Raw genomic sequence first — 57,671 nt, 5'->3', positions numbered from 1 at the left:
CGCTGCCCTTTCGACCGTCGTGCGGGAAGCGACCGGTGCCCACATCATGATCCCCGCGACGACGAACTGTGCCGTTACCCCGTGGGCGACGGTGGCGCCTGTACGGTCCCTCAGGGAGTCTTCGCGTGCCGAAACCACCGGTATGTGAGGATCGCGGACTTCAAAGACCGGCTCGAACAACTGCCGCTGGATCTGGATTGCGGCTTCTGTGGCGCCGCCTCGGGCGAGAGCTGCACCAATAGGAACGGTCGAGACGTCGCGTTCCACAAAAAGCGCGTCAGCGCCAGCCAGGGCTCGGAGGCGGAGAAGGAGCTGTCCGACACCATCGAGTGGCTGAGCATCTGAGCTGCCCCGCGACCTTCGTTGCCTCCACAGGCCTTGACCGCCTGCCGACGCAGGGACGTGCGGGAGGGCGCGCCGTGCGCCCGTCCTCCTGATGCGTGAACCGCACACCGCACTGTTCCAATCGCTGCACCTCCTCCTCCCCCCCCGAACGAGACAGTCGCCGTGGCCGCGCGCGCTCTGTCTCTCCTGGCTGACCACTGTGCTCAGGAGCTTGCTGGTCAACAGGTTCCTGTCCCAGACCGTGGCAGGTCTTGTTCGCCGGACACCGAGCACGACGGTGCTGACCTGCCAGATCACCGCTTCTCCATGTTTCTTCGCGAAGGTTGAGATGGACCCTGTACCACCGAGTTCCACCGCCCGTGTGCCACGCCCCGCGGCCGGTTCCCGTGTTGCTCTCGAGTCGGTGGATCCGCATGTCTTCTCCCGGCTGCTGGAGGCAGCGTGGGAAAACCGCCATATGCCTCCCGAGCTCGCCGCCGAGGCCGCCGCACGCGGAGGGTCCGGACGCCTCGGTATCAAGGATCTGCGCCTGCTGCTGATGCGGGCCTCGTCGCTCCCCTCCGCCCAGGCGGCCGTCGCCGGTGCGTGGGCGATCGTCTCGGCACGCCCCGAGCTGGCCACCTCCGTGCTCCATACCCACTGCCAGGACATCGGCACTCCGTCGGCCTTCGTGATCCGTGAGGTGCACAAGGCGAACCCGAAGCTGTTCAGCGCTCAAGCCGGATGGCGACAGCCCGGCTCGAACGCCCATGGCGCCGTGGTGACGCGCCCCAGCCGCAAGGCCGCCCACCAGCGCGCGGCCGTGAGCCTGCTCGGTCACCTCTGCGGAGCCGAACAGGTCGAGCAGGACAGCGCCCTCACTGGATGGGTGCCCGCCGGCCGCTTCTCATCGGCTTCGCCGCCGGCCCAGGCCAGGGACGTGTCCTTCCCGACCCGCCTTCAAGAAGCTCTGGACCGCCCCCAGATCGCGCCGGCGGAAGTGGCCGAGGTTGTGCTGCGGATCAACGCAGGAGGGCTGATCCCGCGCGACCTCCACGCGGTTCTGTTCACCGCCCGGGCTGCGGCATGGCAGTCCGCTCGCGAGGCGGTCCTGACTGCGGCTTGTGATCCCGGCGTCGCTGTGGCCGTGCTGACCCTGCATCAGTCACTGCGCTACGGGCCGACGCCTTCCTATACGGAAGAGGTACGCAAAAGCGATCCGCCGCTCTTTCGCATGCGCGCTACCTGCGTCATCGACGGAGAGCAGATCAGCGAGCTCGGCCCATGGCGCAACAACAAGCGGCAGGCACGCGGAGCCGCCGCACACCGGCTGCTGGCCCAACTGGCCGGCCTGCCAGTGCAAGCGCCGCTGCCGATCCATGCCGCGGGGCCCCGCCCGGCGACAGGCAATGACCCCGTGCAGGAGAAGGACCCGCAGGAACAACTGATGGCACTGGCCCAAGCCGGCGCGATCAGCGATCCCGTATTCAAGAGCGCGCCCGGAATCACAGGTCTGGAACCGTTGTTCGTGTGCGTCGCCGCCTGCGTACACCGTGATGAGTTGCTCACTGTTACGGAGCGGGGGCTGGGCCGCTCCAGCACGCGGTCGTCGGCCGCGCGTCAACTGCTGAGTACCGTCCAGCGCGCCATGAAGGCAGGCCGCGGTCTGCGTCTGGGCCGCATCCCGGTACCGGAGCTCGGCGGCAAGAACCCTCTGATGCTCCTGAACGAGCTCAAACAGGGTGGCAAGATCAGCAAGCTGAGTATCGAGGACCCGGACAAGGACTCCGCAGGATTCGTCGGACGGATCACCTGCAAGGTTCACGCGGAGTGGCTGGAGACCCTCGGTCATGGGCCCACCAAGCGCGAAGCACAGTGCCGAGCCGCGGAGGCCATGATCGAATTGCTGGCCACTCCTGTGGAGGGACAGGAACGCGGCCAGAACGATCCCACCGCTGCGGAGCCGGCGGCCGCAGCAGCCGCCGGCGCGGGAGCCGTAGGCGCCCACCGCAATCCGGCCGGACTTCTTGCGGACCGCGATGAGGCGGCAGCCGCCGAGGATGCGCTGAACGAACTGCTGCAGCAGGGTACGGACATCACCATTGATCTGCAGGACGGCGCCGGCCGGTTCCTGCTCTACCGGACCGACGGGATCCCGTTGGGGGCCGTCTGTCACAAGCCGATCAGATGCTGCACGGCCGACCTTGTCCTGCCCGGCCGGGGCGTCGCGGTCGGCCCCCGTCCGGTGGAATGCTGGCAGGTCCCTGTGCGGCTGCTGGCCAACGCTATGGCCCGGACGTCTGACGGTGACAAGATCGCACCGTCCGTCCAGGTGTGGCATCAGGTGATCCAGCTGGGGCTGGCTGTGGTGGCCGACGGCCGGGTGTACCCGACGCTGGACAGCAACGGTGCTGACGTGTGGCGCCTGGGCCCGCTCAACGAGCACGAGCGCAAGCGCGCACGGCAACTACGACAGGCCATGGTGCCTCCCGCGCACTGCGGGGCAGCCACCGACACCAGGCCCTACCTCCTGTGGGCGCCGCGCGTCGCGATCCGGGCCGGGCTCGACGCGGTCGCCGAGGCGATGCTGCGGGGCCCTGGTGCCTCAGCGGTCCTGGGACACGCCCCGTTCACCGCCCCCATTCCGCAGCAGCAGAGCAGCACCGCCCTGCACCAGTGGGCCGATCACGCCGAGGACGATCGCGCCGAGACATCGGCCGTGGACCTGAAGCTGTCCGTCCAGGCCCCGAAGAAGGGCAGCCCCAACGACACCGAACTGCTGTGGGCCGAGCTGCTGGTCGCCCAGCCCACCGCGGAAAGCCGCAAGCAGCAGCTGTTCCGCCCGGTTACCCAGGTGACCGGCGACGAGGGGTTGATGGGGCACATCCGCCGACGGCTGCGGCGCATCGCCGAGGTGTGGGAGCCGGCCAAGCGGCTCCTCGAGTGCCCGGTGCCCGACCGGTTCACGCTGCTCGCCGGCGAGGCCGTCCTGCTGCTGGGCGCCACGCGGGATCAACTGGAACGGGCCGACCTGAGCGTGCACTGGCACCACAAGTGGGCCCACCGGCTGCGCACACGCGTAGTGGTCGGACAGCAACCCGACGCGTCTGCGGCCGTGCCCCGGCCGCGGTTCTCCCTCGACGACGTGCTGGACGGCCGGTGGCAGATGTCGCTCGGCGACACAGACCTCTCCGACCAGGAGATGGACGACATCGCCCAGGCACCGCGGCCCCTGGCCAAAGTCCGGGACCAGTGGGTGATGGTCGACGAAGACACCGCCCGCCGTGCCACCGACCGCCGCATCGGCCCGATCTCCTCGGAACAAGCCCTACGAGCCTCCCTGACCGGGTATATCGACGTCGACGGACAGGTCATGCCCTGCGAACCAGCGGCCGCTCTCGCCGACCTCGTGGACTTCCTGCGCACCGGCTCCCGCACGACACCCGTCCCCGCACCAGGAGCCTTGCAGGCAACGCTGCGCGATTACCAGCATCTGGGCCTGGCCTGGCTGGCGAACACCACCAACGCGGGCTTCGGCGCGATGCTCGCCGACGACATGGGCCTGGGCAAAACCCTGACCGCTCTGGCGCTGCACCTCCACCGCCGGGAATCCGCCTCCGGCGCCACCGGGCCGACCCTGATCGTCTGCCCGGCCTCCGTCATCATCAACTGGGAGCGCGAAGTCCACCGGTTCGCCCCGACCGTGCCGACCCTGCGCTACCTGGGATCCGACCGCACCCTCGAGGACGCCACCTCGCGCACGATCGTCATCACAAGCTACGAGACGCTCCGCCGCGACGTCGACCTGCTGGCCCTGCTGCACTTCGACCTGGTCGTCGCCGACGAAGCCCAGATGGTCAAGAACCACCGCACCGCCACCGCCCGCGCCCTGCGCCGCATCAGGACCACCGTCCGGGTGGCACTGACCGGCACCCCGGTGGAGAACAACCTCACCGAGGCATGGGCCCTCATGGACTGGCTCAACCCCGGCCTGTTCGGAACAGAGCGCGTCTTCCGCGATCAGTTCGCCCGCCCCATCGAGGACAACATCGCCGACACCGAGCGAACCACACGGCTGTCCGGCCTCATGAGCGCGTTCATACTGCGCCGCCGCAAGAGCGACCCGGGCATCCTGACCGAGCTGCCACCCAAGGACATCCGGCCGCGCATCGTCAGCCTCAGCAACGAACAGATCCAGCTCTACCAACAGACAGCCGACGACACGTTCCAGGAGATCCGTGAGGCCCAAGGGGTCCACCGCAAAGGCCTGTTGCTGGAACTGTTCAACAAGCTGCAGCAGATCTGCAACTCACCCGCCCAGTACCTCAAAGACCCCCTCGAGGACGACTACGACCCCGAGCAGGCGGCATCCCGGTCCGGCAAGATCGGCGCGCTCGACGACCTGCTGCCCGCCCTGACTTCCCCCGACGAATCCACACTGATCTTCACCCGGTACCGGTCCATGGCCAAACGCCTCGTACGGCACCTGCGCAGCCACGGCCACGACCCCCTCTACTACAGCGGAGACATCCCCTCCGTCCGCGAACGCCAACGCATCATCGACACCTTCCAGTCCCGCTCCGGCCAGCTCATGGTGATGACGGTCAAAGCCGGCGGTACCGGCCTCACGCTCACCCAAGCCAGCCACGTCGTGCTCTTCGACCGCCCCTGGAACCCAGCCAAAGAGAACCAGGCCATCGACCGCGCCCACCGCCTGGGCCAGCAGCGCACCGTCACCGTGCACCCCCTCATCACAGAGAACACCCTGGAAGACCGCGTCGACGAACTCCTCAACCACAAACGGGCCCTCGCCGACGCCGTGCTCGCCGACGGCTACTCCGCCCTCACCGAACTGACCGACGACCAGATCATCGACCTGATCGCTCTGGGAGCACAGCGATGACCCCGAACACATGGGCCCACACCTGGGAATCCCTCCTGCGAGCCACCATCAACGACGAAGCCCTCTGGCTCGCCGGCCACAACGACCTGTCCGCAGGCGGCCTCACCCACCTCACCCTCGAAACCGGCCGAGCACACGCCACCGCCACCGACCGGCACAACACCACACCAGCACACCCAACGATCACCATGCCGGTCCTCACCGACGACCAGACCACAACCTGGCAATCCGCCTCCCCCACCTGCGGCCACCACCAAGCCGTCCACGCCGGCAAACTCCCCGAATGCCTGACGAACCCGGCTCACACCGGCGGCGTGCCCACCCAGCCCGCGCCTGGAGAGATCATCTCCAACTGCGACTGCAGAAACTCGCCATGCCGCCACATTGCAGCCCTCACCCACGCCGTCACCGCACTCCTGACCACCCACCCAGCCGACTTCGCCACGCTGCGCGGACTACCCGCAGACCCCCCGCAACACCACCCCGACACCAGTACGCACCAGCCGGTCACCACCACCCGCACAACGCCCGGCGGAAAGGTCCACATCCCCGCCCACCACGCATGGGCGTGGTACCGCGAATGCGCCGAACCGCCCCTCCTACCCACCTACACACCCGAGCTGACCGATGAACCAGTGCCAAACCTCCCGGCTCAAGCGGCTCCCCCCACACCTGCACCACAGCCGGAGCAGATCCACGCACTCATCAGCGATGCCGCAGCACAAGCGCGGGCACACCTACGAGACGCCACCCACCTGGAATGCGCACTGCACGACGACGCACTCCGCCTCGCGGCCGCAGTCCCCGGCGTCCGGCTTCCCGAGACAGCCGAGCGTCTGGCCATCGATATCGCCGATCTACGCGAACAGATCTCGGCGTACACACCGGCCCCGCGGCGGCACTAAAGAGGTGCCGTTATATGATGTGCGCCACACGCCCCTAGGGGGCTCTTGCGTCTCAGCGTTGCCGCTGCCTGATGTGGGCCTGCTTCGGCGAGGCCCCCTGTCGTACCTGAGTACGCCAGGCGGCGGATGTCTCATGAGACATACAGATCGTGGAGAACACCTGCGCCTGGGTCCTGCACCCCGGTGAGGACCTCGGCGCCCCCGCTCACTGCGGCACCACCCTGTGCGTCGCCGGATACACCGCGCACTTCACCGGCCTCACAACCCTCGCCCCGTCCAGAATCACCTACCGGCCCGACACGAACCAGCGCAGTTACGTCGACGAGGTCGCCCGGCGCGAACTCGGTCTCAGTGACGACGACTGCGACTGGCTTTCTCCGGCCACCGTACCCGCGACGAGGTCCTGGCCGCGCTCGGCCAGCTCGCCGACGGCGCCACGCGCATCAATATCGCCGACATCACTCGAACGACATCCGACCCGTAACCCACCCCCATCCCCAGGCCCTTGGGACTTGCCGCTTGTGCGGGCTCGAGTCGCCCCCCATGTCTCGCCCCCCGTCTGGGGCACCTGTCCCTGGCCCTGGGCACCCCCGCCGCGCCGTCGCGAGGCGGCTCGAAGCCGAGCAGGCCACAGACCACAATCCATCCGAGGAGAAACCCGTGGCTCCTCCCCGGCTGAAGCCGGGGGCTTCTCGCTATACCGGGTTGGCGTCGCGACGGACCAGCCCGGCCCGTAGGCCGTTCAGAGCGCCCACCGTGTCCGCGTGCGTGCTGTGGCCGCATGAGACGCAGTGGAATTTCTCCTGGGTGGGCCGGTTCTCCGCTGAGACGTTCCCACATTCGGGGCAGGTCCGGCTGAAGCCGGGGATACCCACGCAAGATCAGGGATGGACCCGGACGAAGCCAACGCCGTCGAACTCGCGGCCGCTTATGCCGAACGCTGGGAAGTCGAGTCCAGCCTCGACGAGATCAAAACCCACCAAGGGGCGGTGGCGCCATTCTGCGCTCGAAATCCCCGGACATGATCGAGCAGGCAGGGCTGATTTAAAAGTCTTATCGGTGCTGGTCAGAGTTGGTGGGGGAGGCCTCGCGGAGGCCGGCGGCGATGTTGGTGTGGCCGTGTTCGTGGAGGGTGTTGATGGCGAGGTTGCGGAGGGTGGTCATGGTCTCGGAGGCTGTGGCCGGTGCGGACCTTTAAGGCGTCCTCGGCGAAGGTGGTGTCGCGGATGTAATGCAGCCGGTTCTCGATCACCAATTGTGACCGGGCGAAGTGCCCGATGCGCTGTGGGGAGGCCTCGTGCGCGGTCAGGTGTCGGGGATGGCGTAGAGGGTCTGCCGGGTCGTCTTCCCGTTCTTGGTGTCGGTGCGGTGCCGAAGGATCTTCGCAGCCTGGACCACGTGCGGGAGGTCCGGGCCGGGGCCGGTGACGGTGAGCGCACGCACGGAGCGGGTCTCGCGCCTGTCGTGCCCTGCCTCCCGGTCGTGGCGGACGGCTGCGCACTGTGTCCACGGCAGCACGCGCAACGCGGCGTGGAGTCGGGGCCGGTTGCCCTCGACGGTCAGCAGGTAGTGAGCCTGCTTGCTTTCCACCAGGAATGTCGCGTGGTTGCGCTGGATGTGCAGGGCGTCAGCCGTCATCACCAGGCCGGTGTATAAGGGGTCCAGCAGCGCGGTGAAGCAGGCAATCTCATTACCGCGGTCCGGCACCCGCAGCTGGGTGACGGCCTGCCCGGTACCGGTGACGGCGGCCAGCAGATGGGCAGCCGGGGTGCCGCCGTGGCGTGAGCCGCGGGCATTCCTGCCGTCCACCGCCATCGGACCGGCCTCGCCCGGTGCATGATCCGAGAAGGTCGGCAAGGCCTCTGGGACACACAGCCGCCAGGACTCTGCGGACGGTCGAGGTACTGGGCGCCTGCCGCACTGGCAGCGAGCCGGTGCGCTCCGGAGACCGAGACGGGGCCAGCAACATCCCCAGCCGACCCTCTCCAGCCCCACGACCCCGCGGTGGTGACGCGTGGGTGACTCCACCAGACAGACGGTGACAGACTGACGGCACATCGAAGCTCCGGCCGTTCAGGGCGACTTGACGGGTCACCCCTTCAACCGGAGCATCGTTGCATCCGTCACGACCCCCAGACACGCCCTCCACGCCACCAGGACCAGCACGTTCTCTTGACCACCACGACCTTGAACCAGCCTTGCTCACAAGGCGTAGATCGGAAGAGCTCAGTACATTCTGCGATTTTCTTCAGGCCTGGAGTTCATAGATTGCAAGGCTGCATACGTGGAAGCCATGGCCCTCCTCGTGTCCTGGCCTTCCTCCTGCCTGGTTCCGTGTCGAACTGTGGTATCAGGATTAAGTCCAAGGCCCCTGCTATTCTCGGGAGTTCGGGTCACAGGGGCACGGCGCGTGGCGTACATAATCGCTCACCTTCTCGGAGATGTCCAACTCGACTGGCAAGCCTTAACTCTGACGATTTCGAGAGTAAACAGGTGTAGCTCAGGCCCTGCAGCTTCTGCAGGCCTCATGACGGGAAACAGCTTCCCAATCTGATCCAGGGCTCTGGCCTCTCGTGGATTTGTACCGTGCGGTCTCCAGTCTACGACTGCGCCGTCCATTCCGCCTCTAATCATCCACCCGTCGCCACTACGCTACAAGGACGCCGCACGAACATTGCCCATTGAGAGAGTTTCATCCTGAAGTTGCTGTTCGTGGGGCTGGTGTGAGGTGTAGCTGGGGTGCTCGTTCCAGTCGGGAGTTTGATCGCCTGCGGGTGATCGTCCGTCAGCGGCCGACTTCGGTGTTGGTCAGTACGCGGACACCCGCAGGAGTGTGGTCGCGTGTTTCGCGTTCATACGGGCCTGAGGCATCTCAATGCAGAAGTCAAGCCGCCGCAGGTACCGGTACGGCGGCCGTGAACAGGCGTTTGTCCCTCAGCATTGCCCACAGCACGTCTACCCTGCGACGGGCCAGGGACAGCAGTGCCTGGGTGTGGATCAGCCCCTCACGACGCTTCTTCCGGTAGTACTCCTGCGACGGCCCCGGCATCGTCATGGCGACCTGCGCGGACATGTAGAACAGCCAGCGCAGACGCGGGACTGACACAAAAATGACGTGAGATCGGAGCTCAGGTGGCGATGGGATCAAAGCGGACGGTCAGGCCGAGGCTGTTGGCTTCCTTGGTCATGCGGCGCATGGCGCGTTCGGGGTCACGGCGGGTGAAATGCCCAGGGGCCGAGTTCGCGGTAGGGCTCGTGATCGTGCAGGACGTGCCAGATGGCGATAGCGAGTTTGTGTATCACGGCGACCAGGGCCCGTTTGCCGCCGCGCCGGGCGGCCAGTCTGCGGAAGAAGACGCCGAGGTAGGAGTCCTTGTTCTTGAGCGCGACCATGGCGGCGATGCCGAGCAGACGTTTGAGGTTGGCGTTGCCGGGACGGGTGCGGCCGGACTTGCTGATCCCAGCGGATTCGTTCTGGCCGGGGCAGACTCCGATCCAGGAGGCGAGGTGGTGAGCGGAGGCGAACTGGGCCATGTCGCCCCCGGTCTCGGCGATGATGATCTCAGCGCCAAGACGGCCGACGCCGGGGATGGTGACGAGGAGCTCCAGGTCCTGTTCACGGCCGGCCAGCAAAGTGGCGATGCGGGCGTCGAAGGCGGCGGTGACGGTGTTCCAGCGGTCAATCTCGTCGAGGTAGTGCTGGATCATGAACGCGTGGTGCGCGGTGAACTCGCCGTCCAGCGCCTCGATCAGGGCAGGGATCTTGTTCCGGGCCCGGGCCGCGGGCCAGACCGGCGAGGCGGGCGGGATCCCGTTCGCCGCGGATCAGGGCTTCGAGAATGGCCCACCCGCTGGCCCCGGTCACGTTGGTGAGGACGGCGGAGAGCTTCATCCCGGTGTCCTCGAGCTCCTTTTCCAGGCGTTGGTTCTCCCATCCTGCCGCCCGGGCCAGTTCAGTGCGACGGCGGGTCAGATCCCGCAGCTCGCGGATGCGGCGCTCGGGAACGAAAGAGGCCATCACCATGCCCGCGGCGCCGGCCCGGGCCAGGAAGGCCGCGTCGTTGGGGTCAGTCTTGCGCCCACGGATCCCTTTGAGGTGAGCGGGGTTGACCAGCATGAGGTTCAGGTGCGGCTGCAGCAGTAGACGCCGCGCCCGTAGTCCGAGGTCGCCTCCATCACCACGACCTCGACCCGCCGCTCGAGCAGCCAGGCCAGCAGGCGCCGCACTTCGGCGGTGGTGGTGCCGAACCGCTCCGTCTCCAGCGACCAGTTGCCGGCCCGGCTCGTGGAGGGCGTGCGGACGCACGCGAGCACGAACCGTTTGCCCAAGTCCACGCCTGCGGGCCGCAGATGGATGATGATGTCGTCCTTCACCTCCTGGAGCCGGGGCATCGTGTTCTCCCGCCCGGTACGGCCGTGTCCGGCGGATGCCCCGGAGGGGCCAAGGGAGTAGGCGGAGTCTGACACACGTGCTCCCGGCAACGGTCTCCCGGAGCCTTTTTCACGTGTAGATCATGAGGGTGGGGATGGCTGCGGCGGCTGACGTGAGTCTGTTCGGGCTGGTGCGGGCATGTCGGAGGATCCTCCACCGCTTGATCCGGGAGATGGTGCACTCGACGGGAGCGCGTAGGGCGGCGTGCACTTTGTTCGATTTCTTGTGTTTGTCGGGCAGTTCGGTGTCCGGGCGGCGCTTGATCGGGGTGATGACGGTGCCGCCGGCACCTTGGTAGCCCTTGTCCGCGAGGACCTCAAGGCCCAGCTGCGCGCAGACGTCGACGACGCCGTGCTCGCGGGCGGCCTTCACGTCGTGGGTCCCGCCGGCCAGCGCGGGTGAGATCCACAGCAGCTTCCCTTCCTCCGCGGTGACGACCTGCAGGTTCACTCCCTCACGGCGGACCTTGCCGGAGAAGTGGCCCTCGGCCCGTACTCGGTCGGTCTCGGCCACGGTCCCGTCGAGGAGGACGTAGCCGTCGGCGTGGTGACTGGTGAGGGCCTCCGTCAACGAGGGCGCGAACCGGGTGAGACGCTCGATCGTGTCGTTCACGTAGCGCCAGGCCGTCGCCGTGCCGATGCCGAAGCCGGCGGCGATCTGTTCGAGGGTGTCGTGCTTGCGCAGGTAGACCAGGGCACACCGGGCCCAGTCGTACGGCCGCAGCCGGCATGGCCGGTCGCCCTCGCACGAAGCGATCACCATCGTAACCAACTCCAGCAGCTCCTCGTCGACATCACATGCGGCAGGATAGGAGAACACGGGGCATCTCCGCAGGTCAGGCTGTGTTTGGCGACTTGGCAAACCAGCGGGATGCCCCGTTCGTCACGCCACCGTCAACACGCCGTCACCACCTCACCCACAGGCCCTACAGATGGAAAAGGCTCCCGATGCCCTGGCAACAGTCCGTGGTCCCCTGGTCGGCCCCCATCGCCATCCTGTAAAACGAGCTCGCTCGCATCACAGGCCCACCGGCTGGCCGGGACACCCGGCCCCATTTTTCCGTAACCGAGGTGATCAGCGCAGCGATCTCGCCCACCTGTAAAAGGAACTTCACAGACCCATTCCTCAAAGGCGATACTCGAAACGGCGTCGGAGCTGGTGGGCTGGTGCGGGGCGGCCCCCGGATCCAGGGTTTGGCGCACGCGTTGAGCTGGGCAGTGGCGGCTTTGGTCGCGGGGTCGATCTCGTCGGGGTCGGCGAAGGACTGCCCGGCCAGGTGTGAGCGATCACGTAATTTCGTGATCGCTCGCAGTCCCCGGCGTTCAGGTTCCCGCCCGCTTCGCGCACGGTGTCCGCACACAGGCCAGCAGGCACTTCTTGCCCAGGTCTAGCCCTGCTGCCCGCAGGTAGAGGACCTCGTCCTTCACATCCTGTCTGGCCGTCGATAGATCCTTCCGCACGCGCTCATTCCAGTGAGCGCGTGCGGAAGGATCTGGGAAGTCGCTGAGTCTGACACACAAGCTCCCGGCCGCCGCGCGGTCGCCGTGGCGCAAACCCAAATCCCACAACAGATCTCTATCGCCATCCTGTTGGGCGCGCTGACCGGCATCACAGAGTCTTCGGCTTGCCGAGCGCTCGGCCCCATTTTCCTCCCCGAGGAGGCCAGCGCAGCCGGCCTGGCGAACCTGTTGGGAATCCTGCCTCTTGAGGTGTCGTTACTGTCACGAGCGGTGATCTTGGAGTGCGAGTAGTGTTGTGAGGGCTGTGGTGGGATCGGGGTCGGGTTGGCCGGTGGGCCACCAGGTGCCGTCCGCCTCTTTCCGGTACGGATACCAGCGGGCGTCGTGGCCGTAGCGCAGTTGTCGGTCGCGTCCGACGACGGTCCAGCGGTTGCGCCACGCGCGCAGTTGGGGAGGCCGCCCGTCCGTCCAGTCTCTGGCGAGGGAGGCTCGGGCGCGGGCCAGCACGGACGGGTCCGGGGTCCAGGGATCCTCCAGGACCGTGAGTGCGGCCATGCCGCCGTAGCGCCAGGCCCGTACTGCCTGGGCGAGCTCGGACAGCGGGCGATCGATGCTCTGAGCAATCCGCGCGAAGACTTCAAGCTGCGGGTGCTCGGCGGCGATGCGCACAGCATCCTGCCACTCCGTCAGATCGGCTGGAACCAGCGGTGTCTCGTCCGTCAGTGCGGTGGCGAGTTGGCGGCGGGCACGCTCGGCCGCGTCAGCGGCCAGGATCTCCAGCGCCTCCGGATCGATGCCCGGTTCGGCGGGCCGGGACGTGACGAAGGCGGGCGGACGCCCAGCGCGTTCGGGCAGCGTCGGCGGCTCGGGCAGCGGTGGCAGGTCAGCACGCGCCGCGAAGACCTCCTGGGCCGGTATGCCTGTCGGTGCGGTGAGAGTACGCGGGGATGGAACCGGCGCCGAGGCCGCCTCTGTCTCCGCGCGGGCGGCGTTGCGGCGAGTGAACTCGTCCAACAGTTGCTGTTCGCCGCGGCCGCGCATCAGCAGCAGCACGAAAGGGTCCTCGTCCAGCAAGCGCGCGACCTGGTAGCACAACGCGGCGCCATGCTTGCACGGATGGCCCCAGTCGGGGCAGGAGCAGAACGGCTCCAGGTCGTTCGCGGACGGCAGCAGCCGCACGCCTGGCACCAGCGCGTCCTGCACCAGCTCGGTGGGCATGTCGTGATCGAGCAGTGCGGCGATGTGCCCGGCGCGCGCTGCCACTGTGTCGAGGAACTGGTCCCATTCCGCGTCGCCCAGGACGGGGATCGTCAATGACACCCGGTAGGGCCGTGGCCTGCTGCCCTGCACCGGGGCGCTGATCCGGCCCGGGACCACTGTCACCTCGCCCACGGCCCCGCGCCGTGCATAGGTGCGACCGCGGGTAAGACGACCGGAATCGAGTGAGCACTCCTCCAATGCCGACACCCACGCCTCACCCCACCAGGTTGAGGCAAAGCCGTTCCGGCGGCTGGGAGCCGGAGGGAAAGGGGGGAACGTGCGGCTGAGCTGTTTCTGGGTCCGCTGCGGGGGCTTTGTCGGGCGCGTGCTCACGTGCGGCCTCCCCGGGCGCTGCTCCGACAGATCGCGCCCCGAGGCGGGGTATTGTGGCGCATTACCACCAGGTCGGCCAGGTCGGCGTCGGAGAGTTCGGTGAGCGCCGCCTCACCCTGGCTCAGCACGGCGTCCGCGAGCCCTTTCTTCTGCTTGAGCATCTCCGCGATCCGATCCTCGACCGTTCCCTCCGCGATCAGCCGGTGCACCTGTACCGGCTGCGTCTGGCCGATGCGGTAGGCACGGTCGGTGGCTTGCTCTTCGACTGCCGGGTTCCACCAGCGGTCGAAATGGATGACGTGGCCGGCACGGGTAAGGTTGAGGCCGGTGCCGGCAGCCTTGAGGGAGAGCAGGAACACCTGCCGTTCGCCGCGCTGGAAGCGGTCGACCATCTCCTCACGCTGCTTCACCGGTGTCCCACCGTGCAGGAACTGCGCCGCAGTGCCGCGGGCTGCGAGATGCTGCTCCAGCAACCGTCCCATCTCGACGTACTGGGTGAAAACAATCACCGAGCCGTCCTCGGCCACGATCGTGTCCAGCAACTCGTCGAGCAGCTCCAGCTTGCCGGAACGTCCGGCGAGCTTCGCGCCCTTCTCCTTCAGATACTGCGCCGGGTGGTTGCAGACCTGCTTGAGGCCGGTGAGCAGCTTCATCACCAGGCCGCGCCGGGCCATCCCGTCTGCCTCACCGATCGCTGCCAGCGACTCGCGCACCAACGCCTCGTACAGGGACGTCTGCTCCTTCGTCAGCGAGACGGGCTGGTCGGTCTCGGTCTTGGGCGGCAGCTCGGGGGCGATGCCGGGGTCGCACTTGCGACGGCGCAGGAGGAAGGGACGGACCAGATGGGCGAGACGGTTCGCGGTCTCCTGGTCACCATCGGCCTCGACCGCGCGGGCATAGCGGTCACGGAAGGACGCGAGCGTGCCGAGCAGCCCGGGTGTCGTCCAGTCGAGCAGGGCCCACAGCTCGGAGAGATTGTTCTCGACCGGGGTGCCGGTCAAAGCGATACGCCCAGCGGCAGGGACAGTGCGCAGCGCCCGCGCGGTGTCCGAGTACGGGTTCTTGATGTGCTGCGCCTCGTCCGCGACCAGCAGGCCCCACGACACATCAGCATCGGCCAGGCGCTGGGCGTCGCGACGCAGCGTGCCGTATGTAGTGAGGACGAAGGCATTTGGCGCAAGGTCGTCCAGCGTGCGGCCCGCGCCATGAAATCGACGTACTGCGATGCCGGGTGCGAAGCGGTGTACCTCGCGCTCCCAGTTGCCGAGCAAGGACGTCGGACAGACCACCAGGGTGGGGCCGTGGGCCGATCGCTCATGACGGCGCAGGTGCAGGGAGATGAGGGTGATGGTCTTGCCGAGGCCCATATCGTCGGCAAGACAGCAGCCCAGGCCGAGGCCGGCCATCCGGTCCAGCCAGGCGAGACCCCGGAGCTGGTAGTCGCGCAGGGTGGCTGCAAGCATCGCAGGCTGGCTGCTGGTGGCCGATCCGGCGTCCGGCCCCGCCTCCGGATCAGCGATCCGCGCGCGCAACTGCTCCAGGACACCACCCGCAGTGACCGGCACGGACGTGCCGTCGATCTCTACCTCGCCGGTCAGCGCCGCGCCCAGGGCATCGATCGCAGTCAGCTCGCGGCCGCGCTGCTTGCGGACCTTGCGGATCAACGCCTGGTCCACCACCACCCACTGGTCGCGCAGCCGCACCACCGGGCGGTGCGCTTCGACCAGGCGGTCCATCTCCTCCTCGGTCAGAGACTCCCCGCCCAGAGCCAATTGCCAGCGGAACTCAAGGAGTTGACCGGAAGAGAGGAAGGTCTCCAGATCCGACTGCGCCTTCTGGCGCCGGGGCGGCTCCAGCAGGCCGGTCGCGGTCAGCTCCGTCGCCAGGCCCTTGGGCAGATGGACCTGGATTCCGGCTGCGGCCAGCCGTTCCGCAGCCTCACCGAGCAGACCCAGCAGCTCGTCGTCGGCCAACTGCAGCGCATCGGGCACGGTAGCGGACAGCAAGCGCGACAGCGGCGGCCATACCTTCGCGCCCCGGCGCAGCGCCAGCAGCGCATCGGTACGAGTGCGGGTGCCGAACTGCTCCGGAACACCTGCGTCCCCGGCCCACATCTCGGCCGCGTCGACGACCAAGGTGGGGTCGGCGCAGCTATGCAACTGCACCACAGCCCGGAACCCTGGCCCGGAGCCGCCACTGTCGCCGTAATCTTCGCCGTACAGGCGCCCGCCCCGGAGGTCGTTGTCGTCCTCCAGACGGAGAGAGACCCGCACGCCCGCGTCCATCCCTACGGCCACCTCGGCAGCCCACTCCCGCTGTTCGGGGATGGGTATCGGCATCCGCGCGGCGAAGGCCGGACCGGTGGCCAGGTGATGCGCTGCCGGAGAGCGCGGCAGGCCGTCAGCGACCGCGTCCAGAAATGCGCGCAGCAGCGGCTCGGCGGCCGGCAGCGCTACGGGCGACGCGCCCGGCAGCGGGATTGCGCGCGCCTCCGGCGGCATCGCCGCCGCGAGATCGCGGATCCGGCGCACATCGTCGCCCTCCAGCGGACCGAAACGCCAGGCGTCGAACCCGGCAGGGCTCACCCCCGGCAGCAGCCGCCCCCGCGCGGCGAGCCGAAGCGCGACGAGAGCTCCTGCTCCCCAGAACGCGGCAGAAGCAGAGGCGTTGCCGCTCTGTACCGTGACGCGAGCACGGGTGAGCACGGGCACCGACTGTGCGACCGGCAGCAGCACTGCGGTCACGTTGCGACGGCGGGCCCCGTTCCCGTGCGGCCGCACGACGGTGAACTCCTCCGGTTCCACATCGCAGTCGGGCAACTCGCCGCCGTCCGCCCGCCAGAACGCCATGCGGCCCTCCCGGGCCGGATCTCCGGGCAGAAAGACGGCCTCGCATGTGATGAACGCGGCTGGGACAACGCGCTCAATCACCCCGGGCCTCCTCAGCCCGGCAGGTTCGTCCGCTTCGACGATCTGGAGGATACGCGCCATGGCCGGATGCCCTTCGAGCCGGGGGAACAGGTATGCAGCGAAGCGACACCTTCATGTCTTGTCGCCACTGCAACCGCACGGCAGCATGCTATCGGCCCGTGACATACACGCACGGTCGGGAACAAGGACGCGTGAGTGACAGTGTGGGCCCAGCTCCCAGCGGCACCAGGCCGCTGCACTGTTGCGCCAATCGGGCCAATCTTCCTCCGGCCGGGCCTCCCCGTACCATCATGGTGAAAGACCGGTGACCAGCCCAGATGGGAAGAACCCGGGCGGGGACAGCTCAGCACAGCCGTCTCTGCAGCACTTGCCGCCATGGCCGAATCCGTGATGCCCTGCTCTCCGCAGGTGACTCACGGTGAAGAACGCACCGTCCGGCCCCCCCTTGAAGCTGCCGTAGTGTGTCGGCCGTGAATCCCTGCCGGTGAAGGTGAGACGGTGTCATGAACCCAGGCCCCCATCTGGCTCATGGCACCGTCACCCAAGCACTGCTCGTTCGTGGGCAATGAGCTCTTCCGATCGTGACGGGTTCGGGTGATGGGGTGACCCATGACGCAGTTCAGCTCACCCTGCCGTTGCAAGAATGCCAGTCGCCCTGCGGAGCAAGGAGCTTCGCGGTCACCTGTTGTGCCACTCTTGATGTGCCTTCCGAGCCGCGTTCCTGGCTGGAGAGCCTGATCGCCGCCCGAAGGAGTGAAGCAGGCCGTACCTGACAGACACTGACCAGCTGGGACCACCATCGCCCCGCGTCGGCAAAGGACAGATCACCACCGGCCCAGGCCCCCCGCACCGCACCCGCCCGCCCGCCCGCCCGCCCGCCCGCTAGACCCCCACCGACGAACACGCCCTCCGGGAACGACAGAACGCCACCGAACATGTTCTCCCCGACGCGCTATGGGCGACTGTCGCCCCTCTGCTGCCCAAGCGACCGCCGCAGCGCAACGGCGGACGCAAGCCCGCCGACGCCCGCGCCATCCTTGCAGGCATCATCCACGTCCAACTGCTCGGCTCCCTGTCAACGGCCTCGCTTACGGAGACCGCCGTCAGCTCCCCATGGAGTCACATTCCCGGCGCCCTCGGCGTCAGCCGCTACACCTGCCGCGCCCGACTCGACCTTTGGGAAGCCGACGGCACATGGCGCAAGGTCCAACCCGTCCTTGAATCCTCACCCCACATCCGGCGACTCATAGACACCACCCCCACGCCGACGCGCTAACACCACCTCGGCACACCGACAACGAAGGGCCCCCGGGCGCCGCTGCGACCGGGGGCCCACCCATACACCGAGGACCAGGCAGGGGCGGAAGGGCTTCCAGCGTGAGCAAACAGCAACCCCCGCTCACATCTGCCGATCGCTCACCATGTTCCACCGACCGCACGAGAAAGCCCCGGCCCGCTGGTAGCAGGCCGGGACTCCGGTAACCAGGCTACAGGTCGCCGCCCTTGACGGTCGCCACGAACGCAGACCAGGCAGACGACGAGGCCGTGACGACGTGGCCGTCGGGCACCTTGCTGTCACGGACGGGGACGGCGCCGGACGATGCGAACGCGGGGGCCCACTCGATGCAGGCCCCGCCGTTGCCCTGGCTGTAACTGGACTTCACCCATATGGCGTGGAAGAGGTCCGGGATGGTGCTCATGACTGTGTGCCTCCATGGCGTGCCGGATACAGGAAAGAGACTCATCGAACGACAGAGCGTTTGCACGCAACCTGTCGAACGCTGCACATGCCTCGCCGACAGCGTCTGATGCGTCGTTCACTTGCCCACGCTCGTACGTCTCCTCGTACAGGACATCGGTCTCGTCCTGCCCCGTGAGCACAATAAACGGCGTTGGGTGCGGATCCTTTGAAGGGAGGATCGGCTCGGTTTCGCGGTTGCTGGCGTCGGCGTGGGTCAAGAAGCGTCGGCGTAGGCGATATGGGTGTCGCATACGGTGCAGCGGAAAAGCATGGCGCTTGCCCCCTGACCGAGGTGGGTCAGGAAGTGTTCCAGCTGGGAGGCGTCGTGCCAGCCGTCCATCCGTAGGTCGAGGCGGAGCTGGTCGAGGGCCTCGGAGTGCGCCGCCAGCTCGGTGTATCCGACCTCGCCGATGAAAGCGGCCGCGTCCTGGCAGTGGACGAGCCAGTGCGGATCCTGCCAGGCGTGGAAGCCCGGGGTGCGGCGGGTGACCTCGTGCAGGGTCTCCTCGCTGACGCCGTCGAGCCCGTAGGCGTCGGTGAACTCACCAGCGAAGCGTTCGGCGGCGGCGCCGTCGGCGATGCACCAGGGGCAGAAGTTCCCGTTGGTTTCTTGGGCGGTGTAGAAGGTCGCGGTGTAGATCCATCCCGTGCTGCGGTCGCAGCAGACGCATGTCTCGGCACTCGCCCGGACGGATCCGGTGGCCAGGGGATCGGGGTGGTAGCGGAAGAAGGGCAGGCTGACGCTCACTGCTGCCCCTGGACGTCGCTGTTGATCTGGGTGCCGACGGCCCCGCCGATGAACTCCATGGTCTGCAGTCTCTCCGCAAGGAGGGGCTGTGATCAAGCGGTGAGTTCGTATTCCTGCTGGTGGGGCCCGGGGTAGAGGCGCTGGTGCTCGCGGGCGGCATGGAAGCGCCAGTAGAAGTCGAAGTCGCCGTTCGCGACGACGGCGCGGAGCTGGAGGACGGCTTCGGCGCCGGCGAGGCCCCAGCGTGCTCCGGTGATGTCGAGACGGTCGGCGATCAAGTGCCGGCAGGCCCCCTCGACCGCACCCGTGGCGATCGGCCAGCCGGCCTCCAGAGCGGTGTCATAGCGGAGTTGATCGAGGTGGCCCGTGAGGTAGCGGTGGCAGGCGTCGACCGCTTCGCGCCGGGCCGCCGACAGCCCGGCCCGGTCGGCCTCGGCGACGATCTCGTCAGCGGTGCGGGCGGCGTGACCGGCGAGAATCGCGGTCAGATGGCCAGCGGCCCACGTCTCGGCCTCGCGGCTGCCTGGCAGGTGGAAGGCGTGCGCCGCAGCCCACAAGTACTCGCTCACGTGCACGAAGTCCAGCAGGACGTGGATGCGGATGCCCCGGCGCTCGGCCTCGGTGTGGATGAGGTCGAGCTGGTGGCGGGCGCCGTCGACCAGCACGATCCAGGTTCTGGTGTGGTGCGGGTCGCGGGCCTCGGCCTGGGCAAAGGCGTTCGCGATCAGGACCTGCGGCGGATGGACGAGCGAGGCGGTGCACCACTTGTGCTCGGCCCGCGGTCCCGGACGGACAGCGCGCTCGCCACTGCGGCCACCGGGCGGGTGGATCACATCATGCGGCCGCCGCGGGGCGGGGCGGGTGTCGAAGACGCAGGCCACGGTGGCCATTCGCTTGCGGTTCGGCTTCTCGCCCGGCGCGAGCCGGCCCCGATGGGTGCCCGCGTTCTTCTCGGCCGCCTTGCGGGTGGCCTCACGCAGAGCCTCGGGCCGCATCACCACCCCCTTGCCGTCCGCCTGGAGAACCAGCGGCATGTCCCGGCTGCACGGAACGGGGACCCTCGCCTGATAGAAGGCGGCGACGTCCACGGCCGCCGCGGTGACGAGTTCTTCCAGGCGGCGTTTGCCGAGCACCCTTCCGCAGCGGCGCTCGACCGCCTCCGCGGCCTGGTCGAAGGAGCCGCGCACCGCCTCGGTGACCGCCAGGCGGCGCAGTCCCATCGAGTGCCGGCCCGCCGACAGCGCGAGCTGCCGGTCGGCTGGGTGCACGTTGGGCAGTCCGGGGCCCCGGTGAGCCACCCGGCGCACCTGCACCAGACCGAACAGGCAGGCCAGGTAACGCGTATGCCCCGGCTCCCGCCAGGGCCGCGTCCGCCCCTCCGGCCCCACCACAGCCGGACGGGCTCCGGCCCGGACCTCGCTCTCCTCCCGCAGAGCACGCAGGTCGAGATGGTCCTGCAGCAGCTGCCGCAGCAGCTCCCGGCCCGCCTCCTCCAGACACTCCTCCAGCTCAGCGTGGGTCCAGTCAGCGGCGGGCGGGCCTGACAGCGTGCGTGTCAGCGATTCGAAGGCACTCAGGGAGCGGGCAAAGGGGTCAGCGGCACTGTTGGCGGCGTACGGTTCCATCCTCGGGGCTCTTCTCGTCCTGCAGGTCACTGGTTGGCACCTACGACTGTAGACAGAAGAGCCCCTCCACTACGAGGTGTTGGGCGATGCGGCCGTCCTGCGGCGCGCAGGCGTGAACAGCCCCGGTTCGTCCTCGTCCAGCCAGCCCCGCTCGACCAGCCGCTTCAGCTTCGACCGCGTGCCCTCGATCTTCCCGGTCTGTGCGGGAAGCCCGATCCTCGGCACGACCTGTTTCGCCCGCACCGGCCCCGGAGCATCCGCAACGACCTCCAGGATGTCCTGGTACACCCGAGGCAGCACGCTCACGTCCATGCCCGGCTGCCACTTCGGCACGGCCAGCACACCCACCACCCGCCGTTCCGCACCCGCGTACGGCGACGGCTCCCGGACCTCGTCCACTGCCTCGGTCTCGGGCCCCTCCGCTTGCACCGCCGGCGCGTCCGCCGACATCTCGGCCATCACCTCGGCGACCGTCTCCCGGGCGATCCGCAACCGCTCCAGCCCCTCCCGGGCCACCTCCAACTTCCCGGCCATTGCGGCGATTTCGGCCTCAAGCCCCTCCACCCGCACCCGGGCGGCCGCCTCACGAGCCTCCAACTCCTCGAACAGCGAGCCCATCCGCCACCCCTCCTCCACCGCCACGGTAGAGACGAGCAGCCCCGAGCACACCCCCGTCAGCGTCCCGCCGACTCAGCCATTCCCTTGAAAGGATCCGCACCCAACGGCGTTGCTCGCGGGGGAGAACCAGTGATCGGGAACACCTGGATTGTGATGTGCGGGTGTTCGGATACCGAGACGAGGTGTTGAAGCTGCCCCCGCATCACATCGTGCCCGCCCATACCAGCCCATAGAGCGGACTCGTGCAGGATCACCCACAGCGATGGCGGTTTGGGGCGATCGAGCACCTCCCGGCGTCGCATGCGATCTTCCACCCACTTCTTGATCGCGGCTGCCGAGTCCTGCGGACGAGCTGACCTGTAGACGGCTTCGGTGTACTCCGGAGTCTGGAGTATTCCGGCAACCAGAGTGGGGGCGTAGTCACGGATAGCCCGCGCCTGGCGCTCTTGCTCCAAGAACGGGATGAACCAGATGGGGTTGCTTGCGTCCGCTGCCTTCTGACGCATGCGAGCGTAGGTCCCTGGCGTACCGAACACCCGGTCGCACTGCTCGGCGAAGACCGCCGAAGCGAGCTGTTCGCCGCGTTCGACCTTGCTCACGATGGGCTGTTGACACCACAGCTCTTCGGCAAGCTGGGTCTGGGTCCAGCCCTTTGCCAGCCGGGCAAGTCTGATCTCTTCGCCGAACTCCTGCGCCGGCGTCTTGACCTTGGGGACGTCATCGGATTCGCTCATAAGTTCAACTCCCAATATTCGGTGGGGAGATGGAATGAAACATACCCTGTTCAGCGCGCCGCCGCCGTTGGAGTCTGTGCCTCACGGTTGATGCCCGCCCAACTGGTGCGGGACACACGGAGGTTCGAAAAGATGAAGACGACCTATACCCGTGGTGCGTGGCTGGTAGACACGCAGCACAACAAGGTGGGGCGCGTGATGGATGCCAAGCTTCCCGGCGTCTACTACCTGCGTCCGCCCGGCGGTGGCAAGGAGTGGTCCGTCCCAAGGAACGGCGTGCGTGCCGCGACGGCCGACGAGGCGCAGCGCGCGAACGCCAAGGAACACCCCCCGAAGGGGCCCGTGTTCGTCGGCAACCAGTACGGCGGCATCGAGCGGGTGCGCCCGTGACCGATCTGCGCGCCACCTACCAGTTCCCCCGGCCCCTGATCGGCGTGACCGGCCAGTCCCGGCCCGCATGCCGAGGGGGTGATGCGGTGCCGGTCGGGGACCAGGACGCCGCCCGACTCCCTACGGAGCCGGCCCAGAGCAAGCCCGGGGAGAACACGCCGTGATCCCCCTGCCGCACAGCAGCGGTCCCCCGGCTATGCCGACCCCGGTCAAGGGCTGTGCCCTCTGCGCCCGGCTCGACAGCGGATGGCGGAGGGCTCAGAAGAACGGCGACGAGGCGATGGCTCAGAAGTTCGCGGGGGCCTACGTCAAACACCACACGACCCGGCACCCGGGGGCGTGGTGACCACTGGAACGAGTGACCGGTACGTCCGGCTCGCCGTCGCCCTGGTGCTCGTCGTCGTCCTGGTCGTCGCCGTGGTGACGCTGCTCGCGCTCGTCCTCTAGACCCCCGCCTCTCTGCTCATCCGATACCGAACGGTCCCCCCTGGTCGTGTGTCGGCAACCTCCGAGAGGCGGGCCCGCTCGGCCGGTCACCGTGCCCCCCGCTGTGGCCGGCCGAGCCCCCCTTCCGGCTGTACGGGGGACAGCCGGAAGGCCCCACGTCTCCGTCCCGCCGGGAGGAGTCCGCCGCATCAGTCATGCGCGGCTTCGACACCCCCGACGAGTTTGGGCGCCCTGACCGGTCTTCCCCTTGCACGCAACGTTGGGGGCTTACACCGTGCAAGGGGTTGTTGTCACAACCGATCTGGAGAGGAGGAAGAGCGCATGTCGCAGCAGCACCACGCAGCGGACGCGGTGAAGGACGCAGATCCCCTTGCCGGTCCCTCGGTCATCGTTCTGGGCGACGCTGCCACGCTGACGCGCGGTAGCGACAAGAACAGCACCGAGTCGAAGCAGGAACCGTACGACTGATCGAAATGATGGCGGCCCCCGGCGGGAGAAATCCCCACGGGGGCCGTTCCGGCTTGTAGCGGCGGAAGAGGTGACGAAGTGGAAGAACGCAAAGCGCGGTGGTACGGCGGGAGCGCACCAGGCAACCGACCCGCTGCGACACCGGTAGGCGCACGTCTGCTCTGGAGTGATCCCGCTCTGTGGGTCTCGGGCAACTGGCAGCCCGAGCACGTTCGGAGCGTGGAACTCGGCAGCGCGCGAATCGCCGTACTCGGCCCGTGCTCGGCCACCGAACACGACTTGGCCCATGCCCTGTCGGCCCCCGATCTGGCGACGGTCGCGCGGACTTGGGCGGGCTCTCACACCATCGTCCGCATAACCGAGCGGGGCCATGTGGAAGTCCTCGCCGACACGTGCGCAGCGTCTCCCCTCTATACGGTCAGCACCTCGGGCGGGACGGTGTGGGGGTCCAGCTCGTTCGCGCTTTCCCCGCTCGTCGGCGGACATGTCGATACCGGGTGGCTTGCCGCGTACCTGCGGGACAAGCGCACGCCTGCTCCGGGCCGGAGCGCGTGGGCAGGCGTGGCCCCGGTTCCCGCCGGACACCTGCTGGCGCTCGACGCCGAGGGCGGAACGTCGCTGGCCCCGTGGTGGAAACCGGCGAGACGAACCCCCGACGAGGTTTCGGCAGCGCTTCGGCACGCGCTCGGCGAGGGGGTCCGTGTGCGGGTCGAGGGAGTGTCCGCGACCACGGACCTGGCAGGCATGGACTCAACGACCGTGGCGGTGCTTGCTGCGCAGTACGGGCCGATCACTGGTGTGACGCTGCACCCGACGGGTGTCACAAGCGGCGGAGATATGGAGTATGCCCGAGCGCTGAACGTGCCTGGTCTGAACCGTACGTTCTTCCCTCTCGGCGTGCGGCATCTGCCGTTTACCGCGACCAATGTCGCGTTGCCCGCAACAGACACGCCGGCTCCATCAACTGCCGTGTGGGCAATGCTCTCTGAGCAACTACGGATGATGGCTGCCGCGGGTTCCGTCTGCCACCTGACCGGCGATGGCGGAGACAACCTCTTTCTGTCTGCCCCGACCCACCTTGCGAGTCTCGCGCACCGTGGGCACTGGTTGCGGATGCTCGGGGACGCAATGGACTGGGCGCGGCTGCGTCGGGAGAGCCCGCGCCCGCTGATCGCTGCCGCCCTCCGTGGCAACGCGGCGCACATCGGCCGCGCAGTGCGGCCCCGCCCTCCGTGGCTCAACGTCTCCGTACCGGACGCGAACACCCCCACGGGCACCGATCCGGACACGGCTTTCGTCGCGTCCCTCCGGAACGTGGCACGGTCGGCGTACGCGGAAATCCAGCTTGCGGACGCGCTCGGCGTGGCACTGCACAACCCGTACTTTGACGGGGCCGTTCTGGATGCTGTGGTCTCGGCACCCGTCGAACAGCGGTACTCGGCGCACCGGTACAAGCCGCTGCTCGCCGACACGTTCGCCGATCTGCTGCCAGAGGCGCACCGCAAGCGGGCCGCGAAGGGGGTGTTCGTCGGGGACTTCCACCAGGGGCTCCGTGTCAACCTGCGGCGCGTGCTCGGACTCTCTGACGGGCGTCTGGCCTCCCTCGGACTCATCAACCCCGCCCCGCTGCGTGCGGCGATTCACGCGGCAGCACTCGGCGCACAGACCGTTTGGCCCCCGCTGCTTGCCGCCCTCGCTGCCGAGGCATGGCTACAGGCGGTCGAACGCGCGCCCGGCACCGAGTGGGAAGAGCGAGCACCAGCCCCGGCGGGTGCGCGATGAGCCGTAAAAACACGGTGGCTGCGCTCACCACACATGTCTGTGTGCTTATCGACTACGACACAGGACACACCGAGTTACGCCCTGCTTCGGACGCTGCCGCGCACATGGGCGCGACGGTCGTGCGGCTCCGGGATGCTGCCCTGTCGTGGGGAACTGTCGAACAGTCGGCGGTCTTGCCGACCCCTGTGCCCATCCCGTTGCGGTGGCGCGTCGGTGCAGTGCCGGTCGTACTCGTCACCGCTGCGACATGGGCGGTCGGCACCCGCCGTGGCCGATTCTCCCGACTCGTACGGCTGGCTTGTGCAGGGCGCGACTTGCCCCCGGCAACAGAGTGTCAGTCTCGCTACGCTGTGTGCGCCGTTCGCTGGGCCGCGCGGGTACTACCGATGCGCTGGGCGTGCCTGGAGGACTCGACCGCCGCAGCGCTCTTGCTGGCGGTGGCCCGGCGCCGGGCCGAATGGCGCCACGGCGTAGCCACCGACCCGGTACGGCTGCACGCCTGGATTGCCAACCCGGAAGGGAAACCAGTCGAAGAACCAGCGGACACCGCTCTCTACACCCCCACCTACACACCGGACGGACCAGGCCCGGCAAGGGCCGACAGAGGAGTACGACCGTGAGTGACCCGCACATCCTCCTAGCCGGCGAGAGCCTTGCACTGGGGATGCCCCGCCAAGACATGCTGCCCGAGTACCACAAGTGGGAAAACGATCTCGGGACCGTCATCGGATACGGCAACCAGTGGGCACAGGCATGGGAGGTACGCGCCGCTGGATACGAGCGGCAGCGTGCGAACGAGCGCTATCAGCAGTTCGAGGTAGTGCGACTCAAGGACAAAGCAGCCGTAGGGATGACGGTCCTTCAAGTCAACACCTACGTGCGTACAGCTGAGTTCGTGATCGTGCTCGCCCCGGAGGAGCGGGGAAAGGGGCACGCAGCAGAGGCGACGCGGCTGACCCTGGATTGGGCGTTCCACGTTGCGCACCTGCGCATGGTGTGGTTGAAGGTGCTGGAGCCCAACCGTGCCGGGATCGCTGCCTACGAAAAGGCCGGGTTCCGCGAGGTAGGACACCTTCGGCAGTCCGGATACTGGCTCGGGAAGCCTGTGGACGAAATCCTCATGGACGCGTTGCCCGAGGACTTCCCCGGCCCATCTGCTGTGACTGCCGCTCTCGGCGGCTGACGCGACCGCGACCGCGCCCCGTTCGCCGTTCTGCGGGCGGGTCTCTCTGGTCGTTCCGTGACCCCACGGCCAACACGCGACCGCCTCCCTGGGGGCCGACCGGAAAAGAGCCGCCCGCAGCAAAGCTAGGGCCCCTACTCGGCGGACTCGTCCTCGCTGGCGGGCGCACTCCGGTCGGCCACGTAGGTACCGCGCTGCGGGACAGTGAACACGTACCCCTCTTCCCGGAGGTACTTCACGGCGTTCCGCACAGTCTCCCGGGCCACGCCGAAGCGCTGCACCAACGATGCTTCGGACGGGATGCGCCGGTTCACGGTCAGAGTGCCACGCTCAATGTCCGCGATGATCAGCGCCGCGATCTGCTGATAGACGGGCGTCGGAGACTCGTGGTCAACCTCGGGTACAGGCATGCCCCTAACCGTAGACAATCGGCCATGTTTGCGTAACGCGGCATACGTCCCCCTACCGAGGTAGACGAAGGTAGACCAGTCGCCTTACCGTCGAAAACGAAAGCGCCCCGACAGACCGCGGGAACGGCACTGCCGGGGCTTCGCCACCCAGCTTGCATAGGAGCTGAACGACGCATGCGTGATCGTATCCTCCGCGTCCTCCAATGGGTCCTGGGGCTGCTGCTACCGGCCCACGGTGAGCACCGCACCACCGCGACGACGCCCCCGCCCGCCCCCGTCTCCGCGTGGCAGAAGCCGTGGCGCGGCCCCTCCTCCGCTCAGGTCCGAGCGATCTTCCACGCCGAAGAGGATCAAGGGCTCACTCTGGAACAGCGGCAACACCGCTGGGCCGTGCGGTTCGAAGCAATCGGCATCGATTACCCGGCGAGGTGCCCGAACGACCACTTCGAGCAGTACGCCCGCCACGCGGACAGGCGGTTGTCCGCATGAACCTCGCCGACCACTTCCCCGACATCGAACGCACCGTGCACCGGCCCGAGGTCTGCTACCGATGCGGGACCACCACGCACGCATGGACGTTCGTGACGCATATCCCCGGCACCAGCGGCCCCGGCTACAGCCTCTACGCCTGCCCCGGACACCGGCGTGCCGACGACGCACCGCCCGCCCGGCAGCACCCCGTGGAAGGGGAACAACAGTGAGCAAGGCCGGACCCCGAAGCGCCCACTACGCCGGGCGCGGCACCTGCCCGACGTGCGACACCACCGAACTGATCAGGAAGAGGGACCACAAGTTCCGCAGCCACCGGCGCATGGGGATGTACTGCCTCGGCAGCAACGGAGCCCCCGTGGCCCCGGTCTGGTGGCCTGGGATGGAACCGACGGCGGAGGGACAGCAGTGACCGAGTACGGCGTGTTCTACGACTGCGAGTGCATCGCAGCCACGCTCTACAGTCCCGCCGAAGCGGAGACCGTGCGCATGGAGTTCGTTGCCGACGACCCCGTCTCTCTCCCCAGCCGCTACACCGTGCACGTGATGTGCATGGAGCGCCGCGACGCCGAGCAGGCCCGGGGACAGTGCGACCAGTGCGCCGAGATGTACGGCGACTGCCCCCCACCGGCAAGAGCGAAGCGAACCAGCCCCGTTCGGCCCACAGCGGTCGGGCGGGGCTTTCGGCTGCCACACACCGGGGGGGCAGATCAGAGGTCACCCACCGTGGTCAGCTCACTCTCACCGATTCAGGCAGTACGGGGGTACCACCCGGAAGAAAGGCTGACCCCCTCTCTCCAATATCCCCTTCCGCACCAAACCGCAGTTGTCCGACGCCCTCGCGGCCGCGGGCAGCCAGGCCAGCTTTCCTTGCCGGGCAGTGGTGGCCGACTGCGCCTACTCCGTCAGCGATGACTGGTACCTCACGCTGCGCGAGGCCTGCCTGCCCTGCGTGGTTCACCTCAAGCCGCACCGCGGCACCTGGGCGCGAGCCGACCAGCCGCACACCCCCGTCGACGCCGCCCGTGCCCTGGCCTGGCGGGGCGGGATACTGATACACCCCGGGGACTGGACGCCTGTCGAACGCTGCTTTCGTGATGACCGCGCCGAGACCTGGTGGGCCGCCGATGCCACCCTCGGTGGCTGGCAGCCCCACGGCCCGTGCCGCCAGGTCGTGGCCACCACCGACCCGGCCACGCTGCCGGACAAGGCCACCTACCTGGCCACCAACCTGCCCCACCCCGACGCACCCCACGCAGACACCTCCCCACACCCGCCGGCCGACCTCGCCGAGATCGTCCGCCTCCACGGACTGCGGCCCTGGATCGAGCAGAGCTACAGACAGATCAAGGACGAACTCGGCTGGGCCGACTTCCAGGTCCGCTCCGACCGTGCCATCCGCCGCCACCAGACCCTGGTCACCTGCGCGTTCACCTTCTGCTGGGACCAGTGGTTCGCCCCACCCGGGCCACTGGACGCCACCGCACCGGACCCCTGCCCCGACAACGGGCCAGAGAGGGGGACCCACCACACCCCACCAGCCCCAACCACCCTGCTGGCCCAGGGCCTTACGCGCCGTACGTTCCTGGCTCACCCTGCCCGTCGCCCCGCACCGCTGGTGGCGGGCCTGGACGGACAAGGACCCTCCCGCCGAACTCCAAGCCCTGCTCGACGCGGTCACCACCGGCAGACCTCTTGATCCCTACCGCCGGGTATAATGAACTACCGGTAGCCTGACGTGACCTCTACGGTGGCGGCGGCTGGTGCGGTGCCCTTGAGCATGCAGCTGGCGATGATGCCCATGGCGGTGAAGCTCATGTCGCCCGGGGTGACAGTGACCTTCCCTGGGGTGTCCAGGCGGACCGATGCCCTGCCGCCGCTCAGGATCACGGGTTTGCCGCCCGCTATGGCATCGGGGTTCGTCAGCCCTGTGGCATTCATCTGCCCTGTCTGTGCACCGCCGAGGGACAGGCCGGCCGTTCCCTTGACCGACCTGGCAGGAACACTGATCGGAGAGTTCATCCCCATGAACACGTCCAGGCTCAGCTCCGCTGTGCCGCCCTGTGGCACACTCACGGGAGCCGTCACCGTGACTTCGGCTGTGAGATTGAGGTCTATGCCCATGCCCCGGCACCGGTAGACAACCGGAACGGAACCGTCCTGCCCCGACGCCGAAACCGGCCCCACAGCCGCCCAGGCGACGGCCATGACCGCCGCCGCGAGAACAGCCCCTTGCGTACCCATTCTGCTTCGGGCGTATCTCATCGCCGCATGCCTCCCTCACAGAGAGCGCCAACGGGTATCTGCTGCCCCAGAATCTGCTACCGCCCGGGAGGCACTGTCTTGTAAGAATGCGACACCGGCCCCAAGAGGGGGGAAACGCAGCTGCCTGGGGGCGCAGCCGATCAGCAGCTGGCAGTCGTGGGTGAAGTGTGCCTGGTCGTAGTAGCCGCACGCGGAGGCGGTCGCGGCCGGTGAGGAACCGTCGGCCAGCATCCGCACCGCCCGCAGCAGCCGCAGAATACGCGCAGCCTTTTTGGGGGTGAGGCCGGTTTGCTGCCCGAAACGGCGTTCCAGCCTGCGCTGGCTCCAGCCGACGTCACGGGCCAGGCGCGCGATGGGCACCTGCCCGCCCGTACCGGCGAGGCGGTTCCAGGCGGCAGTGACTTCCGGCGCGGGAGGAACTCCGCGTCCGTACCGGTCTATGATCATCCGATCCACCAGGGCGAACCGCGCCGGCCAGGACCCGGCCTCCAGGACACCCTCCAGCCTCTCCCTCTCACCGGGGCGCAGCAGCGCGGACAGCCCGACAGCAGATCCCGCGATCTCGGACAGGTGTCGGCCGAGCAGGGTATAGGCCATCAACGGCGTGAGGAGCACCTCCACCATCCACACGCTCCCGGCATGTTCCCCCACCACCGCACAAGCCCGCATCCCGGGCCACAGCGAGACCACAGGAACTGGCCCGGGCCGGGCCCCCGTCGCCAGCGCGGGCGCCTCGAAGTTCATCACCAACCCCACAGCCGCGGCTCTCAACTCTCGCAGCCCAGCCCCAGCTCCGGTCAGGGCCCGGCAGCCCCAATAACCACAGACCCCGCCCCGCACCAGTCGAGCAGGCCGGGCAAACACCCGCTCGAACGGTCGGCGCATCCCCGCACACGGACACAGTGAATGCTGCATCAGGCCTCCGCACCGCTCCTGACCGGACTACCCCGGCCCACATACGGGAACGGACCCTCGCAACCCGGCACAGGCAACGGAAGACCGATATCCGGCCGTCTGCTGCGGTAGCCGGACATGCGGTACTACTGATTCCGTCGTTACCACACAGGAGTGGCCTCGGCGCCCGCTACCACCGGTGCCTGGCGAGCGCGTCATACGCCACATCACCCGCCAGGCCAACGCCCTCGGCTTCTCTGTCCGCTTCGACCCCATCGAAGCCGCATAGACGCGCCACCGTCGCATCCCTCGCTGGCCAGGGCTCACCCTTCATTTTCGGACCAGAGTTGACAAACGAGAGATGCGGGTGAGTGTCTCGTGGTGTTGCAGGCAACCGTTCATCTAAGCGGTCTTGAGTAAGTGCGTTGTGTTTGGTGCCAGTGCTGTGGCTCGTCGTGTCATGGCTTGGTCGACGGCAGCGTGCAGCGTGGCGGTGCTGGTGTAGGCGCGGACTGGCATGTCCTCGTACTTCACCGAGCGCCACACGCGCTCGATGTGGTTCAGCTCCGGTGACCTGGGAGGGAGGTAGAACAGGTGGACCCCTATGGCTTCCAGCTCCTCGCGTCGTCCCTTGAAGAGCCTGGCGTGGTGGATCTGGGCGTTGTCCATGACGACCGTGCACGGCCGGTGCCGCCGCCAGGTGGACGGCGGGCCGGCGAGCTGGTCCGCGCCGTCGGGCATGCGGGCGATCCGCCGGCAGACGAAGTCGAGGACCATCCGCGCGTCGATCCTGTGGTCAACGGCAGTCCAGACCAGTTCGGGGTCCGGTCCGGTTCCGCTGAGGGCGCCGAGCACGTTGACCCGGCGGTTCTTGGTGTCCTCGCGCCTGACGACGGGACGTACCCCGGTGCGGGCCCAGGTGAAACCGGTCGGGAGAGTCGGGGAGAACCCCGACTCGTCCAGGAAGTACAGGTCCTCCTCGCCCGCTTCGGCCCTCAGCCGTACAGCCGTAAACCCTCCAGCCGCTCCCACGCGGCGGCCTGGAGGGCCGGGTCGGCCTTGTGCCGCAGGCTGTCGCGGGTGCGTTTCCAGCGGAAGCCGTCCCGGTGCAGCAGGACCGACAGCCAGGACGAGTCGATGTCCACCCGGCGCTCGCGGCGCAGCCACTCGGCCAGTGCGGGCAGTGTCCACGTCGTCCCCGCCTCCGCCGCGGCGTCGAGCATCGCCTCCAGCGCGTCCAGGTCCTCGCGCTTCCAGCGTGGCGGACGGCCCGCGCGCGGTGCGTCAGCCAGGGAATCGAAGCCCCCGTCGAGGAACCGGTGCAGTGCTTTTCGCACCGTGACCTCGTGCTTCTCGACGACCGGCGCGATCTTGGGCACCGTCCAGCCCCTCGCCGACAGGCGCACGCACTCCAGCCGCATCCGCTCGTTGACCGTCAGGTCCCGTGCCCTCAACCGCCGCCGCAACCCGGCAACTTGCGTCGGCGACAGCTCCACCCGCAGTGGCTTCATCGCCATGGCAGCCCCTCCTGCCATGCCATCTACCCAAGCCACACCGCAAATCACCAAGACCGCTTAGTGTGATGCGCCAGAAATCAGAGGCGTAAGTGGCTAGGGAGTCTTGGTGTCGGGCGGGGCGATCTTCGCGAGGTAGTCCGCGAGCGAGTTGAGGATCTCGTCGGCGGTCTTGGTCCAGGTGAAGGGCCGTGGGTTCTCGTTCCACGTCTCGATCCATGCCCTGATGTCGTCTTCCAGGGCCTTCACAGAGCGGTGGACACCGCGGCGGATGAGTTTGTCGGTCAGCAGGCCGAACCACCGCTCCACTTGGTTGAGCCAGGAGGAACCGGTGGGGGTGAAGTGCACGTGGAAGCGGGGATGCCGGCCCAGCCACGTCCTGATCTCGGGGGTGTTGTGGGTGGCGTAGTTGTCGCATACCAGGTGCACATCGAGTTCGCGCGGCACTGCCTTGTCGATCGTGACCAGGAACTTCTTGAACTCGATGGCCCGGTGACGGCGGTGGAGTTCCGATATGACGGTGCCGTCGGCGATGTTGAAGGCGGCGAACAGGCTGGTGATGCCGTGCCGGAAGTAGTCGTGGGTACGCCGCTCGGGCATCCCCGGCATCATCGGCAGGACCGGCTGGGAACGGTCCAGAGCCTGGATCTGGCTCTTCTCGTCCACGCACAGCACTACCGCCTTCTCGGGCGGGTGGTGGTACAGGCCGACGACGTCGACGACCTTGGCGACGAACTGCGGGTCGGTGGAGAGCTTGAAGGTGTCCTGCAAGTGTGGCTTGAGATCGAACCGCTTCCAGATCCGCCCGACCGTCGACTTCGACAGGCCCGAGTGCTTCGCCATGGAGGCCCGCGACCAGTGCGTGTCCCGGCCGGGCGTGGACTCCAGCGTCGCCACGAGGACGTCCTCGACCTGGTCCAGCAGGATCGACGGCGGACGGCCCACGCGCGGCTCGTCCGCCAGTCCGTCCAGACGGCGGGCGATGAAGCGGGACCGCCAGCGGTTCACCGTCGCATGGGCAATTGAGGTTCCCCCGCTGCGTGAGAGTTGCTGATCAGCAGGTCGGGACGGGTTGATGGGTGTTCAGGTTCGCTGGTTCGGCCGTCGCCTGGTCGGTGTAGTGCTTCTCCTCGAACTCGATCGGGCTGAGGTAGCCGAGCCGTTCTTGGATGCGGCGGGGGTTATAGAAACCGTCGATGTACTCGAAGAGCGCGAGGTTCGCCTCGGCACGTGTGGCGAAGGTGCGGCCGCGCAGGCCCTCGGTCTTGATCAGCATCCACAGATTTTCCGCGAGGGCGTTATCGTACGAGTCCCCCACGGACCCCATGGACGCCTCAATTCCCGCCCGCACCAACCGGGTCGTGAGCTTGATGGACGTGTATTGACAGCCGTGATCGGCGTGGTGAATGAGCTTGCCCGGCTCGACCTCGCGGGACGAGAGGGCGTACTCGAGGGTGGTCAGCACCAGGTCCGCATCGGCGCGGGCGGAGGTCTCCCAGGCGACCACCCGGCGGGAGAACGCGTCGCGGATCGCCGAGAGCCACAGCGGCCCCTCGCCGGTCGGAACCATTGTGAGGTCGGTGACCCACAGCCGGTTCGGCGCGGGTGCGGTGAAGTCCCGGTTGACCAGGTCCGGGGCCAAGGTGGCCTTCGGGTCCCGGCGCGTGAAGCCGCTCTTGCGGCGTGGGCTCACGCCCGCAAGACCGTCCTCGCGCATCAGCCGTTCGACCCGCTTGCGGCCCACGCGGACGCCCTCCCGTTTGAGGACGGCGTGCACCCGCGGCGAGCCGTAGATCCCGCCGGAGTCGGCGTGGATCGTGCGGATCTGCTCGGTCAGCTCGACGTCCCGGCGGCGCCGTTCGCACGGCTCCTTCTCCGCGCGGCGCCAGCGGTAGTAAGTGGCGGAAGGGATGTGGAGCTCCCGGAGTACGCACTCGACCCCCAGGCGGGGATGCTCGTCAACGAGCGCCGTCACCTGGGCCGGGTCGGGTCGAGTTGCGCCGCGAAAAACGCCGAGGCCGTCCGCAGCACGTCGTTGGCCCGCTTGAGCTGGGCGTTCTCCTTGCGCAGGGCCGTGAGCTCGGCCCGCTCGTCGGTGGTGAGCCGGTCGTCGCGCTCGCCGGCATCGGCCTCGGCCTGGCGGATCCAGCCGCGCAGGGCCTCCGGATGCACGCCGAGGTCGACGGCCAGTTTCTTGATCTGCGGCCTCGGGTCGGAGGTGCGGTACATCCGCACCGCACGCTCACGCAACTCCAGCGGATATCTTCTCGGGGCAGCCATGGTCGAAGGTCCTCTCATGAGTCCCATCTGACCCTCTGTCAACTGACTCCGCATCTCGGGGGAAGCTCAAATGCCCAGCTCGGCGGCGACCTGCTTGTTCGTCCCGCCTTCCGCGCACCGCAGCACGATCTTCGCGCGCAGAGCGAGGTACTGCGCGGTCTTCGCCCGCCTCGCCCAGCGCGTCAGCTGGACATGCTCCTCGTCGGTCAGGACCAGTCCCGCCTTGCGCCGGCCCGGCCGCGGCGCGTCCGTCAGAGCATCCATCCGCCGCTCAGCGAACCGTGTTCGCCACTTGCGGACCGTGTCCGCCGTCACGCCGAGCTTCGCCGCCACACGCACGGTCGGCAGCCCCTCGGCGCAGGCCAGGACAATCCGCGCCCGTTCCGCCAGACGCGCCCCTGCCGCCCCGTCGGCCCACCGCGTCAGCTCCGTGAACTCCTCAGCGGACAACACAATTTCAACAGCACGAGGCCCTGGTGACATGAGAAAACCCTAGCCACTTACGCCTCTGATTTCTGGCGCATCACACTAGGCGGACTCACCAAACATACGACGCCACCGAACCCGGAGCGGTTCAGCCTCCCGGCCGCCCCTGGCCCACGCTCGACGCCACGGGCTGACCGCCTGCGGCACCCCCTTCCAGGCAGGGTGCCGGGTCGAGCGTCCCGGACAGGGTGAGGAGAAGCTGCTGACTGCTGTCTGACCAGTTCTGCGGCGGGCCGGCCGGGGCCCGGATGTGACAGGCTTACCAGTTTACCGAAGAGCCGTGGCCGCTGCAAGTCCTCCGGCGGCAAGAAGCAGCACAAGCCTTGAGGCTGTCGGACCAGGTGATGCGCGATGCCCGGCGGTGCTTCGGCAGCAGCATCGAACTGCTGACGGCAGAGGCGTGGGCCAACGGCTCGCTTGGCCAGGCATGGCTGGACGCCCCGCTCGCCGAGCGAGAACCCGAGCAACGGTTGTGCCTGGAAGTGGCGGGCCGGGGCCTCGACCACGCCGTCCCCGGCTGGCCTTGCCACCGTGGCAGCAATGGAACGGATGGCGCCGGTCGACAGCAGGCCGATGCTGGCCGGTACCGTGACCATCTCGCCGAGCCCCAGCCGCTGCCCGGTGCGGGCCTGGCGCGCGGTGGATGTCTGGGACAGCGAGCGCGTCCTGTTCATCGCCTACGACGGGCCCACCCCTCACACCCTGATGGCCCAGATCACCGAGGTCGGCGGCACGATGGTCGACCAACTCGGCCTCCTCACCCCGGACTCGGCCACTGCCTGGACCCGGATCGGGGGACGATATCCCCATGCCCTTGACCGGCCATGGCGTGTCCGCGGCTCTCGCCGATCTCGCCGCGGCCCTGGGGACGACGGACATGACCTGGCCCCGCCACGATGACGAAGACTTCGTCGAACTGCGGGCACTGGCCTGGGCACGCTGCCGTGACCGCCTTCCCGATCGGCCCGAACACCGGCCGCTGCCCGACGCCGAGCGCGCCCGTCTTCTCAGTACATTCACCGCCACCGTCGGCACCGGACCGGAAACGGCCGACACCATCCGGTCGCTGGCCGAGCTGTTCCTCGACTACGGCGAGAACTACATCACCACCGGCCCCCTGGCCTGGAGCCCCGGCCAGGCAGTGCTCTTCCTCGCCGACTGGCTGCCCTGCAAGGCCGTCCTCGACCACGACCAGCGCACGCTCCTGCCCGACGTCCTCAAGCAGTGGGTACGCTTCGCCCTCACCGAACGCGGCGTCGAACCACGCTGGATCGCCCCCCGTCATCGCAGCCGTCGGGGTCCACCTGCCCGGCTTCCAGGACGCCTTCGACGACCACTCCGCCTGGGGCCCGGCCAAACAGATCGCCGCCCTCCTCACCGGCCGCGGCATCGACCTCACCGACCAGAACGCCGTCGACACCGCCATCCGCACCCTCAACGCTGAACAACTCGCCCGGCGACTCACCCAGCACCCTCGCTTCCACAACCCTGACAATTCCTCAAGGAGACCGTTGAGCACCCCGGCCGCAGGCGCCCACACTCTCAACATCCGCAAGCCCTGCGTTTGCGTCGGCCTCATCGTCGGCGGTGCCAGGACCATCGAGGTCCATGTCGGCCATCCCAATCTGCAGAATCACCGCCGGAGACCTCCTGCGGATCAGCTGCGGTGATGACACCCTCACCCGCTGCGTGACCGGGGTGGAGGAGTACGAGTCTTTCGAGGCGATGCTCGACGCCGAGGCCCCGGCCGCGATCGGTGGCCCGGACATGACCCACGACCAGCTCGTCACCGCGATCTGCAACATCCACCCGCCCGAGAAAGAAGCCCTCGACGCCGGCGCCTTCGCCCTCCCCCGACGCGTACGGATCTGCATGCTCAGCCGCCTGCTCGAGCCGGGGCGGCTGAGCACTCCATCAAACCGCACTTGACGCATGCGAACTTCGCTCGGAGTGACGCAGTTCTCCCTGCGCGACATGTCCGCAACCGTCTGTCTCAGCTGGGCACATGCGGGAGGTATTGTCGCGCAGCATCGCGTGCGGGAGGTGGACTGCGGTATGCAGACCAGTCCTACCCAGCCGCTGTTACTCAGGCAGCTCAGGTGTAGCAGGCCACAAGGCGGCTGCAGACCTCTGTCGCAAAGAGCCTGCTCCATCGGGACCGGCGGGAGTCGCTACGAGCGGGGTCCTGAGTCATCACAAGCCATGTGGTGCGTTTGACTTTTTGAGCCACAGCTGTCACTCTCTCCTTACAGGGTGCTGCAGTGCAGCCTTTTCCCGTTACATAGCGGTGACATGCCCGAGTCCGGCAGGTGAGAGGCTCGCGCCCGCTCAGCATCTGCGCCCTGTCACTGCAGCCGTACGGCTTAGCTGATTCATAGCGTGTGACTTCCCCGAGCGACCCGTGGCCTATGTACGGCTTGCGTCTTTCCGCAGCGAGCATTGATGGATGGGGCACCAGTAACCAGCTAATGCCGGGCAGTGCTGGTGAGCTGGTATATGGCCGGACGTGACCCTGTGCTGTCGCCCCCAGATGCGGACGATTTCCCATAACGGGGCCCGTTGCACCATATGGTCGAGATCCAGGCGATCGAGGGTGCCCGGGAGAATCCTGCAGTGAAGAACAGGGCAAGGCAGTCAGGCCATGCAAACCGGTCGCGAGACTCAAGCCCCGTTACGGCGTTTATCTCGCTGCATGAGACCGGACTACGGCTTGGCGCCTGGCGGGAGCGCGGGTCGCTCCGATTGTGCAAACAGCACCTCGGCCGCTATCCAGCGAGGGGCGGAGTTACAGGCCTTCCGCCTCATACCGGGTACAAGCGTCTCGGGCCCAATGACAATGTGCGGTTGGGTTTTGGCATCGACGGCTCTCGTCAGTTGACGCACGGTCCGCGGCCAGCTCGTCAGCCGGTACCCACAAGAACAGGGGGGCCAGTCAGCGTCGGCCGTTGGGACCAGCAACTGTCCCAAAACCCCCAGAGCTTCGAGTGCCCGCGTCAGAGTTCACTGCACGACGTTCTGGGCTACGGATCGGGCATCTGATGTCCGGCTCATGACTTGTCGGCCACATATTTCAGGGTCCAGCGGCTCCCGCTCGTCTCGTCTCGTCTCGTCTCGTCTCGTCTGCCGGAAGGCTCACCAGTAGGCGGCCGCACCCTCGTGACACTCCGGGAGTTCGGTTGCTCACGAGGGTGCCGGTTACCCCGACCTTGTCACTGTAATCTCTCGTAAATCTTTCCGAGTTCGACAACGTGCGTTGATACGTCGTCATCGGTGTCGTCACTCAAGGATCACGCGAGTACAGACTGCAACTTTTTGCGGCCAGCCAGCAGAGGTCTACAGGTGAAGGGCGAGATAACTGGTCGGAGGCCCAGAGGACTCCAGACCACCGTTTGGCCTACGTAGGTGACGATAACTTTCCCGCCCTTGTGACATGCCATCCGTATATGACACCACGGCATTCTCATGCCCCGTACAGCGATGGGGAGTTGAGATGTTTGATAACCGTCACCCGTGGGGGTAACGGCAGCAATTGCGGTGACTGCAATAACTGTGGTGGTCTTCGCCGTGACGCCGCCCGGTCAGGGACGGCACGCATCGTGCGTCACTCACGGCACCATGCCCGTGTCCTCAAGGAGAGTTTCATGCGCCTTCGGCACCCAGAGCGTTTCGAAGAGCTCGTCCGCCTCAAAGGGCTTTCCCAGCGGAGGCTCGCTGACCAGGTCCACGTCTCACAGGCCTTCATCTCGCTGGTTGCCAGCGGCCAGCGCGGAGTCAGCGAGGTTACTGCATGGCGGATGGCTTCTGTGCTAGGGGTGTACACCAATGAACTGTTCGCACCCGATCCGGCTGAGAGCAGGCCGTCTGTACGCGCAAGCGCCGTCCAACGCCAAGACCGGCCGGCCCGGTTGAGGAACGGAGTGACGACACCTGCAAGAACCGCGTCGGGAGCGGCCCCTGTCCCCTCTCCGCACGGAAGGCCAAGACGGTGTCCAACCACTCCGAACCGCCCTCCCTTCGTCTCAACGCCCGCTTGATGCAACTGCGGGCCGCACAGACAGCCCAGGAGGCGCGCAAGAGACCAGGTGTGTTCGTGCACTTCGGCACGTACACACGGCATCAGGCGGACCGGATCGTCGCCCGTGTCAAAAGCGGCGGGTATCCCGCATTCAAGCGGGACGCCTGGGACGCCACACGCCGCCAGAACGAGGTGTGGGTAATGTACCTGGGCTGCAGACACCACTGAACGCACCGATCCCCTACTGCCGGCCTGCGCCCTACCACGACAGCTCGGCGCAGGACGGCCCGCTGAGGCCTCCCCCTCCGACCACCGTTGCACGATGACTCAGGCCGTCGGCTGTGCTGCCGCCCGCCTGCAGAGGGCAGTTGACCCTCTCGATCCCGGTGAGCCGCTCACGCCTCGAAGACCCCTTGTCCACCGTTGGGGTCAGCTGTGCTTCTCGATGTACCTCCTTGCGGGGGGGCAGGTCGCGGCCTGTCCTGCCGTCCGCGGTCAAGTCACCGAAGACAGCAGGAAATTGAGCGCCAACCGGAATCCCATCCGACACACAGGTGAGGAATTGTTGTGATCATGCATGCCCGCCACACACGATGCACCACTCTGCTCGGCCCCCGGACCCGGGCGTCGCGAAGAAGCCTGTCCCCGTGTGGGACCAGCCGATGCTGCCGCTTCTGCCCGTCCAACTCCGCCCCCTCCCTGACTGCGTCCGACGCCCCCACGGAGGAAGCCAACTGTGCGCCGGGCGAGATGACCCTGGTCAGGGGGAGTGGCTCCTGGCTGCACCCGAGCCGCGGCGCCCTGCCTCCGGAGGTGTCTCCCGAATACCCGGGACACACATACTTCGGTCCGGGGAAAGCCAACATCTGGGTCTTGCTGCTGCGTCTGAAGCTGATCACCACGGGGTGGGCGCCGGAGCAGCGGGAGGCTCTGGAGCAGGAGGACGGGTGGGAGGTGGCCCGGGAGTGGGATGACGAGCTGCGGGCTGTGTGTACGCGGTTCCAGCTGGCCCACGGGCGGCGTGGGGAGCGTGCGAGCGGTTTTCCGGACGCCGAGATGTGGCACACGTTGTGGGCAGGCTCGGCCAGGTGAGTACGCAGAGCTGGGATCCGTACTGGCGCCAGCACGGCGCCTGCACACACCGGCAGAGCGACGGTCTGTTCTTCGCTCATCAGGGGTCGGCGTACCAGGAGGAGGCGGTACAGATCTGCCGCCGGTGCGCGGTGGCGACCGAGTGCCTGGCCTACGCTCTGGACGCGCGCGTTCCGGAGGGGGTGTACGGCGGGGCGACTGCGCAGTGGCGCAGGGAGTTACTCGCTCGCCGGCCCGACGTAGTGTCCTGGCGTGATCTGCTGGAGCGTGCCCGGGCCGAGGCGCGTAGCAAGGAGTCGGTGCGATGCTCCCGGTCGTCGGCTGCAGCCGGGGAGGGGCTGGTGGCCCACCGGCGAGGTGGGGATCAGGGCACGGTTGTGGGCCGCGAGCAGGAGCACTAGGTGCGGCTTGGGGCGAGTGGCGAAACCGGCAAACGCCGCGGACTTAAAATCCGCTGCCCCGAAGGGGCTTGTGGGTTCGAATCCCACCTCGCCCACCCCTTTCCGGACAGGCATCGAGCCTGCACAGGAATCGACAGAGTCGGCTGGATGCGCTACGTGGCCAGGAGAAGCGATGAGTAGGCAGTGGGTTGTTGGCTGTGGGGATGTGCGTTTCGTTCGTGCGAGGAGGCCGTCCGGTGGCCGGCAGGTACTTGGCGATCGCGCTCAAGGAGGCCGCGCGCTCGGAATGTCGCTTCCGTGTAGGGGCCGTTCTCGTCAAGGGCGGACGGGTGCTGGGCCGCTCGTGCAATCGCCGGCGCAACTGCTCCCGCACAGACTTCCGTCACGCAACGTTTCATGCGGAAGAAATGCTGATGCGCAGCACGGCCGCACGGCGCGGGGCGGTGGTTTATGTGGCGCGCCTCAACAAGGCCGGCGCGCCGTTGCTGGCTCGTCCGTGTCCTCGTTGTCAGCGTCTTCTGGTCTCGCGTGGTATCGCCTTGGCCCATTACACCACCGATGCCGGTGCGGGCACCTTGCACATGTCATGACGCGTGAGGTTGGTGCGTCCCGGTCGTGGGGGCGTCTTTGGAAGCGTTTGCTGCAGTCGGTAAGGAGGTTAGGGAGGCGTTAGCTCAGCTGGTTAGAGCATGGGACTCATAATCCCACGGTCGGGGGTTCAAGTCCCTCACGCCTCATGCTGGTTGCGGTGCTCTGGCTCAGTGGCGTTCGTGTTGCGGTTGTTGTCTGTCTGCTCGTTTTCCTCTGTCTGGCCCCGTGTCGCCTCCTGTCCGAAGGATGATGATGTCCCGCTCTTCGAACCAGAGTTCCTGGGGAATCATGCCCCATCGCCGTAGTGGCAGCCATGGGCTGAGATTGTCGGCGGTCAGTCTCAGCATGGGCGGCTGCGTTGCTGCTCCGTCGGCTCCGGTGCCGTTGCGCGACCTCTTGCGTCACGCCATGGACGCAGGGGTGTCCCACTTCGATATCACCCCTGACACCCGAAATCCTGAGGGCTCCGCGGCGGCTATTGCTGTCGCGTTGTCATCGGTTCTCCCGTACCGTGACACGTTGGTCTTCTCGGCCCGTGTGGGCCTGAACAGCTGGCAGGGGGGGATGACAGGGTTCGGTTCCCGCAAGAGTCTGTTGTCAGGGCTGGACAGTCTGTTGCTGCACACCGGTCTGGACTACATCGACCTGCTCTACGCGCACCGTTACGACACAGGAACCCCGTTGGAGGAGACCGTTGCGGCTCTGGCGTCTGCAGTGCAGCAAGGAAAGGCCCTATATGCTGGTCTTTCCAGTTATGCCCCCTCCATGGTACGAGCGGCCTTGCCCCACTTCGCCGAGCTGGGCGTCCCCCTGGTCTCGTATCAGGCCTCCTATTCCCTGCTCGACCGGTGGATCGAGGAGGGCGTGGTGGACATCCTGCAGCGTCACGGTGTCGGATGCGTCGCCGCGGCTCCGCTGGCCCACGGTGCCCTTTCCGACCCGGTCTGGTCAGAGCCCCGACAGGACATTCCTCCCCTTCCCGCTCTGTCGCGCATCGCCACCGAGCGGGGGCAGACTCTGGCCCAGCTGGCCCTGAGCTGGGTCCTGCGTGATCCGGTCATCACCTCGGCGCTGGTCACTGCAGCCCGACCCCGCCATATCGCGGAAGCCCGTGCGGCCGCAGAGCAGTCCATTTTCACCCCGGCTGATCTGGCCGCTGTCGAGACATGCTGCCCCCCACCCGAACGAGCCTGTCCTCCCGGCCATCCCCACCGCAAGGAGCCGAAGTTCTCCCCCGGTCAACGCACGGACTCGCGCCTGTCACCGCTGGACGGCTGACCGGCTAGCGTTGCCGACTCCGAACCGGAGGAGGCTACAGACCCCCGGTGTCGGTTCCGGTGTCCCCTCCACCGGGACCGACACCGGGAACGCCCTCGCCCTGGTGCCGGACAGGAACCCGTCGCTCCTCCACCGCTCACCCCGGGCGGCAGCCTGCAGGGTGCGTCCGAAGCCTCCAGAGGCAATCGCGGCGCGCCTGCCCTGGCCGGACGCCTCTGCCGTATCCGTTTTCCCGACCCAGCCGCCTTCAGGAACACAGCCACATGGAAGCAGTCTGCTGCGTCTGCGCGACTCCCCTGCACGAGGACAGCTCCGTCCCTGCATGTCAGACCTGCCTGGCCCGTCTCCGGCAGATCCTGGACCAACTCCCCGCCATCTACGTCCAGTTGCACACCGAACTCCCCCGCTGGGCCACCCGTAACCCCAGCGGCACCCCCACCAAGCATCTGGCCTGGAAATACCGTCCCTCTCCCATCCCGGTGCGCATGCCGCTCCTTGCTCATGCCGAACACACTGTTCACACCGTCCACACATGGGCTCACCAGGCACTCCCCCGTTGCCTACCCGACGCCCCTGTCCGCCCAGGCCACCTGCTGCAGTACCTGTGCCGCCTCCTGGCCCAGGACCTGCCCGCGTCCTTGCAACCCCCCGTTCAGCCCCACCATCCCCAGGCCACCTGGGACGCCTACCAATACGCCCTGCGCCTGCTGCACCAGGACGACGCGCCCGAGCGCCTGACCACCCCCTGCCCTACGTGCGACCTGCGCTCGCTCTACCGCGACCGCACCGGCATGTCCTGCCACTCGTGCCACTCCCGCTTCCCGCACTGAGACCGCCGGCCACCCGGCACTCCCCACGGCAGACAGCTCCGCCCCTGCCCCGCAGGACCGCACGCCCCCATGCTTCAACCGGCCGCTGCCGTTCCACCACGGCAAACACCCAGCTCTCCCTCATGATCGGACCAGCCACTCCTCATGCCCAACCACTGGGACGCCCCCGGATCGCCTCCTCATGCCCGTCTCCAGAACACCCCCCGTCCGCCCCCTCCCGGGAACCAACGCAACCACGCTCCCGACTCCAGCCCCTGACAGCCCATGCCGTCAACTCAGCCGCAGAGGCACATCATGCCCCCCACACGTCGAAACGTTGCCGCAGCTGCACTACGCAGCGCCTCTCCCCGCCGCCGACTCCTGACCACCCAGGAAGCCGCTGCCATCGCTCAGGTCACTCCTGCGTGTATCCGCCAGTGGACCAGCCGCGGCTACCTCGTTCCCACCGCCCGGCAAGGCCGGAACAACCTGTACCGCGAAGACCACGTGCTGCAGGCCGAACGCGTCCGCCGCGGCCGCCGCGCCTCTGCCCGCCTCTGTGTGCAGGAGCAGGGGCCTGCCCGGCCGACTGCAGGCCCTGTCCCTGGCCGTCGGAGACCGCCGCCCCAAGACAGCGGTCACCAGCCTCGGCCCAGCTCTGCACCCCAGCGCAGCCAGCCCCACAAGCCGCAAGACCGCTCTCAGGCCAGGAACAGCCGAGCCATGTCCGGTCCGTGGATCAGGCTTCCCCTGTGGCTACGCCGCCGTGGGCAGCGGCGCCGACAGTTCGGCAAACGCCAGCGCAGCAATGGGGGCACACTCACCACGAACGAGTAGCTCTCCCCACCATCGCGGTGTCCTCTGGTGGTCACACCCGGACATGATGCAATGCGCACCTTTGAGCAGTGGAAACGTCCACAATGGTTCGTGCTCATCCGCTGTGGCCTTCTTCCGGGGCCTATGCCATCAGAACGTGCTGGCACCTGGACGATCTGGCGGCGATACCGCGTCCGGAGTCGGCAAACGATCCACGCGTACGCCGACTGGCAGGACGTGCTTCGGCCTGTCCGCCACCCAGCCCTGGGGAGCACCCCGGCATACAGAGAGCACTGCAGCGGCGTGCTCGGCCGCTTATCAACGATCGCCAGCACCGCCGGAGTCCTCACTGATCCACGCCTTGGGGGACGGCCCTCCTGAGGGCCACAGACCTGCTCCGGACTGTCGCAGATCATCATCCGATGGCCCTAAATGTCCGATACCCCTGGGGCTCCGCAATACCCCCAGGACCCGGTCCTGCATCGTCACGTCCTTCTCCGCCCCCTCCTTTGACGGGAAATCCTTCCGTCCTGGGCCCGGGGTTCACCGATTCATCGTCGTCCGTCCCGCACACCTGGCAAGGCAGGCATGATCATGGCCACTGGCACAGTGAAATGGTTCAACCCAGACAAAGGCTACGGGTTCATTGCTTACGATGAAGGACCCGACCTTTTCGTCCATCACACACAGATCGATATGCCGGGATACAGGCTCCTCCAGCAGGACCAGAGGGTCGAATTCGTCGTCACGGAAACAGAGCGGGGCGCGCAGGCCGAACAGGTACGCGTGCTCCCTCCCACACCTCCTCACCAGACATCCTGACCAGGCCCCGCAGAGGATCCTTGGATCCGTAAGGCCAGACTGACGGACTGCCGCCTGCCCTGCAGCACCGCCCCGTTTCCAGGGGCCGCCCGCGGCGGCACACACCCCGCGCGCCCCATCCCGGGCACGGACATGCCGGACTTCTCACACGTGCGCGCAGGAGCGGATCATGGGGTCGGCCGGTTCGGTTGCTGCGAGAAAGGCAGGCGGGTGAAGAACCTCGACACTTGGAAAGTCATCAGCTACAACACGATGCTCTCTGCCCCTCAGCCGGGAGAACGAGACTTCGCCAATGACCGCAGGGCACGACTGATCGGTTCGGCGCGATTCCTCCAGGACGCCGGCATCATCGCTCTCCAAGAACTCATCGAACCGACCAGTTCCCTGCGGCTGCTAACCGCGCTCGCCCGTCGCGGCTTCACCCACCAGACTCCCGCAGTACCCCACCCAGTACTTTCCCACAGCGCCACAGCGGGGCGCCTTACCGGCGACGGCACCGTGAACGGGGGCAACGCTGTCGTGAGCCGGCACCCCATCACTCTGGCAGAAGAACACGCCTACCCGGCGCCACGGAAATCCTGCGCCGGCCTGCACCAGGGATTCGCCTACGCTGCCATCCACGCCCAGGGCAGCACCCTCCACGTGGTCAGCACCCACCTGCAAGCCGGCCAGGACCGCGCCTGCCGCGACATCCGCCAGTATCAACTTGCCCACCTCGCCCGCTTCCTCACCGAGAAGGAGGCGAACGGCACGCTGCCTCCACAGGACATGGTGATCATCGCCGGCACCCTGAACACTCCCTACGGGAGCAACGAATACGCCCACATGCTGGACATGCTCCAAGCCGAGCCCCCCACCACCAAACTCGGCTGGCCCCACTCCTTCGACACCACGAACAACACCATCGCCCGACGCCGCCACACCCGCGCCAACGCAACACTCAGAAGCCCCTCGCAAGACCTCGACCACATCGTTCTGCGCCGCGGGCACACCCGCCCCTCCCGCTGGAACAGTCGCGTCCTCGTCTCCCGGATCCCCTGGACCGCCAACACCTGCCACTACACCGACTACAGCGACCACCAACCGGTCCTGGCCGGAGCCGCCGTTACCGCCCGCCCGAGCCTCTACGACCTCACCCTCACCGCCATCCGCATCACCATGCACCCCGGCGCCCCCGGCTACTGGCCCGTCCCCTGCGGCAGCATCACTATCACCACCGACACCAGCGGCCCCCACACCGTATGGGAACGCTCCCCAGCCCGCGCCCACAGCCGACGCCCCGGAGCCAACATCCTCCACCACCCCCTCACGTTCCTCGCCGCGGGATCCTTCGCCATCCAGACCGACATCACCCACCGCGGCGCCGCCGGCAGCCCGGACAACACCCTCGCCTACGGGACCGTCTGGTGGCAGGGCGGAGCACGCCTCGGCCGGCACTGCGTGCCCGTCCAAGGAAGCGCCGGCCAGGCAACCATCACCTTCACCACCCGGCTCTCCTCCCATCAGAGCCTCCCTGCCCTCCATCCTCCAGCGCTCCCGTCGGCACCTGCGCCCAACGCCCCCTGTTCCCGGCCGGACCAACCACCCAACATCACCGAGCCCCAGACCCCAGAACGGCCTTGAGCACCACCACAAGAACGGTGGTCTCATCCCACCGGCCTCCCCCATTCTCGCCCCTCGCCGAGAACCGAACACCGGACCGTCAGCGGCACCCTGGAGAAGAACGTGGACAACTACACCAAGTACCTGATTGCGGCCCTGGCCCTGTGCGGTCTCCTCGTTATCAATACCATCGCCTGCGAAGCGAAGAAGGAGAACAAAGAGCGCACCAGAACGACACACACGACCGCGGAGGACACCTCCGGACCGCTGATCAAGTTCAGGCAACGGGACGGTTCGACCACCGCAGGCATCACGGCCGACGGCGCAGGAGTGAGCGTTCCCAACGGCGAACTCACACAGGTACACATGACCACCCAGGACGGTACGGAGATCCCCGGCTCTCTCGCCTCCGACCGAAGAAGCTGGAAACCGAACAAGGACCTGGAACTGGGAACCACGTACACCATCACCGCCAATGCCGCCGACGAGAACAATGGCACGGTCCATGGCGCCTCCGTGTCCTTCACGACCGCCGATCCCGAGCACAGCACCATCGTCACCTGCACCCCCCAGAACGGCTCAACTGTCGGCGTGGGCATGCCGGTCTCCCTCACCTTTAGCAGGCCCATCCACTACCGAGAAGCCGTCCTCTCTGGAATCACCGTCCACTCCAGCAGCGGACAGCAGGCCATCGGGCACTGGCTCGGCGACCGGCGCCTGGACTTCCGGCCCCGCGAGTACTGGCACCCCCACAGCCAGATCACCGTCGACATCAGCCTCGACGGACTCGAAACCAGCCCCGGTGTCCAAGGAGTCCAGAACGAAACCGTACGCTTCTCCACAGGTCACGCCCAGATCTCCACACTCGACGTGCGCAGCCACCGGATGACCGTCACACGCGACGGCGAGTTACTAAGAATCCTGCCTGTCTCAGCCGGCTCCTCCAGCCACCCGACGTACAACGGCACCCTGGTCATCTCCGAGAAACACCAGGAAATCCGCATGAACGGTGCCAGCGTCGGATTCCCCGAGGAGCAGGGAGGCTACGACATCCCTGATGTCCCCCACGCCATGCGCCTGACCGACTCCGGGACGTTCGTCCACGGCAACTACTGGACCCCGAAAAACGCTTTCGGAACCACCAACACCAGCCACGGCTGCATCGGACTAGAAGACACCCAGGGCACGCCCGATCCCCATACCCCCGCAGCCTGGTTCTTCGACCACTCCCGTCCAGGCGACATCATCATCGTCTCCGGATCGACCGCCCCCGTGGTCGACCCAGCCAATGGACTTAACTCGTGGAATATGGACTGGGCTACCTGGTCAGCCTCCACGCAAGTTCCCTTTACCACTCGCACCTGCACCCGAGTCGCCGAATGGTGGCAACGCAAGATGGAATCGTTCGTCTGAAAACCCACCACTTGATGTGTCGTCTGCTAACCCCACGAGAGAGCGAATCCATGCATATGAAGCAACGCAGTATAATAATTGGCCTCGCACTCGGCGGGGTAGTAGTGGGCGGGGCCCTCTGCATGCAGTTGCGATCATGGTGCTGCCAGACCAAACCGGACCTGCTCACTCGCCTCGCGGTCTGGGCACACAACACAGGCGAGGACTAGGTGCGGCGCCTCGGAGCGTTGGTTCCGCGAGGCCGGGACAGCCGCGGCACACCATCCCTTCCACCCCCAACCGCACCCTGCAGCACCTCCTGCACCGGGCCACCTGGCACCGCCATCGCCCCCAAGCCTGACGCGCCCACCAGCAGCGGACCAGCATCACCGCAGAGCTCGCAACATGGCTCAACAAACCTCTAAAGCTGCTGTGCCAGCCCAGCCCGACCTGCCGGTATCGGCAGACTCCACTGGGCCTCTCCTCCCCGGCACACAGCCATGAGTCCAGCCAGGACCTCACTGCCCGGTCCCTCATCAGCCGCCTACGCGGGCAGCGTGATGGCCCTGGGAGCACTCGTTTCGCGGATCACCGGGTTCATCCGTAACGCGATGATCGTCGCAGCTCTGGGCACCGCCTTGCTCAGCGACGCCTACACCGTCGCCAACACCCTGCCCAACACCATCTTCATGCTGTTGATGGGCGGGACTCTGACCTCCGTGCTGGTACCGGAACTGGTCCGGGCACGCCATGATGCCGACGGCGGCGTGGCGTGCTGCGACCGCTTCCTGACAGCTTGTCTGATCGTCCTGGCCCTGGCCACCGCAGGGGTGATATGTGCGGCACCGGCACTGATCCACGCATACGCCCCGGCATTTACCGGGCAACAGCTCGACCTGTCCGTGTCTCTGGCCCGGTATTGTCTGCCTCAGCTGTTCTTCTACGGCTTGTTCACGCTGCTCGGTCAGATCCTCGTCTCTCGAGACCGTTTCGGCCCCATGGCCTGGACGCCGGTGCTGAACAACCTCGTGGCCATCGCCGTCTTCGCCACGTTCATCGCCGTCACTCATCGGGCGCATGCAGCAGATCACATCTCTTCCAACAGCGCCGCGCTCCTGGGCCTGGGCAGCACTCTCGGTATCGCCGTGCAGGCTCTGGCCCTGTGGCCAAGCCTGCGCCGGAGTGGTCATACCTGGAGACCCCGTTTCGACTGGCGCGGCCAAGGCCTGACCCGCATCGTGCGCTCGGCCGGCTGGGCAGGTGCTTCTCTCACGGTCGGCCAGCTGGCGTTCTGGGCCATCACCCGTATGGCGACCGGTCTCAGTCAGGACGCTGCCCGCCAGCACCTCGCGGCCGGTGTGGGACTGAGCGCTTACCTGAGCGCCTACCAGTTGTGGATTGTGCCTCACGGCATCGTTGCAGTCTCCTTGACCACTGCGGCGCTTCCCCGGCTGACCCGCTCGGTGGTACAGCATGACCGCGGTGCCTTCGCCGAGCTCGTCACTGACCTCACCCAGTCCCTCGCGGCCGTCCTGGTTCCTGTTGCCCTGGTCATGGGCGTCATGGCCCCTCAGATTGCTGCCCTCGCCTACCGATACGGCCGCACCACCGCGGACGACTGTATGATCATCGCGGAGATCCTCGCCGCCTTCGCGCCAGGACTGCCAGCCATGTCGGCTCAGTACGCTCACGCCCGCGCCCTGCAGGCCCTGGGCGACAACCGCACTCCTGCCCTTCTGACCTGCGTCAGCAGTGTCCTCAACGTGGCCGGCAGTACCGTCGCCTACATGGTGCTGCCCACCCGCTGGGCTGCCGTCGGGATGGCCGCAGCCCATACCGTCGCCTGCATGACCGGAGCAGTTGTCACCAGCAGACTACTGTCACACCGGGCACAGCAACCGGGAGCTCCGGCAGCCGATGCCGTGCCAGGTCTGCGTCTCAAGAACGCATTCGGGCCCGGCCACGCGAGCACCGCGGTACACCTTCGCACCCTGGCTGCCGGTCTTCCCGGGGCCGCTGTGGCGGGCCTCTTGTCGTACACGGTTGCCCCCCGAGGGGTCGGGAGCCCTGTATTCCTTATAGCCGTCACCGGTGCAGGCTGTTTACTGGTCGGCTGCTCCTTACGGATCCTGGCCAGTCCGATGCACGTTCCACAGAGCATCGGGATATTAGTGCACAGCATGCAGTACCTCGTGCAGAACGCCCGCAGGCTGAAGACTCTCACCGCCCCGTCGGGGAAGGCCGGATTTCGCAGAGACCGCTCATGAGGTCAGTGCTCCGAGTACCTGAACACACGCCTGGCCGGAACAGCGTTACCTTTTTCTCATAGTATATTACCATGTTCTGCAACTCTGCCCCCGACCCGGAGGGCGAGTCCATTTGTTCCGCTCTCACCTCCGATCCCCCACCTGAAGGAGACACAGGAATGACTACCCCTCTCGCTCCCGGCGTTTACGTGAAGGAAGTCCCGAGCGGAGTTCGCTCAATCATCGGAGCCGGGACATCCACTCCAGCCTTCATTGGACTATCCCCCCGAACCGATCATCAAAATCCTGCTCCGGTACGCAACTGGAATGAATTTGCCAGTTTCGCCCTACCCACAGCCGAATCCATCAAGGCGGCTCTCACTGCCGCGAAGGATTCCTACACGGCCGCACACACCGCCGTGGCCTCATTAGCAAAATCAATCAAAGACGATCAAACGCACGCAACAGCAGCCAACAGTGATCAGGGATCGGCGGAATCCAATTTCAAAGAATTCGCAAGAAAGGTCGAGAGTCTATTTAATGTCGCCAAGGACTACGGTTTCGAAACATCCGATACAACAATCCGTACAGCCTTGAACGACGCGAAAACCTCAGTCGAAAATTGGGCAACCAAAGGTGGCGATCCGCAGAAGTCGGCGGCCGCTCAATCTATCAATACAGCATGGAAGATCTTAACAGACTACAACACCAGCAAAACCGAGGACGCCCTGGCAAAGGCCCTTGCCGTTGCACAAGAAACAGCCGAAGCCACCTCCACCGCAGCGGAATCTCACGCTAAAAACTTCGACAGCACTTTCGCCGACATCACGCAACAAACTAGGAATCGATTCAACCTAAAGGATGTTAAGGTCTTAGCTGCAACATACGGAAAACTGGGCACTGACCCGAACACTGACGGGTGTCTCGCAGACGCAGTTCTCGGATTTTTCGCGAATGGCGGTTCTTCCTGCTACGTCGCACTTGTGAATGAAATCACCGAAGCAACCCTCACCGCTGCGCTCAAAAGCCTGGAGGCGTGTGACGTCGCGATGGTCGCGGTGCCTGACCTCCATCTCGCCAAAGATGTCGCCACCGCATCAACCGCGCCAGAAGCAGCCAAGAAGACTAATGCGCTCGCGACCGCCGTGGTGAAGCACTGCGAGAGAATGAAGAACCGTGTAGCGATCCTCCACATCCCAGACGTAATCAAGCAAACGGCAGCAATGGATCACGATCAAGCAATTGCATTCCGCAATGAACTAACGGTCGGCAACGGCACGTTCGCGAGCCTCTACTATCCATGGGTCCAGGTGAACGGCGTTAGGGGGACCGTCCGTTGGGTTCCTCCAGTCGGGCATGTCGCCGGTGTCTGGGCTGCGACCGACACCACTCGTGGGGTCTTCAAGGCCCCAGCCAACGTCTCGCTCGCCGGTGTCATCGACCTCAAGACCCAGCTCCGTGACGACGAGCAGGCCGACCTCAACAGCCTAGGAGTGAACTGCCTGCGCAGCTTCCCCGGCCGGCCGCTCATGGTCTGGGGTGCCCGCACGCTGGCCGAGGAGTCGGACCGTGACTGGAAGTACCTCAACGTCCGGCGACTGGTCTGCTTCCTGTCGGACTCCATCCACCGGTCCACTAGCTGGGCAGTCTTCGAGCCTAACGACGAGCATTTGTGGGCCACCCTGCGCCAGAGTGCCTCCGCCTTCCTTAAGGACCAGTGGCGCCTGGGTGCCCTGCAGGGCGCGACTCCCGACCAGGCGTTCCATGTTGTGTGCGACGAGAGCAACAACCCCGAGGAGAGCAGAGACAAGGGCGAGGTCCATTGCGACATTTACGTAGCTCCTGTCCGACCGGCGGAGTTCGTCCACTTCGCCATCCAGCAGACTGCTGGCAAAACTTCCTGAAGTCCCCGTGTCGGAGCAGGCACGCGTAGCACTGTGATCGTGTTGCCCGTGCCGTCGGCGTTGGCTGCCTGTCGGCGGTACGGGAGCCGGTGACGCCCTACGGCATGTCGGCTCCGGGATCCCACCAGTCGCGTCCGGCCCATTGCGGGTCGTCTCAATTTTCCTTTGGAGTCTTCATGGCCACCGGAGATGTCTTCCCTTCCAATCTTTTCAGTGTCGAGCTTGGAAAGTTCAAGGTCGAGACGGTGCAGAGTGTGTCGGTTCCCTCGGTTCAGCTGGAGGTCGTCGAGACCCGGCAGGTGTCGGCGACGGGCGAGCCGATCATTCGTAAGCAGCCCGCTCCGCGTCCGCAGAGTGGGGAGATCACTGTCACGCGCGGCATGGACCGCAGCACGGCTTTCACCGACTGGATCCATACGACGCTTGAGAAGAGAGATATCGACAACGCTCGGCAGAATGTGACGATCGTACAATATGACACGAACAAGAAGGCTGTGCTGCGCTATCACCTCACCAATGCCTGGGCCTCTCAGCTCAAGACAGCCGACCTGGATGCCTCCAGCACTACGGCAGCGACGGAGCAGGTCACCATCACGTACGAAGACATCGCCGTCGAGCGAGCCTAGACTGAAGGGGCGCGCATTCCATGTCCCAGGAGTCTGCGGCTTCTTCGTCTTTGCGGACAACCTTTGATTTTGACCTGCCGTGTGGCTATGTTGATGCGTCCGGCACTGTGCACAGGAGCGGCACGATGCGTCTGGCTACGGCACAGGATGAGCTGTCACCATTGATCGACCAGCGTGTGCGGGAGAACCCTGCTTATCTGGGGGTGGTGCTGCTCAGTCTTGTCATCACCCGGCTGGGGTCGGTGCCCCGGATTCATGCTGGTGTCATTGAGCAGCTCTTCGCCGCTGATCTGGCTTATCTGCAGGATTTCTACCGGTCCGTCAATGGTCTGGGGCAGGCCGATTCGGTGGTCTGTCCCGGCTGCGGTATTGCGTTCGCAGTGCCGGAGGGTTCTGGGAGCGGCCTGGGGGAATCGTGACGTACCCGCCGGGGCGGCTGCGGGAAGAGGTCGGTTTCATTGCTTACCACTTCCATTGGCCGCGTGTGGACGTGCTGGGCATGACGCACGCCGAACGGCTCGGTTGGGTGCGTGAGATCAACAGGATCCATGTCCGTCTGCGGGAAGAGCGCAGAGGCTGAGAGATCAGGGGGCGGGCTGAGTTGTGGGACCTGGGCATTGCTACGCAATAGGTTTGCGGCGTACCAGGATGGTGTTCTGGGTGAACTGCGTCTCTCGGTATCCGCACCAGCTGAGGTGGCTGTTGCCGGCGGTGCCCTGAGGGGCAATGCCGCGTAGTTAAGAAACGGCGAGGATTTTGATGTCCGGTGGGTCTGGGTGGTGGACTGTGGTTTCGGTGCGCTTCTTTTTCCTGTAGGCGTGGACGTGGATGCGTTTGACGGCTCGTGGGCTGGTGCGGTGGCGCCGGCTGGGGTTGGGCCTCTCCAGAATTTCTGTGAAAGCTGATTCAAGAGCTTTCGCGAGACGGTGAGGGGGAAAAGCCCGCCTGGTCAGTGATCTGACGGCGGATGATGCGCAGTGAGCGGATGAAAGATAGCCGGTCGGGGTCGATATCGGCTTGGTCGGCGGCTTCGCACATCAGGTGCCGGACCGCATAGTGGGTGAGCAGGAGCGCCCAGATCTCCTGCTCGATCATGTCCGGGGATTTTGAACGCAGTACGGCGCCGCGGCCGCGTTGATGGGTTTTGATCTCGTCGAGGCCGGACTCGAATTCCCAGCGTTCCGCGTACGCCGCCGCGAGCTCGGCAGCACTGGCGTCGTCCGGGTCCATGATGGTGGTGATCAGGCAGAAGATTTCTCCTTTGCCTTCACGGTTGGTCACCTCGTACTCGACGACCCGGACCGGGATGCCGGACGGCTCTTCGATGTGTGCTGCCCCTCGGTGACGCTGGACGGCACGCCGGCGGCGTACTTTCGGGTCCAGCAGAAATGACTCGTACGAGCCGTCCTTGAGCGGTCGGACCACCGGCAGATGAGGTCCGTCGGGCATCCGCCACAGAAGATCCGCCCCCGCGGCCGCAGCAGCTTCCCACAGCCGGTAGGCGTAAAATCCCCGGTCAGCAGTGATGAGCATGCCCGGCTCGAAATCCGCCACGAGATCCCGGGCCAGTGTCCCTTCATCCGTACGCCAGGGCCCCAGCCGTGCAGCCACAACGGCATGCGTGCCGCATTCTCCCAGCCCGACAATCTTCACCTGTGGAAACGGGGCAGGATTCTTCTCCCCGCCGGAACGCCCGAACTCCGCGTCATTCGCGGGCGTGTCGGGGAGGTCCAGTACGAAACCGTCAATAGCCATCAGCCGAAAATTCCCCAGCCATGCCCCTTGCGTACCGCGCTGGGCACACGGCAGCGCCACCCGCTCGAACAGCGCTTTCAGCGGCTCAGGCCCCAGACGCCGGCGCGCCTGGGAGACCGCGCTGGACGTGGGAACCGTCCATTCCTTCCGCCATGTCCCCAGGAACCGCAGGCCGTTGACGAGCAGACGGGTCACTTCCTCATACGACTCGCCGAAGAACAGGCACATGGCCATCACGTAATACACAACGACACGTGCAGGCAGCAGACGAGATCTCTTCTCCGTCCGCCCCGTCTCCGCGAGAACCTCATCGACCAGGTCACGGTGCACCAGACGCGTCAGAACCCCGATACCCACCCGGTCAGTCAAACGCTCGCCGGAGATGGCCCCTTCATCTCGAATCCCACCCATGAACGAGAAACATAACCAGATTCGTGGCCACAGCGAAAGAGCAGAACCGCCCCAGGTTGACTGTCCACAACCATCCCCGGCGTGTCGCTGTGAAAATGTGGACACGGAACGCCGAGTTTCTTAACTACGCGGCATTGCCCTGAGGGGCGTTCCATCAGGGCTTCCGTGGTCTTCTGCGCTGTTCCCCGCTCGGGGGTTTGGGTCTTCTTCTTCCTTCTGTGTCCTTTCGATTCTGGCGGAGGAATTGTGTCGGTGGTCGTTCCTGGTGCCTCATCCCGTAACCAGGCGGAGGCTCCTGGGCTGGTGCTGTCGGCGGGGGTGTGCCGTCCGGCCTTGAGCGGGCTGGCGTCGTTGCCCCAGCACCTGGCTGCCTGGCGTTCTGTGGCCGTGTGCAGGAGAGGCCTGTTGGTGCCCCGGGGCATTCTTTTGAGTACGGTGCCTTGGCCGGGTGGCAGGCGGCGGTCTGCTGGACTGCGGTCGTCTTCGTGGGTTGCGTTGCTGTGGCCTGTGCAGAATCCGTGGTCAGGACTTCCGGTGTCGCAGTCTGCGCCGGTTCCGGCAAGCGGTGTGTCCGGCTTCTCAGAAGCGGCGCCTCAGGGAAGTGCCGGAGGGGGAGTTACCCCATCGGACTCCGGGCCAGGGCGTCCTGTGCGGCGATCCCGTACGGTCCCGTGCCCGGATTCCTATGATCATGCTGCAGCAAGTGGCAGCCCTGGGGGGCGGGGGGACCATTCGACGGGCGGGGCCAGTTCAGTACAGCCTGTTCCCGGTGCTTTAGCTTCCCGTCGACCGCCGCCCGGCTCCGGGATCCCTCCGGGGCCATCGCCTCAGCCCTTCCTCCGCAGGGCTGGCTCCCGTGCTTTGTACCCGGCCACGGAAACCAGCGAGGGTACGGCGGTTCAGGGGCCGGCTGCCGGTCGCCGTGTTTCCCCGCCTGCTCGGGCACCGGGTCACCAGGACCAGCCCGATCCGCCTCCGCCTCTCTCCCCCGGCCTGCTGCCACGGGAGTCCTCTGGCACGAGCCATGACGACGCGGGCTCGCCCGCCGGCGCCTCTCAATACTCTGGGTCGTCCGGCCTCGCCTGGCCTCATCGGTCTCTGCCTTCGACGGCCGTTCCCGGGCATCCCGCCTCACTCCCCTTCGTCCACGCGCCCGCCCCCTCCCCATCGCCTACTGATCCGCAGCCACCCGGCCTTCCTCCGGAAACACAGAACAGCGTCGGTACCACCCCGGGTGCCGGCTCCGGGGCCGCTTCCGCTGCGGCCCGGCACCCCCGACCCCCCGCCCTCGGCCCGGCTCTGTCCGCCTCCCGACCGTCCGGCCCCAGCTCGCCTCTTCCTCGTCGGCCACTGTCCCCAGCCGCTGACCCGCCAGATCCCGCCTCACTCCCTTTCATCCACGCCCTCGGCCCCGCGCCGTCCGCCCCCCGACCGTCCGGCCCCAGCTCGCCTCTTCCTCGTCGGCCACTGTCCCCAGCCGCTGACCCGCCAGATCCCGCCTCACTCCCCTTCATCCACGCACCCGCCCCCGCTCCGCCCCCTCCTGACCATTCCGGCCTCAGAGGCCTGCAACCACCACTCCCCCGGGCATTGGCCGGTATCCCGACGGCCCGGCCTTTGTCCAGTGCCCCGTTAGGTGCCAGGGCAGGAGACACCCCACCGTCTGGCGGACAGCCGGGGCACGATGCCCTGTCCCGTCCCGCACCGTGGGCTGCCGATCTTCCCGGTCCCTCTGTAGGAGGGACGCATGCCGGGAAGGCGTCGCCCGTCGATCCCGCAGAGGTCGCGCAGCGGATTTCACGTGACCATACCGAGGCCATCACCTGGGCGGTGCTCAAACGGCTGTCTCATCTCGACCGTCACCGGGTGGGGTTCGAACCGCCGTCACATTCTGCAGATCCACCCCGATGAGAAAGCAGGGCTGATTCATAGCCCTCTGGCACCAGCCCCCATCAGGGACCTCAAGTACGTTCGCTCGAGTGTCACCGCAGGTCGGAGGGCCTCACAGGCCACCCCCCTTTGCACCTGACACGGGGCCAGTCCCTCGCTTGCTGCCACTGCCGATCTGCCGCACTCTGCTGACCAGCCACGGTGCAAGGCGGCCGCGACTTTGAATCAGCCCTGGATGAGGAAGGGGCGCGCGGGTTCGGGTTTCAGGAGACGATCACGATGAATCCCCCTGTCTTTGCTGTCAGTTGCCTGTTCACTCTCTCCATCGGCTCGCACGACCTGGGCTCGTTCACCAGCTGTGAGGGGCTGGGCTGCTACTCGGAGGTCGAAGAGCGCCGGGAAGGCGGCCTTCCGAACGCGGTCCATCAGCTCCCGGGCCGGCTGCGCTACACCAACCTCACTCTGTCCCGGCCGCTGACCCGGCAGACCACATTGATCTGGCTGTGGCTTCAGCAGGTCAGCCAGCCGGCCGCGCACCCCGTGCGGCTGCCCGGTTCCCTGGTGGCGCTGGGCCCCGACCGGCACCCGCTGGTGCGGTGGGCTCTGGAGGGTGTGCTGCCGGTGCGATGGAGTGGTCCTTCATTCTCCGCCGACCAGGCCCAGGCCGCGAACGAGACCCTGGAGATCGCCCACAACGGGTTCCTCGAAGTGACCGTGTGAGCCCCGTTTCCGGTCTCGAGTGGCCCGGTCGGGAGTCTCGCCGTCTTCCTCGTCTACGACAGAGAAGGATGTTGCCGTGTTGTCATTCCCTCCCGGCGGTGCCCTGGAGCGTGCCGCACTCGTCCTGCTTGAACCTCCGCCGCCGGGGGCAAATACGCCCGGAAAGGAATACGACCGGCTGGAGTTTCATTTCAACCCCGAGCAGTTGCAGGTCAGCAAGCAATCGAGCTGGCCACGGCATTTATCGACGGATTCCCCGGACGCAACCCCGCCAGAATTCTCCGGGGCGCAGCCCCGGTCGATGAGTCTGGATATTTTCCTCGATTCCAGCATGGGGAAGAGAACTGTCCAGGATATCGTCGAGCTCCTGATGGGTTGCTGCTCCCCTACTCCTCAAAGCGTCAAGCTCCAGCAGAGCTCGCCTCCATGGGTGCGGCTGCAGTGGGGGAAACTGAAGACAGTTGCCTTCACCGCTGTTGTTTCCCATGTCAGCGTCAGTTACACCATGTTCGCTCCGGACGGGTTGCCATTGAGGGCCCAGTGTTCGGTGAGTCTGGAGGAGAAAGGCGAGGTACGCAAGGAGCAGAGTCCCACGGCCAGCGGAGCGGGCGGAACTGCTGCCCACAGCATGCTGCGCGGAGAGACCCTCGCTTCGGTCGCCTACAACCTGTATGGGGATC

At 66.8% G+C, this 57,671-nt stretch carries 54 protein-coding genes, 2 tRNA genes and 4 pseudogenes (2 of these 60 only partly in view); 35 read left to right on the top strand and 25 right to left on the bottom strand.

Annotated features, from left to right (window positions below):
* The 3 genes from AB8735_RS36910 to AB8735_RS36900 all read left to right on the top strand — a co-directional run.
* On the top strand, positions 1-345 hold the 3' portion of the coding sequence (locus AB8735_RS36910; protein ID WP_372412202.1) for a hypothetical protein. Its footprint begins 57 nt before the window's first position; the window shows 345 of its 402 coding nt (coding positions 58-402); its start codon lies off the left edge, out of view; its stop codon occupies positions 343-345.
* Positions 346-748: 403 nt separating this feature from the next.
* Positions 749-5,227: an SNF2-related protein gene (locus AB8735_RS36905; protein WP_372412201.1), complete on the top strand. Its 4,479-nt coding sequence runs from the start codon at positions 749-751 to the stop codon at positions 5,225-5,227.
* Positions 5,224-6,132: a hypothetical protein gene (locus tag AB8735_RS36900; protein ID WP_372412200.1), complete on the top strand. Its 909-nt coding sequence runs from the start codon at positions 5,224-5,226 to the stop codon at positions 6,130-6,132. Before AB8735_RS36905 ends, AB8735_RS36900 begins: the two co-directional genes overlap by 4 nt.
* A gap of 695 nt (positions 6,133-6,827) precedes the next feature.
* Here AB8735_RS36900 and AB8735_RS36895 read toward each other — a convergent pair.
* Positions 6,828-7,007, bottom strand: a complete 180-nt coding sequence (locus AB8735_RS36895) for a zinc ribbon domain-containing protein (protein ID WP_372412199.1) — start codon at positions 7,005-7,007, stop codon at positions 6,828-6,830.
* Between the two features lie 15 nt (positions 7,008-7,022).
* Between AB8735_RS36895 and AB8735_RS36890 the strand changes: the two are divergent.
* Positions 7,023-7,165, top strand: a pseudogene (locus AB8735_RS36890) (IS4 family transposase); the annotation flags it as partial.
* Between the two features lie 272 nt (positions 7,166-7,437).
* On the opposite strand, the gene AB8735_RS36885 reads toward AB8735_RS36890, so the two are convergent.
* The 14 genes and pseudogenes from AB8735_RS36885 to AB8735_RS36820 all read right to left on the bottom strand — a co-directional run bounded on the left by AB8735_RS36885 (position 7,438) and on the right by AB8735_RS36820 (position 22,013).
* Complete coding sequence (locus AB8735_RS36885) at positions 7,438-7,941, bottom strand: hypothetical protein (protein ID WP_372412198.1); 504 nt, start codon at positions 7,939-7,941, stop codon at positions 7,438-7,440.
* A 1,075-nt stretch (positions 7,942-9,016) separates the two neighbouring features.
* A pseudogene (locus AB8735_RS36880) lies at positions 9,017-9,226 on the bottom strand (IS110 family transposase); the annotation flags it as partial.
* Positions 9,227-9,342: 116 nt separating this feature from the next.
* Positions 9,343-9,840, bottom strand: coding sequence for a transposase (locus tag AB8735_RS36875; protein ID WP_372412197.1), 498 nt, complete (start codon positions 9,838-9,840; stop codon positions 9,343-9,345).
* Positions 9,812-10,249, bottom strand: coding sequence for a transposase (locus AB8735_RS36870; protein ID WP_372412196.1), 438 nt, complete (start codon positions 10,247-10,249; stop codon positions 9,812-9,814). Before AB8735_RS36870 ends, AB8735_RS36875 begins: the two co-directional genes overlap by 29 nt.
* A gap of 5 nt (positions 10,250-10,254) precedes the next feature.
* The gene (locus AB8735_RS36865) at positions 10,255-10,524 is read right to left on the bottom strand and encodes a hypothetical protein (RefSeq protein WP_372412195.1); all 270 of its coding nucleotides are present in this window, start codon (positions 10,522-10,524) and stop codon (positions 10,255-10,257) included.
* Positions 10,525-10,633: 109 nt separating this feature from the next.
* The gene (locus AB8735_RS36860; protein ID WP_372412194.1) at positions 10,634-11,383 is read right to left on the bottom strand and encodes a transposase family protein; all 750 of its coding nucleotides are present in this window, start codon (positions 11,381-11,383) and stop codon (positions 10,634-10,636) included.
* A 902-nt stretch (positions 11,384-12,285) separates the two neighbouring features.
* Positions 12,286-13,344, bottom strand: coding sequence for an SWIM zinc finger family protein (locus AB8735_RS36855; RefSeq protein WP_372412467.1), 1,059 nt, complete (start codon positions 13,342-13,344; stop codon positions 12,286-12,288).
* Positions 13,345-13,613: 269 nt separating this feature from the next.
* A complete protein-coding gene (locus AB8735_RS36850; protein ID WP_372412193.1) occupies positions 13,614-16,607 on the bottom strand; it encodes a DEAD/DEAH box helicase in 2,994 nt (997 codons plus the stop codon).
* Between the two features lie 1,427 nt (positions 16,608-18,034).
* Positions 18,035-18,247: a DUF397 domain-containing protein gene (locus tag AB8735_RS36845; RefSeq protein WP_372412192.1), complete on the bottom strand. Its 213-nt coding sequence runs from the start codon at positions 18,245-18,247 to the stop codon at positions 18,035-18,037.
* A gap of 79 nt (positions 18,248-18,326) precedes the next feature.
* Positions 18,327-18,539: pseudogene (locus AB8735_RS36840) on the bottom strand (hypothetical protein); the annotation flags it as partial.
* On the bottom strand, positions 18,503-19,036 hold the full coding sequence (locus AB8735_RS36835) for a CbrC family protein (RefSeq protein WP_372412052.1): 534 nt from the start codon (positions 19,034-19,036) through the stop codon (positions 18,503-18,505). The pseudogene AB8735_RS36840 and the gene AB8735_RS36835, both read right to left, overlap by 37 nt.
* A gap of 92 nt (positions 19,037-19,128) precedes the next feature.
* Positions 19,129-20,661, bottom strand: a complete 1,533-nt coding sequence (locus tag AB8735_RS36830) for an ISKra4 family transposase (RefSeq protein ID WP_372412053.1) — start codon at positions 20,659-20,661, stop codon at positions 19,129-19,131.
* A 69-nt stretch (positions 20,662-20,730) separates the two neighbouring features.
* Positions 20,731-21,330, bottom strand: coding sequence for a hypothetical protein (locus tag AB8735_RS36825; protein WP_372412054.1), 600 nt, complete (start codon positions 21,328-21,330; stop codon positions 20,731-20,733).
* Between the two features lie 5 nt (positions 21,331-21,335).
* Positions 21,336-22,013 (bottom strand): Scr1 family TA system antitoxin-like transcriptional regulator, encoded by a 678-nt coding sequence (locus tag AB8735_RS36820; RefSeq protein ID WP_372412191.1) that lies wholly within the window; start codon positions 22,011-22,013, stop codon positions 21,336-21,338.
* Between the two features lie 132 nt (positions 22,014-22,145).
* On the opposite strand from AB8735_RS36820, the gene AB8735_RS36815 reads away from it, so the two are divergent.
* From AB8735_RS36815 to AB8735_RS36790, 6 genes are all read left to right on the top strand, one after another.
* Positions 22,146-22,403, top strand: coding sequence for a hypothetical protein (locus tag AB8735_RS36815; protein ID WP_372412190.1), 258 nt, complete (start codon positions 22,146-22,148; stop codon positions 22,401-22,403).
* Between the two features lie 160 nt (positions 22,404-22,563).
* Positions 22,564-22,749, top strand: coding sequence for a hypothetical protein (locus AB8735_RS36810; RefSeq protein ID WP_372412189.1), 186 nt, complete (start codon positions 22,564-22,566; stop codon positions 22,747-22,749).
* Between the two features lie 422 nt (positions 22,750-23,171).
* The gene (locus tag AB8735_RS36805) at positions 23,172-23,318 is read left to right on the top strand and encodes an albusnodin family lasso peptide (protein ID WP_344025454.1); all 147 of its coding nucleotides are present in this window, start codon (positions 23,172-23,174) and stop codon (positions 23,316-23,318) included.
* Between the two features lie 78 nt (positions 23,319-23,396).
* Positions 23,397-25,100, top strand: coding sequence for an albusnodin/ikarugamycin family macrolactam cyclase (locus AB8735_RS36800; RefSeq protein WP_372412188.1), 1,704 nt, complete (start codon positions 23,397-23,399; stop codon positions 25,098-25,100).
* A complete protein-coding gene (locus AB8735_RS36795; protein ID WP_372412187.1) occupies positions 25,025-25,720 on the top strand; it encodes a lasso peptide biosynthesis B2 protein in 696 nt (231 codons plus the stop codon). The genes AB8735_RS36800 and AB8735_RS36795 overlap by 76 nt, the downstream gene beginning before the upstream one ends.
* Complete coding sequence (locus AB8735_RS36790) at positions 25,717-26,283, top strand: GNAT family N-acetyltransferase (protein ID WP_372412186.1); 567 nt, start codon at positions 25,717-25,719, stop codon at positions 26,281-26,283. Before AB8735_RS36795 ends, AB8735_RS36790 begins: the two co-directional genes overlap by 4 nt.
* Before the next feature lie 134 nt (positions 26,284-26,417).
* Here the strand turns inward: AB8735_RS36790 and AB8735_RS36785 are convergent, their stop codons facing one another.
* Positions 26,418-26,693, bottom strand: a complete 276-nt coding sequence (locus AB8735_RS36785; RefSeq protein ID WP_372412185.1) for a GntR family transcriptional regulator — start codon at positions 26,691-26,693, stop codon at positions 26,418-26,420.
* Positions 26,694-26,867: 174 nt separating this feature from the next.
* Here AB8735_RS36785 and AB8735_RS36780 point away from each other — a divergent pair, with 174 nt between their 5' ends.
* From AB8735_RS36780 to AB8735_RS36765, 4 genes are all read left to right on the top strand, one after another.
* A complete protein-coding gene (locus AB8735_RS36780) occupies positions 26,868-27,182 on the top strand; it encodes a hypothetical protein (protein ID WP_372412184.1) in 315 nt (104 codons plus the stop codon).
* Positions 27,179-27,394 (top strand): hypothetical protein, encoded by a 216-nt coding sequence (locus AB8735_RS36775; RefSeq protein WP_372412183.1) that lies wholly within the window; start codon positions 27,179-27,181, stop codon positions 27,392-27,394. Before AB8735_RS36780 ends, AB8735_RS36775 begins: the two co-directional genes overlap by 4 nt.
* Complete coding sequence (locus AB8735_RS36770) at positions 27,391-27,594, top strand: hypothetical protein (RefSeq protein WP_372412182.1); 204 nt, start codon at positions 27,391-27,393, stop codon at positions 27,592-27,594. Before AB8735_RS36775 ends, AB8735_RS36770 begins: the two co-directional genes overlap by 4 nt.
* Positions 27,595-28,008: 414 nt before the next feature.
* A complete protein-coding gene (locus tag AB8735_RS36765) occupies positions 28,009-28,881 on the top strand; it encodes a hypothetical protein (RefSeq protein WP_372412181.1) in 873 nt (290 codons plus the stop codon).
* Between the two features lie 23 nt (positions 28,882-28,904).
* Here AB8735_RS36765 and AB8735_RS36760 read toward each other — a convergent pair whose 3' ends face one another.
* The 8 genes and pseudogenes from AB8735_RS36760 to AB8735_RS36725 all read right to left on the bottom strand — a co-directional run bounded on the left by AB8735_RS36760 (position 28,905) and on the right by AB8735_RS36725 (position 34,588).
* Complete coding sequence (locus AB8735_RS36760) at positions 28,905-29,306, bottom strand: hypothetical protein (RefSeq protein WP_372412180.1); 402 nt, start codon at positions 29,304-29,306, stop codon at positions 28,905-28,907.
* A gap of 156 nt (positions 29,307-29,462) precedes the next feature.
* On the bottom strand, positions 29,463-30,071 hold the full coding sequence (locus tag AB8735_RS36755) for a helix-turn-helix domain-containing protein (protein WP_372412178.1): 609 nt from the start codon (positions 30,069-30,071) through the stop codon (positions 29,463-29,465).
* 672 nt (positions 30,072-30,743) lie between these two features.
* Positions 30,744-31,373, bottom strand: coding sequence for a transposase (locus AB8735_RS36750; protein ID WP_372412038.1), 630 nt, complete (start codon positions 31,371-31,373; stop codon positions 30,744-30,746).
* Positions 31,337-31,858 carry a helix-turn-helix domain-containing protein gene (locus AB8735_RS36745; RefSeq protein ID WP_372412039.1) on the bottom strand — a complete coding sequence of 174 codons (522 nt, stop codon included), beginning with the start codon at positions 31,856-31,858 and terminating at the stop codon, positions 31,337-31,339. Before AB8735_RS36745 ends, AB8735_RS36750 begins: the two co-directional genes overlap by 37 nt.
* Before the next feature lie 93 nt (positions 31,859-31,951).
* Positions 31,952-32,866: pseudogene (locus tag AB8735_RS36740) on the bottom strand (IS630 family transposase); the annotation flags it as partial.
* 43 nt (positions 32,867-32,909) lie between these two features.
* Positions 32,910-33,830: an IS3 family transposase gene (locus AB8735_RS36735; protein WP_372404936.1), complete on the bottom strand. Its 921-nt coding sequence runs from the start codon at positions 33,828-33,830 to the stop codon at positions 32,910-32,912.
* Entirely contained in the window at positions 33,827-34,135 is a 309-nt protein-coding gene (locus tag AB8735_RS36730) for a transposase (protein WP_372404934.1), read from the bottom strand. The genes AB8735_RS36735 and AB8735_RS36730 overlap by 4 nt, the downstream gene beginning before the upstream one ends.
* 66 nt (positions 34,136-34,201) lie before the next feature.
* Positions 34,202-34,588 (bottom strand): helix-turn-helix domain-containing protein, encoded by a 387-nt coding sequence (locus AB8735_RS36725; protein WP_372412177.1) that lies wholly within the window; start codon positions 34,586-34,588, stop codon positions 34,202-34,204.
* Between the two features lie 841 nt (positions 34,589-35,429).
* Here AB8735_RS36725 and AB8735_RS36720 point away from each other — a divergent pair.
* The 19 genes from AB8735_RS36720 to AB8735_RS36630 all read left to right on the top strand — a co-directional run bounded on the left by AB8735_RS36720 (position 35,430) and on the right by AB8735_RS36630 (position 52,795).
* On the top strand, positions 35,430-36,065 hold the full coding sequence (locus AB8735_RS36720; RefSeq protein ID WP_372412176.1) for a hypothetical protein: 636 nt from the start codon (positions 35,430-35,432) through the stop codon (positions 36,063-36,065).
* 164 nt (positions 36,066-36,229) lie between these two features.
* Positions 36,230-36,550 (top strand): hypothetical protein, encoded by a 321-nt coding sequence (locus AB8735_RS36715; RefSeq protein WP_372412175.1) that lies wholly within the window; start codon positions 36,230-36,232, stop codon positions 36,548-36,550.
* Positions 36,551-38,361: 1,811 nt separating this feature from the next.
* Positions 38,362-38,655, top strand: coding sequence for a hypothetical protein (locus AB8735_RS36710; protein WP_372412466.1), 294 nt, complete (start codon positions 38,362-38,364; stop codon positions 38,653-38,655).
* 854 nt (positions 38,656-39,509) lie between these two features.
* Positions 39,510-39,728, top strand: a complete 219-nt coding sequence (locus AB8735_RS36705) for a hypothetical protein (RefSeq protein WP_372412174.1) — start codon at positions 39,510-39,512, stop codon at positions 39,726-39,728.
* Positions 39,725-40,129 carry a WhiB family transcriptional regulator gene (locus tag AB8735_RS36700; protein WP_372412172.1) on the top strand — a complete coding sequence of 135 codons (405 nt, stop codon included), beginning with the start codon at positions 39,725-39,727 and terminating at the stop codon, positions 40,127-40,129. The genes AB8735_RS36705 and AB8735_RS36700 overlap by 4 nt, the downstream gene beginning before the upstream one ends.
* Before the next feature lie 10 nt (positions 40,130-40,139).
* Positions 40,140-40,224: transfer RNA gene (locus tag AB8735_RS36695), tRNA-Leu, on the top strand.
* Positions 40,225-40,365: 141 nt separating this feature from the next.
* A complete protein-coding gene (locus tag AB8735_RS36690) occupies positions 40,366-40,719 on the top strand; it encodes a hypothetical protein (protein WP_372412171.1) in 354 nt (117 codons plus the stop codon).
* Positions 40,720-40,792: 73 nt separating this feature from the next.
* A tRNA-Ile gene (locus tag AB8735_RS36685) sits at positions 40,793-40,866 on the top strand.
* Between the two features lie 100 nt (positions 40,867-40,966).
* On the top strand, positions 40,967-41,998 hold the full coding sequence (locus AB8735_RS36680; protein ID WP_372412170.1) for an aldo/keto reductase: 1,032 nt from the start codon (positions 40,967-40,969) through the stop codon (positions 41,996-41,998).
* Positions 41,999-42,261: 263 nt separating this feature from the next.
* Entirely contained in the window at positions 42,262-42,828 is a 567-nt protein-coding gene (locus AB8735_RS36675; protein ID WP_372412169.1) for a hypothetical protein, read from the top strand.
* A 264-nt stretch (positions 42,829-43,092) separates the two neighbouring features.
* Positions 43,093-43,644 (top strand): MerR family transcriptional regulator, encoded by a 552-nt coding sequence (locus tag AB8735_RS36670; protein WP_372412168.1) that lies wholly within the window; start codon positions 43,093-43,095, stop codon positions 43,642-43,644.
* 573 nt (positions 43,645-44,217) lie between these two features.
* The gene (locus tag AB8735_RS36665) at positions 44,218-44,445 is read left to right on the top strand and encodes a cold-shock protein (RefSeq protein WP_372412167.1); all 228 of its coding nucleotides are present in this window, start codon (positions 44,218-44,220) and stop codon (positions 44,443-44,445) included.
* A 132-nt stretch (positions 44,446-44,577) separates the two neighbouring features.
* On the top strand, positions 44,578-46,068 hold the full coding sequence (locus AB8735_RS36660; protein WP_372412165.1) for a sphingomyelin phosphodiesterase: 1,491 nt from the start codon (positions 44,578-44,580) through the stop codon (positions 46,066-46,068).
* 102 nt (positions 46,069-46,170) lie between these two features.
* Positions 46,171-47,460 carry an Ig-like domain-containing protein gene (locus AB8735_RS36655; RefSeq protein WP_372412164.1) on the top strand — a complete coding sequence of 430 codons (1,290 nt, stop codon included), beginning with the start codon at positions 46,171-46,173 and terminating at the stop codon, positions 47,458-47,460.
* Positions 47,461-47,999: 539 nt separating this feature from the next.
* A complete protein-coding gene (gene murJ, locus AB8735_RS36650; protein ID WP_372412464.1) occupies positions 48,000-49,706 on the top strand; it encodes a murein biosynthesis integral membrane protein MurJ in 1,707 nt (568 codons plus the stop codon).
* Between the two features lie 158 nt (positions 49,707-49,864).
* Complete coding sequence (locus tag AB8735_RS36645) at positions 49,865-51,589, top strand: phage tail sheath family protein (RefSeq protein ID WP_372412162.1); 1,725 nt, start codon at positions 49,865-49,867, stop codon at positions 51,587-51,589.
* Positions 51,590-51,765: 176 nt separating this feature from the next.
* On the top strand, positions 51,766-52,215 hold the full coding sequence (locus tag AB8735_RS36640) for a phage tail protein (RefSeq protein ID WP_372412161.1): 450 nt from the start codon (positions 51,766-51,768) through the stop codon (positions 52,213-52,215).
* 20 nt (positions 52,216-52,235) lie between these two features.
* Positions 52,236-52,634, top strand: coding sequence for a hypothetical protein (locus tag AB8735_RS36635; RefSeq protein WP_372412160.1), 399 nt, complete (start codon positions 52,236-52,238; stop codon positions 52,632-52,634).
* Complete coding sequence (locus tag AB8735_RS36630; RefSeq protein WP_372412159.1) at positions 52,631-52,795, top strand: DUF6760 family protein; 165 nt, start codon at positions 52,631-52,633, stop codon at positions 52,793-52,795. The genes AB8735_RS36635 and AB8735_RS36630 overlap by 4 nt, the downstream gene beginning before the upstream one ends.
* 326 nt (positions 52,796-53,121) lie before the next feature.
* On the opposite strand, the gene AB8735_RS36625 is transcribed toward AB8735_RS36630, so the two are convergent.
* Complete coding sequence (locus AB8735_RS36625; RefSeq protein WP_372405003.1) at positions 53,122-54,381, bottom strand: IS4 family transposase; 1,260 nt, start codon at positions 54,379-54,381, stop codon at positions 53,122-53,124.
* A gap of 2,169 nt (positions 54,382-56,550) precedes the next feature.
* Between AB8735_RS36625 and AB8735_RS36620 the strand changes: the two genes are divergently transcribed.
* Together AB8735_RS36620 and AB8735_RS36615 are read left to right on the top strand one after the other, a co-directional pair.
* Entirely contained in the window at positions 56,551-56,991 is a 441-nt protein-coding gene (locus tag AB8735_RS36620) for a phage tail protein (RefSeq protein WP_372412158.1), read from the top strand.
* A 76-nt stretch (positions 56,992-57,067) separates the two neighbouring features.
* A protein-coding gene (locus AB8735_RS36615; RefSeq protein WP_372412157.1) for a peptidase M23 crosses the window boundary here: on the top strand, positions 57,068-57,671 show its 5' portion. The gene runs 122 nt beyond the window's last position; 604 of the gene's 726 nt are visible here — the first part of the coding sequence; it begins with the start codon at positions 57,068-57,070; the stop codon falls past the right edge of the window.

It is taken from the genome of Streptomyces luteireticuli, assembly GCF_041519305.1.
GTDB classification, from domain to species: Bacteria; Actinomycetota; Actinomycetes; order Streptomycetales; family Streptomycetaceae; genus Streptomyces; species Streptomyces luteireticuli.
Note: the sequence above shows the minus strand (reverse complement) of the source record. Positions and strands in the feature narration are given on the sequence as shown.

Coding starts and splice junctions, on each gene's coding strand:
- AB8735_RS36670 (WP_372412168.1), top strand. CDS start 43,093: ATGCCGTCAACTCAGCCGCAGAGGCACATCATGCCCCCCACACGTCGA.
- AB8735_RS36870 (WP_372412196.1), bottom strand. CDS start 10,249: ATGCTGGTCAACCCCGCTCACCTCAAAGGGATCCGTGGGCGCAAGACT.
- AB8735_RS36785 (WP_372412185.1), bottom strand. CDS start 26,693: ATGCCTGTACCCGAGGTTGACCACGAGTCTCCGACGCCCGTCTATCAG.
- AB8735_RS36675 (WP_372412169.1), top strand. CDS start 42,262: ATGGAAGCAGTCTGCTGCGTCTGCGCGACTCCCCTGCACGAGGACAGC.
- AB8735_RS36760 (WP_372412180.1), bottom strand. CDS start 29,306: ATGGGCATAGACCTCAATCTCACAGCCGAAGTCACGGTGACGGCTCCC.
- AB8735_RS36720 (WP_372412176.1), top strand. CDS start 35,430: ATGCCCTTGACCGGCCATGGCGTGTCCGCGGCTCTCGCCGATCTCGCC.
- AB8735_RS36815 (WP_372412190.1), top strand. CDS start 22,146: ATGAAGACGACCTATACCCGTGGTGCGTGGCTGGTAGACACGCAGCAC.
- AB8735_RS36820 (WP_372412191.1), bottom strand. CDS start 22,013: ATGAGCGAATCCGATGACGTCCCCAAGGTCAAGACGCCGGCGCAGGAG.
- AB8735_RS36755 (WP_372412178.1), bottom strand. CDS start 30,071: ATGGTGGAGGTGCTCCTCACGCCGTTGATGGCCTATACCCTGCTCGGC.
- AB8735_RS36780 (WP_372412184.1), top strand. CDS start 26,868: ATGCGTGATCGTATCCTCCGCGTCCTCCAATGGGTCCTGGGGCTGCTG.
- murJ (WP_372412464.1), top strand. CDS start 48,000: ATGGCCCTGGGAGCACTCGTTTCGCGGATCACCGGGTTCATCCGTAAC.
- AB8735_RS36795 (WP_372412187.1), top strand. CDS start 25,025: ATGGCTACAGGCGGTCGAACGCGCGCCCGGCACCGAGTGGGAAGAGCG.
- AB8735_RS36845 (WP_372412192.1), bottom strand. CDS start 18,247: ATGAGCACCATCCCGGACCTCTTCCACGCCATATGGGTGAAGTCCAGT.
- AB8735_RS36625 (WP_372405003.1), bottom strand. CDS start 54,381: ATGGGTGGGATTCGAGATGAAGGGGCCATCTCCGGCGAGCGTTTGACT.
- AB8735_RS36875 (WP_372412197.1), bottom strand. CDS start 9,840: ATGATCCAGCACTACCTCGACGAGATTGACCGCTGGAACACCGTCACC.
- AB8735_RS36660 (WP_372412165.1), top strand. CDS start 44,578: ATGCCGGACTTCTCACACGTGCGCGCAGGAGCGGATCATGGGGTCGGC.
- AB8735_RS36715 (WP_372412175.1), top strand. CDS start 36,230: ATGTCGGCCATCCCAATCTGCAGAATCACCGCCGGAGACCTCCTGCGG.
- AB8735_RS36865 (WP_372412195.1), bottom strand. CDS start 10,524: ATGCCCCGGCTCCAGGAGGTGAAGGACGACATCATCATCCATCTGCGG.
- AB8735_RS36640 (WP_372412161.1), top strand. CDS start 51,766: ATGGCCACCGGAGATGTCTTCCCTTCCAATCTTTTCAGTGTCGAGCTT.
- AB8735_RS36900 (WP_372412200.1), top strand. CDS start 5,224: ATGACCCCGAACACATGGGCCCACACCTGGGAATCCCTCCTGCGAGCC.
- AB8735_RS36775 (WP_372412183.1), top strand. CDS start 27,179: ATGAACCTCGCCGACCACTTCCCCGACATCGAACGCACCGTGCACCGG.
- AB8735_RS36850 (WP_372412193.1), bottom strand. CDS start 16,607: ATGGCGCGTATCCTCCAGATCGTCGAAGCGGACGAACCTGCCGGGCTG.
- AB8735_RS36745 (WP_372412039.1), bottom strand. CDS start 31,858: ATGGCGATGAAGCCACTGCGGGTGGAGCTGTCGCCGACGCAAGTTGCC.
- AB8735_RS36730 (WP_372404934.1), bottom strand. CDS start 34,135: ATGGCTGCCCCGAGAAGATATCCGCTGGAGTTGCGTGAGCGTGCGGTG.
- AB8735_RS36635 (WP_372412160.1), top strand. CDS start 52,236: ATGTCCCAGGAGTCTGCGGCTTCTTCGTCTTTGCGGACAACCTTTGAT.
- AB8735_RS36620 (WP_372412158.1), top strand. CDS start 56,551: ATGAATCCCCCTGTCTTTGCTGTCAGTTGCCTGTTCACTCTCTCCATC.
- AB8735_RS36665 (WP_372412167.1), top strand. CDS start 44,218: ATGGCCACTGGCACAGTGAAATGGTTCAACCCAGACAAAGGCTACGGG.
- AB8735_RS36805 (WP_344025454.1), top strand. CDS start 23,172: ATGTCGCAGCAGCACCACGCAGCGGACGCGGTGAAGGACGCAGATCCC.
- AB8735_RS36645 (WP_372412162.1), top strand. CDS start 49,865: ATGACTACCCCTCTCGCTCCCGGCGTTTACGTGAAGGAAGTCCCGAGC.
- AB8735_RS36830 (WP_372412053.1), bottom strand. CDS start 20,661: ATGGAACCGTACGCCGCCAACAGTGCCGCTGACCCCTTTGCCCGCTCC.
- AB8735_RS36680 (WP_372412170.1), top strand. CDS start 40,967: ATGATGATGTCCCGCTCTTCGAACCAGAGTTCCTGGGGAATCATGCCC.